Source organism: Endozoicomonas sp. ALD040, assembly GCF_049275945.1.
Taxonomy (GTDB): Bacteria; Pseudomonadota; Gammaproteobacteria; order Pseudomonadales; family Endozoicomonadaceae; genus Endozoicomonas_A.
In genome coordinates, this window is sequence record NZ_CP184829.1 from 5,044,105 (window position 1) to 5,101,775 (window position 57,671).

Genomic DNA, 57,671 nt, shown 5'->3' on the forward strand with positions numbered 1-57,671 from the left:
TTGCATACTCTTCCAATGCTTCAAAAGCAGGTACTATCAAAGCAGAAACATAGTTTTTGGCATCAGCAATGATGGCAACCTGTTCAATAAACCGATCCTTGCCCAAAGTGCCTTCTATGTATTGAGGTGCAATATATTTGCCGTTGGACGTTTTCATCAGCTCCTTGATGCGCTCGGTGATGCGAAGCTGCCCTGTCTCATCGATCAGACCTGCATCGCCGGTTTTTAGCCAGCCATCGGCATCAAAGGCTTTGGCTGTTTCATCCGGCTTTTTGTAGTAGCCGCGCATGACGGTTTGGCCTTTCACCAGTATCTCGCCTTCCTGCCCGATTTTAACCTGAGTGCCGGGGAGCGGTGAGCCGCAGCTGCCAAACTGGTAACCCGTATCGCGAAAGCAGGTAACAGTTGCCGTGGTTTCAGTCATGCCATAACCCACTTTGACATTGATGCCAAGGGCATGGAAAAAACGGTTGATTTCGTCATCCAGCCGGGCACCACCACAGGGCATGAAACGGATACGCCCTCCCAGCTTTTCTTTGATTTTGCTGAACACCATTCTGTCAGCCAGCTGGTTCAGGCTTGTCAGATAACCGGGTACTGTCTTGCCCTGGCGCTTCAATTCCATGGTGGTGAGACCGACTTTCATAGCCGTCTTGAAAATAAAGCGCTTAAGCGGAGAGCCCTTTTGTACCATGGTGTTCACGCCGGTATAAATCTTCTCGTAGAAGCGTGGTACTGCACAGACCACCGTTGGCTTCAGTGTGGGCAATATTTCTGCAATTTTGGTCGGATCTTTCAGGTAGCAGTTAACAGCGCCCCGGGTCAGAACGTAATAACTCCAGGCCCTTTCAAAAATATGGCTCAGAGGCAAAAACGCTATGGATACATCGGTATGGTCAATATGAATCAGAAGATCATGTGACTCAAACGATGCACCGATGCTGTTGTAATCGAGCATAACGCCTTTTGGTTGACCGGTGGTGCCCGAGGTATAGATCAGGGTGTAGAGGTCGTCCAGAGCCTGATTTTTCAGGCGTTCTGTCAATAATTCGGACTCAGTGGGAGCACTGGCCATAAAATCACTGAAATACAGTGCTTTATCGCAGCCTTTCAGGTTAGTCCGGGAGTCAAATACAATAACTTTCTCCAGACATTCACAATGGTCCAGAAGCTTCAGCGCGCTATCGAACTGCTCCTGTTCGCCGACAAACAAAATGGAAATTCCGGCATCTTCAATAATGTAGCGAGCCTGCTCAGCGGTATTGGTTGGGTAAATGGGCACAGTGACGCAGCGAGTCTGCAAAATGCCAAGGTCTGCAATAGTCCATTCGGGAAGGTTCTGTGACCAGATCCCGATATTAGTCTGAATCGGCAGATTGTCTGTTAGCAGAGAGCGGGAAACGCAATCGATCTTTTCTCCGAGCTGCTGCCAGTTCATGGATTGCCATTGATGATTTTCAGAGAAACGAATAGCCGTTTGACGGGAATGGTTATTTGAGCGCTGACGAATCAGGCTGACAAGGTGCGACGGAGGATTATCATTCATTGGCAAGCAATATACATATTATAGAAGTGACTGTTTTCTCGGTTCAAAAAACGACACTTTCTGCTTATGGCTGATTTTATTTAGCATCAAACAGGTTGCAGCCTGCTTTCAATGCTTTCGTTTGCGGCGAAGAATATTACAGCAGTAACGATAAATACTATTTGATTTATATCAGTTTTCTAGCAGCCTGTCGGACTTAAGCGTCCTCGCTACGGGGTCGCCTAGACGGGCGCTATTCTCGGTCTAATGGGATGGTCCGCCCCTCCTAAACGGCTTCAAATGAGCCAAAATGGAGTTAACCATTTAAACAGGATTAACCGGAGCGAACCACCCATGACTATTTCAGTACTTGGTATCGATATTGGCAAGAACAACTTTCACCTGTTTGGTGTTGATGAGCAGGGTAGCAAAGTCATCAGAAAGAAGTTGTCCAGGAAGAACCTTTTGGAGTACGTGGCAAATCTGGAGCCATGCATTATCGCTATGGAAGCTTGTGGTGGTGCTCACTATTTGGCTCGGTTATTCAAGAACTATGGGCATACTGTCAAGCTGATTTCACCTCAATTTGTCAAGCCTTATGTCAAGACCAACAAAAATGACTACAACGATGCTGAAGCGATTGCAGAAGCAGCTTCACGGCCCAGCATGCGTTTTGTACCTGTTAAAACGTCAGAGCAGCAGGCCTGGCAACTTCTGCACCGCTATCGTCAACAAGCGGTTGATCAGAGAACTGCCCTGGTTAACCAGATCCGGGGGTCACTATTGGAAGAAGGTATTGTGGTTGCCCAGGGTATTGGTAAAGTTCGTGCACAGCTTCCACGAATTCTGGAAGATGCTGAAAATGGACTCCATTCGCTGACTCGTGAGCTGCTACATGGTTTATCAGAAGAGTTGGCCAGTCTTGACAAGCGTATTCAACAGTATGACCAGAAAATTCAGGAGCTGGCTGAAAACGACGACGAATGTCGTCGAATGATGACTATGCCGGGTATCGGAGCCATCACTGCCACAGCATTGAAGGCAGCCGTTGGTGATGCGACGTATTTTAAATCTGGTCGACACCTTGCCGCATGGTTGGGATTAGTTCCAAGACAGCATTCCACAGGCGGTAAGTCAGTCCTGCTGGGCATCAGTAAACGGGGTGATAAATACCTGCGCACATTATTGATACACGGCGCACGTTCGGTACTCCACTGCCTCAAAAATAAGGATGACCGCTGTAAAAAATGGGTTAGCCAACTTAATGAGCGCAGCAATCACAACGTTGCCGCCGTTGGTCTGGCTAATAAAATGGCTCGGATTGTCTGGGTCATCATGACCCGAAATGAAGTTTACAAGGCTGCATAATGAGGTAAAGGCGGCAGCGGCAAAGTAAAGCATAAGCTTAATCAAAGGGGAACCCCCCCGCAGATTGCGATGAGCATGTACAGTTGATGGCAAACAGGTAAAAACCGGCAACCTGAAACCTGATAGGAGTCTTGGCCCTTGAGGCCGTCGGACTGATAAGGCCAGGTTGCGCGGATACCCATCAGGGCCAGAGGGTTAGACCTCATGAATAGGCCGTATATATGATTGCAGTTATCTTTGTTTGCTAATTAACAAAACAGGCTCTTGCAAAACGGGGCGGACCATATAAGGCTCCTAGTGCTTCCAGAATGCTGGAGTGAAGAGTACCAAAACGGTAATAACTTCCAGTCTGCCTAGCAGCATTCCCACGCTCAGGAACCATTTGGCGGCATCAGGCAGTGATGAAAAGTTGCCCGCAGGTCCGATAATATCTCCAAGTCCGGGTCCTACGTTGGCAACTGCTGTCAATGCACCACTGAGACTGGTGACAAGATCCAGCCCCAGAAAGCTCAAAAGCAGGGTGAGAATAGTGGTCAGGAGTGCGAAAAAGAAGCAGAAAGCGATCAGAGATCTCAATATGTCGCTACTGATTTGATGGCCGTTGTAGCTTTGTACAAAACAGGCTCTCGGATGAGCCAGTTGTTTCAGTTGAATGCCCAGCAAACGTGCTGCAATCTGAAAACGGAAAACCTTTATTCCTCCTGCTGTGGAGCCTGAGCAGCCACCAATGACCGTCAGGCAGAGGAAGAGGGCGGCTGCAAACCCTCCCCATGACTCGTAGTCAGTCAATGCGAAACCTGTCGTCGTGATCACAGAAGTAGTATTAAAGGCGACCAGGGTCAAAGACTTGAGCAGTGAATAATCACTGTTTATAAACAGTCGCAGAGTCAAAAAGCCCCAGAGTATGAGCAGGAATTTGAGAAAAGCCTGAACCTGGTTATCCCTCAACAAAGACTGAGAATCACCCCTGAGAAATTTGACAAAAAGGACAAAGGGAAGCGATCCAAAAATCATGAACACTATAGCAACCCAGTGAATGAAGGGGTTTTTGAAGTGACCCATGGAGCTGTCGGAAGTTGAGTAGCCTCCGGTGGAAAGCGTGGTCATGGCGTGGTTGATGGCTTCAAAGCCATGCATGCCTCCGAGAAAATAGAGATACGCACAAAAAATGGTCATGCCCAAGTAGATACAAACAATACGTTTGGCGATGCTGCCTGAACGGGGCATGGCTTTGTCTGACCAGTCGGAAGATTCGCTTTGGAACAGACGCATACCACCGACTTTCAGAAAAGGCAGTACCGCTACAGCCAGGACAATAAAGCCAATGCCGCCGAGCCATTGAAGCAGAGAGCGCCACAGCAGGACCCCAGTATTCATCTGGTCAAGTCCACTGAGCACGGTAGAACCGGTGGTTGTAATCCCGGACATGGTTTCAAAGAATGCGTCGGTGTAGCTGATATCCAGCTGTATGTAGAGAGGCAGAGCTGCGAAGGCACTCAGTGTCAACCAGGATGCGTTGGTCAGCAGAAATATTTGCCTTGGTTGCAGGCTGAATACAGGTACACGACAAAAGTAGTAAAGTGGTGCGCCTGCCAACAGGGTGATCAGGGCCGACAAGCCGAATGAATAAATTCCTTCCTCGCCAATGACGAAATCATGCAGGGCTGGCAGTAGCATCAATACTGACAGCATCATCAGAAACAGGCCTATGACAAGCAGAACGGGGCGCAAATTCATGGTTGTTTTTGTTTAATCAGTCAAACCTCGAACTATTGCACTTAAAGGGTTCGAAGTAATTAGGGGTTAATACCAGTACATGGCTTCAATGAGTGTATCCTCAATTTTTGCCATGAAAGCATGTTGCCGCAAGATTCATGGAGCGATCATGAACAGCACGACAACATCAAGTGGATGAGAAAATGAGTCAGCTGAAAAACAGCAGAGCGAAAAATTCGATGCCTTTTGTAAAGGCTGCTTATAAAAATGACTTATAAAAAGAACGGGTTAGATTTTCACGATCACACGACCGGTCACCTGACCCACCGTGATGGCTTCAGCGTACTCAGCAATTTCTTCCAGTGTCACTTCCTGACAGGCAGAGTTGTAAAAATCAGCAGGTAACAGGTCCACCAGTCGCTCCCAGGCCTGAGTACGTTTTTCTGTTGGACACATCACAGAGTCGACGCCCTGGAGGTTTACGCCCCTCAAGATGAATGGCATCACCGTAGTCGGAAGGTCAAAACCTCCTGCCAGTCCACAGGCTGCAACGGCACCGCCATAGTTCATTTCTGAGAGAACCCTGGCGAGCAGCTTGCTGCCAACCGTATCAATTGCACCCGCCCACATTTGTTTATCCAGCGGGCGGGCTGGCTCCTCAAAACGGCTTCTTGGCAGGATCAGTTTGGCTCCCAGGTTGACCAGCATGCCGGAGTTTTCCGGACGACCTGATACAGCGACAACATCGTAATGCAATTTTGCCAGCAGGGCGACAGAAGTACTGCCCACGCCACCACTGGCACCGGTGACCAGAATTTCACCTTTTTCAGGTGTGACACCTGAGTGTTCCAGAGCCATTACGCACAACATTGCTGTCAGACCTGCTGTGCCGATCATCATGGCTTTCTGGCTGTTGAGTCCCTTTGGCATTTTTACCAGTTGACTGGCTTTGACCCTGGCTCTTTCAGACATACCACCCCAGTGGTTTTCACCCACGCCCCAGCCGGTGAGGATAACTTTGTCACCTTCTGAAAATTCAGGATTGTCAGAATTAATGACTGTACCCGCAAAATCAATGCCCGGTACCATGGGAAAGTTGCGGATAATCTTGCCCTTGCCAGTGATGGCCAGACCGTCCTTATAGTTCAGCGAGGAATATTCGACGGCTACCGTGACCTCCCCTTCGGGTAAACGACTGTCGTCCAGTTCCCGGACAGAAGATACAGTGGCTTGGCCTTCCTGCTCCAGCAACAGCGCCTTGAACATACAACACTCCGTCAGTTCTGTGAAAGGTAGTGAAATCGATAGTGGAATTATAGGGACAAGTTGGCGAATAACAATGATCAGCCGGTTTCCTGATTCAGAAGGTCCAGAAGCGCATTGGCCGCATTCGACAGGGTTCGCTCTTTGTGGATGATATACCCCAACTTTCTTGAAGGCGTATGGCATTGTGTGTTCAATGCAATGAGATCGTCGTCCAGCATCGAGGCGGGCAAAATGGTCCATGCCAGGCCGATGGAAGCCAGCATACGGATTGTTTCGAGGTAATTGGAAGACATGGTGGTTTGCAAAGACAGACCTTCTTCTTCAAACAGTGTGCGAACCAGCCGGTGAGTGAATGTGTTTGAGCTTGGCAGAATTGCCTGATGTTCACTTAACTGCTGGGTGGTGACTTTTTTCAGGCTGGATAAGGGGTGGTCTCTGGCCGCCATAAAAATCAGCGGGTCATTCCAGACCAGACGGGATTCAAATCGATCCGGGTTGTCAGGAGAGAGTGTTACGATACCGAATTCAATTTCACCACGACTCAGCATTTCATAAGCCACCTCCGAATCCACAAAGCGAATGTCGAGCTTGACATCCGGGTAGCGGCGGGAGTATTCCCTCAAGATGTCAGGGAGCCTGCGTAAGCCTATATGGTGACTGGTGGCTATGGCCAGAGTCCCTTTTACCTGAGTCTTCAGGTTACTGATTTCCTGACGGGAGTCCTTCATCAAGTCCAGCATTTGTCTGGCTTTGGGCATAAGGATGCGTCCAGCTTCGTTCAAATTGATCTGTCGACCCATGCGATCAAATAACTGGGTCCCTAATTGGCTCTCAAGCGAAGCAATGCGCTTGCTGACGGCCGGCTGGGTTAAATGCAGCTTTTCTGCCGCCTGGGAGAAAGACTTGCACTCAGCAACGGTCAGAAATGCGGTGAGGCTGGGTATATCCATGGTTCAGTTTTTTGTAAGGGGTAAATGATTGATAACTTATAGTTATTAATAGCATGAAAAAGATGAATTTGAGTAATCTGTTCTGTCGTTCTAGGATACCCATAAAACGGAAACGCTGTAATGAGGATTCAACCAATGGCAGGTAAGACGCTCTATGACAAGTTGTGGGACAACCACCTTGTTCGTCAACGAGACGATGGTTCGTCTTTGATCTACATTGATCGACAGCTACTTCATGAAGTCACCTCTCCCCAGGCGTTTGAAGGTCTGCGTCTTGCTGGCCGCCGACCCTGGCGAATTGATGCCAACCTGGCAACGCCTGATCATAATGTGCCAACTACCGTTAATGAGCGCAAAACCGGCATTGATGGTATCGAAGATCCTATCTCGAAAATTCAGGTTAAAACGCTGGATGATAATTGCCACGATTTCGATATCGTCCAGTTCGATATGATGGATACCCGCCAGGGGATTGTCCATGTTGTGGGTCCTGAACAGGGCGCAACTCTGCCAGGTATGACCGTAGTCTGTGGTGATTCCCATACCTCTACTCACGGTGCTTTCGGCGCGCTGGCCCATGGTATTGGTACCTCCGAAGTCGAACACGTCATGGCTACCCAGTGCCTGGTTGCCAAGAAAATGAAAAACATGCTGGTGCGTGTTGATGGCGAGCTGGGTTTGGGTGTTACGCCGAAAGACGTGGTTCTGGCCATTATTGGCAAGATCGGAACCGCTGGTGGTACCGGCTTTGCTGTCGAATTTGGTGGCGACGTTCTGCGAGCCATGAGTATGGAAGGTCGAATGACTGTCTGCAATATGGCTATTGAAGCAGGTGCCCGTGCAGGTATGGTTGCGGTCGATCAGACCACGGTCGATTATGTAAAAGGTCGTCCTTTTGCACCCAAAGGTGAGCTCTGGAACAAGGCGGTAGAGGCCTGGTCCGATCTGCACTCTGATGCTGATGCTGTTTTTGATGAAGTGGTTGTTTTAAAAGGTGAAGACATCAAACCTCAGGTGACCTGGGGTACCTCACCTGAAATGGTTCTGCCTGTGGATGCTAATGTACCGTCCCCGGCAGATGCGGAAGGTTATGCAAGAGCCCTCGAGTACATGGGGCTGACAGCAGGCATGCCGATCACGGATATCCCTGTTGATCGTGTTTTCATTGGTTCCTGTACTAACTCCAGAATTGAAGACCTCAGAGAGGCGGCTGCTGTCGTAAAAGGTCGAAAGGTAGCTGACACCGTTAAGGAAGCTCTGGTTGTCCCGGGCTCGGGTCTGGTAAAAGAACAGGCAGAAAATGAAGGGTTGGACAAAATCTTTGAAGCGGCCGGTCTGCAATGGCGTGAGCCGGGCTGCTCCATGTGTCTGGCCATGAATGCCGACAAACTGGGTGCCGGTGAGCATTGCGCATCCACTTCAAACCGCAATTTTGAAGGTCGTCAGGGTTTTGGTGGTCGAACCCATCTGGTAAGCCCGGCTATGGCCGCAGCGGCTGCGGTAACCGGCCATTTTGTTGATGTGCGTCAGATGATGGGGCAGGGGGCTTAAGACACCATGAAGGCATTTACTATTCATAAAGGTTTGGTAGCACCTCTTGATCGTGCCAATGTTGATACCGACATGATCATTCCCAAGCAGTTTCTCAAGTCCATCAAGCGCAGTGGCTTTGGTCCCAATCTGTTTGATGAGTTGCGCTACCTTGATGAGGGCCAGCCCGGCCAGGATTGTTCAAAGCGTCCGGTGAATCCTGACTTTGTGCTGAATCAGGATCGTTATCAGGGGGCATCGGTACTGATCGCCCGTCAAAACTTTGGTTGTGGCTCCAGTCGGGAGCACGCTCCATGGGCTCTGGATGATTTTGGTTTTCGCTGCGTCATTGCGCCGAGCTTTGCTGATATTTTTTACAACAACTGTTTCAAAAATGGCATTCTGCCGATCACTCTCTCGGAAGAGGCTGTTGACGAGCTGTTCAGTGAAATTGATGCGCAGGAAGGCTATCAGCTGAACGTGGATCTGGAACGTGAAAAAGTGATCAAGCCTGATGGCAGTGAACTCAGCTTTTCGATTGATGAGTTCAGACGTCACTGTCTGCTCAATGGTCTGGACGACATAGGTCTGACATTGCAGGACGCTGATGCGATCAAAGCCTTTGAAGGGCGCCATCGCAACAGTCAGCCCTGGCTTTTTGATGCTATTCATTAAATTTTGCCAGTTTAACAAATAACAAAGTAAGTCGACTCTTGCTCCCATACACCAGAGGCTATTGCAAAGCTCTCACTCCCGCGCCGGGGTCCAAAGGGCCTGAGAGCGTGGGAATCAGCTTTTTGTGACAGCCGCCGGAGCCCTGGGGGAGTTTTTCAACAGCCTGCCCAGTGTCAAATCGAGCTTACAAAACACTGTTTTTAATGAGAGGTAAAGGGAAGTGAGTAAACAGATTTTATGCCTGCCCGGTGACGGCATTGGCCCTGAGATTGTGGCAGAAGCGCTGAAAGTTCTGGATGTCGTTAAAACCCGCTTTGGGTTGGCTATTGAAATCAGTGAAGGTCTGGTGGGTGGTGCTTCGCTGGATGTTCATGGTGTTCCCCTGACCGACGAGACTCTGGCCGAAGCGAAAAAATCTGACGCGATTCTCTTTGGTTCTGTGGGTGGTCCCAAGTGGGATGACCAGCCGATGATGAACCGTCCTGAGCGTGGACTGCTGAAGCTGCGTTCCGAAATGGGACTGTTCGCCAATCTGCGACCAGCAATGCTGTTTCCCCAGTTGGCAGAAGCATCCAGTCTCAAGCACGAACGGGTGGCGGGTCTGGATATTCTGATCGTCCGTGAACTGACCGGTGGTATCTACTTTGGTGAGCCAAGAGGTGTTCGTACCCTCGAGAGCGGAGAGCGGGAAGGTTACAACACCTATGTCTACCGTGAATCTGAAATCAAGCGTATTGCCAAAGTGGCTTTTGAAGCGGCTCAAAAGCGTGGTGGTCGACTGACATCGGTTGATAAATCCAATGTGCTTGAAGTGACCGCTCTCTGGCGTGAAATAGTGTCAGATATGGGCTCTGACTACACCGATGTGGAACTGAGCCATATGTATGTTGATAATGCGGCAATGCAGCTGGTGCGTGAACCCAAACAGTTTGATGTAATGGTCACCGGCAACATGTTTGGCGACATTCTCAGCGACTGTGCTGCTATGTTGACCGGCTCCATTGGTATGTTGCCATCGGCTTCCCTGAACGAAGCCAACCAGGGGATGTATGAGCCTGTGCATGGTTCTGCCCCGGACATTGCCGGTCAGGGTAAAGCGAACCCGCTGGCTCAGATTCTTTCTCTGGCGATGCTGCTCCGATACTCCCTGGGGGAAATTGCAGCGGCAGATGCGATTGAAAAAGCCGTCAGCGATGTTCTGGATCAGGGACTGCGTACCGGAGATATTGCATCAGCAGGTTGCAAACAGGTAAGCACCTCTGAAATGGGCGATGCCTTAGTGGCTTGTTTGAAGGGTTGAGCATTTAGGGAGGCTAGTTATGAAAAAGGTCGGTTTTGTTGGCTGGCGGGGAATGGTCGGCTCGGTTTTGATGGATCGTATGCGTGAAGAAAACGACTTTGCGAATATTGACCCGGTCTTCTTTACCACTTCCCAGCAGGGTCAGCCTGGTCCACTCGTAGGTCAGGATGCGGGCAGACCTGCTACAGCGCTTCAGGACGCTCACTCAATTGAAGCGCTGGCCGCTATGGATATCATTATTTCCTGTCAGGGTGGCGATTACACCAATAAGGTTATTCAGCCATTGCGTGACAGTGGTTGGCACGGCTACTGGATTGATGCCGCTTCTTCTCTGAGGATGAAGGACGACAGTGTTATTGTTTTGGATCCGGTCAATCGTCCTGTTATCGATCGGGCCATTGATGCCGGTGTCAGGAATTTTATCGGTGGTAACTGTACTGTCAGCCTGATGCTGATGGCCATTGGTGGTCTGTTTCGTGAGGGGCTGGTGGACTGGGTCAGCGCCATGACTTATCAGGCTGCCAGTGGCGCCGGTGCCCGAAACATGCGTGAATTGATCGCTCAGATGGGTGTGATTCGCGATAACGTTGCCCGGGAGCTGGCCGATCCAGCCAGTGCCATTCTTGATATTGATCGTAAGACATCTGATCTGCTGCGCAGCTCGGATTTACCACAAAGTGAGTTCGGGGTGCCTCTGGCAGGCAGTCTGATTCCTTACATTGATCGTCAACTGGAGAACGGGCAGAGCCGTGAGGAGTGGAAAGCTCAGGCAGAGACCAATAAGATTCTCGGTCTGGACGGTCAGGCTCTGGTGCCGGTTGATGGTGTCTGTGTTCGTGTCGGTGCCATGCGTTGCCACAGTCAGGCGTTGACCATCAAGCTGAACAAAAATGTGCCAATAGCTGATATCGAAAGCCTTGTTGCCAATGCCAACGATTGGGTTTCTCTGATTCCCAATGATCGTGAGGTGACCATGGAGAAGCTGACACCGGCAGCGGTGACCGGCAGTCTGGATATTCCCGTGGGTCGTATTCGCAAATTGAATATGGGTCCTGAATATCTGTCTGCCTTTACGGTAGGTGACCAGTTGTTGTGGGGGGCTGCAGAGCCTCTGCGTCGGATGTTGGGAATTTTGCTCTGATCCTTCTGGCCAGCCAGTTTTCTGGCTGGCGATCTGCTAAATGTCTGAGTTGAGCTACTTGGTGGGGTCCTTCTGTTGCCCAGGGTTTCGGCGGTACTCTTCAAGAATTTCGGGTAGCACTTCTCCAGGAGGCTTATATGGTCCGCCCGTAGCGAGAACGGGCACCATTCCAGGTCAGCCTTCCGGTTTAAAGAGTTGAAGGATAGATCAAGATAATAAGAGTGTTTTTGTGTCTTCTTCACTAAGAGCCTGACCGAGAATAGACTGCCCTACTGCGGCGGCAGCAAATTGGTCTGAAAATCCGCTTTTGTTCGTCAAATAGCTCGCTATTCTCCTCACAAAACCGAATTTTCATCCTCAATTTTCTGCCGTCCTCGCTACGGGCGCTATTCTCGGTCAGGCTCCTAAGAGGGTGTCGCAAAACTTCAACAGCTCGTTCTCACGCTCTGAAGTCGTCATTCCCGCGAAGGCGGGAATCCAGCGCCAACGGTGGATCTCTGCCTTCTCGGGGATGACAAGGCCAGGGGGACACCGGGCAGTATGGTTCTGGTGGAGAGTCAGTGTGGATTCCCGCCTTCGCGGGAATGACGAGAATGAAGCCGGCAATGACGGGAGTCAGCGCGTTCCCACGCCGGAGAGAGTTTTGCGACACCCTCTGAAGGGCGGGTGTCATTTCAAGGAGGTGATTTCAAGGAGTTAGGTCATTGTTCCGGTTTACATCAGCAAGCTTGTGTTTTCGATGTATTCTTTTATGATTCGTCAAGTCAAAAGCGTTCTTGCAGACCGTCCCGCATGGTCTCTGCAGACCACCCTCTGAGACCACTGTCATATCGCAGGTTTGTGGTTCGCTATGGTCTTTCCTTTTGTGGTTCGACAGGGCTTTGGCATTATCGAAGAGCTTTTCGCATGGCCATGGTCGGCCATCCTTACCGACTTGTGTCAGGTTGCAGGTTTTTGGTCCGGTATGGTATGTGCTTTTGTGAATAGACAGGCTTGAAGCACTTTTACACACCGACCCGCATGGCCGCCGCTGCCCATCCTTCCCAATGACAGTTTCCTTACAGGTTTGTTGCCTGGTGTGATCTCTTCTTATGTGATCACTCAGGTCCTGAGAATTCTTGTAGGTCTTGCCGCATGGCTGCTGCTGGCCATCCTCTCCGGCCACGGCCACGGCCACGCCACAGATTCGTTTCCCGCTGTGGAATCTGCTTTTGTGACTCGACAGTTTTTGAGCGTTTCTGCAGACTACCCCGCATAGTTGCTTCTGGCCATCTTTCTCAACTAGGGTTGCGTCACAGGTTTGTTGTCCAGTATGGAAGGTTCTTTTGTGATCCGCCAGGGCTTTAGAATTTCTGCAGTGCGCCCCGCACCGGCGAGGCTTGCCATCGTCCCCGATCACGTTTACGCCACAGCTTCGTTGCCCGCTATGGTGATTGTTTTTGTGAGCTGACAGGGCTTTAGCATTGCTGCAGACTGCCCCGCATGGCTGCGGCTGACCATTCTTCCCGATCACCATCACGACACAGGTTTTTTGCCCGGTATGGCATCTTTTTTTGTGATCCGACAGGGCACCAATATTTCGGTAGACCATTCCGCATGGTTGTGGCTGGCCATCCTTTCCGACTACTTTTACGTGACAGATTTTTTCCCCGCTATGGCATAAGCTTTTGTGATTCGACAGGGCTTGAAGACTGTTGTAAGACTTTCCGCATGGTCGCTGCTGGCGGTCTTTCCCAACCATGGTCAGGTTACAGGTTTGTTGCCCGGTGTGGACACTTCTTTTGTGATACGCGAGAGCTGCAGCATTCTGGCAGACCGTTCCGCATGGCCCTGGCTGGCTATCCTCCCCGACGAGTGTTACGCCACAGGTTCTTTGTCCGGTATGGTATCTGTTTTTGTGAGACAAAAGTATTTTTTGATTCTTAAAGACCTTCCGGCATTGCCGCAGTTGGCCATCTTCGCCGACTAAGATCACGTTGCAGGTTGCTCGCCGGTCAGATTCAGTTGTACCGGCTGCGGCTGAACCTATTGAGTCTGCGACCCCGTCTGAGGCGACCCTGTCTACAGAGCTGCAACGATAGCAGTGTTTATTGGCCACGTGGGAGCATGAACTTTCTCCGGATGTTTCTTCAGTGTCGTATGTCGAACTTTCTTCAGAATCTGGCTCTATGCTGTCGGATAAGTCGGAAGATTGTCGGAATCGACAAACACCATTACAGGGATAGGTATAACAATTTAAACCCAAAGTATGCAGGTGTTGTTCAGGATCTTCGTCACCGTCGGCAGAGTCAGAAAACAGAAGACTGGTGAAATAGCCTGTGTTGTAAGTGCTGGCTTGTGGAGCACGTCCTGATGATTCCGGTGCTTGATAATAGGGTTGGCCTTGTTCAGAGCCTGGCATCACAGCAGTGATAGCAAGCCGGTAATTTTCACTCGCTTCCTGTTGCTCAGTAGAGTTAAACAGCAGTGAATTGGCGTTCCAATAGCTTTTTAAAAGCCAACCAACGGTGATAACTGCTTCTATAGCTAAGGATGAATAAGGGTTTGAGCTTGGAGAGGCATCTCTGGTGGTCAGAATGAACTCACAAGCAACCAGCAGATTCGTCGCATAAAGCCATGGCCACGAAATCGACTCTACAAGAGTCGCTTTCATTTTTTGACTGTAAGGCACTTGTCGTTTTATATCAGCTGATGAGTCTGGCTCTACATTGCCGTTTGTGTCGACAATGTCTGATGGGTTGCCTGAAAATGTTGGTCGGTTAAGCTTTATAGAAAAGTTATGATCGGGAAAATCTGCATTCTGTTCAACCTCGATAACAAAACGTCTTGCCAACGCTTTAGTCTGGCAGACGACAGAAAACGACAGTAACAGCAGTGCCGCAAAAAGTGAGTGTTTAATAATTCTATCCTTGCCCTGTGGTTTACAGAGAAGAAGGATAGATTAAGAACACAAGAGTGTTTCTTTATCTTTTTCATCAAGAAGGCGTTGTAAAACGCCAACAACCAGGATTTGTGGATCTCAATCACCTGACAGTCTGCTGAACCCTGGCTGAATCGGGCCGTCACCCGTTCACCTTCAGTCAGTTGTCCGGCATCCCGAATAAATTCATCGCCTCTGGCGACAAGGGAATTTTGCGATACCCCCTCAAGGGCGGGTGCCATTTCAAGGATTGAGGTGATTGTTCCGGTTTACATCAACAAGCTGGCGTTTTCGATGTCTTCTTTTATGATTCGACAGGTCAAAAGCACTCTTGCAGACAGTCCCGCATGGTCTCTGCAGACCATCCTCGCCGATCACTGTCACATCGCAGGTCTGTGGTTCGCTGTGGTCTCTTCTTTTGTGGGTCGATAGGGCATAGGAATTATTGAAGAGCTTTCTGCATGGCCATGGTCGGCCATCCACTCCGATGAGTGTTAAGTCGCAAGTTTTTGGTCCGCTATGGTATGTGCTTTTGTGACTCGACAGGCACATAGCATTCTTATACACCGCCCCGCACGGCCGCTGCTGCCCATCCTTCCCAATGACAGTTTCCTTACAGGTTTGTTGCCCGGTGTGATCTTTTCTTATGTGATTCCTCAGGTCCTGATAACTCTTGTAGACCTTTCCGCATGCCTGCTGCTGGCCGTCCTCTCCGGCCATGGTCACTCCACAAGTTCGTTTCCCGCTGTGCATTCTGCATTTGTGATTAGACAGAGTTTGAGCATTCTTGCAGACTGTCCCGCATAGTCGCTTCTGGCCATCTTCCCCAACTAAGGTTGCGTCACAGGTTTGTTGTCCAGTATGGAAGGTTCTTTTGTGATCCGTCAGGGCTTTAGAACTTTTGCAGAGCGTCCTGCATCGGTGAGGCTGGCCATCTTCCCCGATCACGGTTACGTCACAGGTTCGTTGCCTGCTATGGAGAGCGGTTTTGTGAGCTGACAGGGCTTTAGCATTGCTGCAGAGTGTTCCGCATGGCTGCGACCGGCCATTCTTCCCGAGCACCATCATGACACAGGTTTTTTGCCCGGTATGGTATTGGTTTTTGTGAGACAAAAGTGTTTTTTCATTCTTATAGACTTTCCGGCATTGCCACAGTTGGCCATCCTCGCCGACTAAGATTACGTTGCAGGTTGCTCGCCCGGTAGTGTCAATTGTACTGGCGGCCCCTGCACCTGTTGAGTCTGCGACCCCGTCTAAGGCGACCCCGTCTACAGGGCCGCAACGATAACAGTGTCTACTGGCCAGGTGGGAGCATGCACTTTTTCCGGATGTTTCTTCAGTGTCGTATGTCGAACTTTCTTCACAACCTGGCTCTACGCTATCGGATGGGTCGGAAGATTGTCGGAATCGACAAACACCATTACAGGGATAGATATAACAATTTAAACCCAAAGTATGCAGGTGTTGTTCAGGACCCTCGTCACCGTCGGCAGAGTCAGAAAACAGGAGACTGGTGAAATAGCCTGTGGTGTAAGTGCTGGTTTGTGGGGCACTCTGGCCTGATGATTCTGATGGTTGATAGGGAGGTGGGCCTTGTTCCGAGCCTGGCATCACGGCGGTGATAGCAAGTCGGTGATTTTGACTCGCCTCTTGTTGCTCAATTGGGTTAAACAGTAGTGAATTGGCATTCCAATAGCTTTTTAAAAGCCAGCCAACAGTGAAAACTGCTTCTACAGCTATGGGTGAATGAGGGTTTGAGCCTGGAGAGGCGTCTCTGGTAGTCAGAATGAGCTCATAAGCAACCAGCAGATTCGTCGCGTAACGCCATGGCCAGGAAATTGACTCTATAAGATTCGCTTGCACTTCCTGACTATCAGGTTTGTGTCGTTTGTCATCAGGTGATGAGTCTGGTCCTACATTGCCGTTTGTGTCTACAGTGACTGATGGGCAGACCACAGAAAACGACAGTAACAGCAGTGCCGCAAAAAGTGATTGTTTAATAATTCTATCCTTGCCCTCTGGTTTACAGAGAAGAAGGATAGATTAAGAAAACAAGAGTGTTTCTTTATCTTTTTCATCAAGAAGGTGTTGCAAAACGCCTACGATTTGTGAATCTTAATCACCTGACAGTCTGCTGAACCCTGGCTGAATCGGGCTGTCACCTGTTCACCTCCAGTCAGTTGTCCGGCATCCCGAATAAATTCATCGCCTCTGGCGACAATGCTGTAGCCTCGAGACAGGGTTGCCAGAGGGCTGACAGCATCCAGCATGCCTGTCAGTTGTTTCAAGCGATTTTCTTTCTGTTTTAAAAGTACCTGCAGAAATGAATCAAGCTGGCTTTTCAGCAGATTCAACTCTCCTTGCAGCCGCTCAATGCGTCTTGAAGGTGAAGACTGTAAAAGCCTGTCGTTTAGCCTTTGATACTTTGCAGCCTGAGCCTGAAGGGCTATGGTCATCGATTGTTGCAGACGAATGTCCAGATCTTTCAGCCGCTGGTTGAGCTCTCTCAGGCGTTCCCCCGGATGACGCAGGCGCAGACTGGTGTTATCAAGCCGCTGGGACAGGGCCTGCAGACGATGCTTCATCAGAGTCTGTAGCTTTCGATTCAGCAGACCGAGCTTATTGAGAATATCCTGTTGGTCCGGACTGAGTACTTCAGCCGCCGCCGATGGCGTCGGTGCCCGGTAATCAGCGACAAAATCAGCAATGGTAAAATCAATTTCATGGCCCACAGCACTGACCACGGGAACTTCAGAAGCCGCTATGGCTCTGGCGACTCTTTCCTCATTGAAAGGCCAGAGGTCTTCCAGTGAACCACCCCCACGACCGACAATCAAAACGTCAAACAACCCACTGCGATTGGCCATTTCAATGCCTCTGACCAGCTCGTCGGCGGCTTCTTTCCCTTGAACCGAACTGGGAATGACTGTGATGGGTATGGAGGGGAAGCGTCTTTTTAATACCGCCAGGATGTCGCGGATAGCCGCGCCTGTTGGAGAGGTCACAACACCAATATGGGAGGGCAGGGCAGGCAGGGGCCTTTTCCGCTCCGCATTGAACAGACCCTCGTTGTCCAGCTTCAGCTTAAGCGCCTCAAAAGCACGTTGAAGAGCACCGGCACCGCCTTCTTCCATGTGATCGACAATCAGCTGGTAGTCGCCCCGGCCCTCATAAAGGCTCACCCGACCCCTGACAATCAGTTGCATGCCTTCAGCCGGAACAAAACGAATGCTGCGATTGCGGTTTTTGAACATCGCACAGCGAATCTGGGCATTGGCATCTTTAAGGGTGAAGTACCAGTGTCCTGATCCGGGTCGGGCAAGGCCGGAAAGTTCGCCTTCCACCCTGACGTTTGCGAAGCGCGTTTCCAGCATTCTCCGGGTTTGGCTGTTCAGCTCTGTTACCGTCAGAGGACGCTGATTGTCTGATTGAGCGGGAGACCCCGGCTCAGCATGAAATAAATTCTGGCCTTGCATGAGAATGTTGATGCTACAGTGTTTGAGAGATGAGATAAGGCTGAACAACAATATACCGGATTATTCCCGAGCAAACTATACACATCATTGATGTCAGGTTGGGTATTTCAGCCACGGGCCTCCTGATACTCTTACTGAGTAGATTATCAACAACTTTTTAAAGACCGAACATTAAGTACCTAACCAGTTGGTTTCGCATATTCTGGACGGCGGCTTTTTCCACCCTTCTGCGTTCCAACTCTGGTTGCGTAGCTATGGCTACGCGCCCGTCGTTGCGCCTTGAAGGATGAAAAAATCCACTCGCCAGAATATGCGAAACCAACTGGCCAGGTACTTATCATTCGGTTTTTAATAAACATCCACATCTCATCCATCGCCATTTCCATGTTCTGATTTATGCAAAAAAAATTCGATTTCGCGTGAGAAAATGTGAAAAAAAGTCACCCAGAAACTAATTTCCAGATTGTATTTTTTGAATGCGGTCCTCACGGCCATCCGGTTATCATCGTACTTAAGCGTTAGATCGGCAGTTGCCAGCAGTGCCAAAAAAACGCTTCTCATTTTTTCATCTTTTTCAATCTTCTGTTTCATGATCCCATTCCAGAACAGATCCCGTTCGTTGTCACAGCTATCATTGAGGGTCTCGTACGCCCAAAAATAATAGTGGATCAGGGCCGACTTTGTGCGATGTTTTTTCAAAAGAACATGACTTATAGCTTCATAATCCGGGTGCGATTTCAGTTGCGGAAGGTTATAAACGTATTCATCAAAACTGGAGTCAGGTTGTGGTGTTTCCCGCAGTGCTTTAAACAGGTTTGTATAGTCATATCGGCTTAGCTCGTAGCTGGCAATAGTCTCTGGTAATTGATCAATATCAGCAGCAGTTGCCTCAGATGATGTATCAGGCGCCTCCGATTTATCCGACAAAAAAGCGTTAACAAGGCTTAAGTAGTTTTTAATATTTTTTGGCCTGTCACCACTTTTGATTTCACTGTCCAGCCAAAAACTATATTGTTTTATTCTTTGGTTAATGGGAAAAAGCCTTGTTTTCTTCAGTGGTTCCAGAAGTATTCGCTCAATACTTTCAGGATCACTTATACTCTGGAATAACGCTTCTTCAACTTCAGGGACATCATTGCTGAACACAAATTGGATGTTATGGTGTATGGGGGTAATCAAAAAATGCTTTGCGATCAGTGTTGGCCAACCAGCCTGGGGGATATGCAAAAGATTAAAGCGTTTATCAGTAAAGACTCTGATGGCTGCCTCAACGGCAAAACCTACACCATATAGAGAGCTTGCTAATAGCCCTGGCAAGATGTCCGTGACAATCTTACCCGCTTCAATAAAGATCTTTTCCCCTGGTTTTCTGGCCGATGCGTATTGAATAACAGGCTTATTGTCCAGGTCTGTTTGCCAGGCTTCTGATGTCTCGTCCTGGTAATACTGGTAGTTATCCAGTCGCATAGCCACTAGTGATTCCAGATAACCGGCATAAGGAAAGTTGAGATGGCGTGCTTTCTGGAAATGGGCATGTGCGCTGAGCATAACTCTTTTGTGACCGGTTAATATTATCTGCTGAGAGTCCAAATTTATTTGTGCCTCCAGAAGTGTCAGGCCAGCCAGACAATGAAGCCAGCCTGACATCTCTGATGATTGAGAGTCCATTCTATCTTCATATTCTTCTAACTGCTGTTTTAATTCCTCGTAGCCAGCTTTTCTCGCTTGTTGAATAGCTATAATAAAAATATTTTCGTTTCCAGCTGTGAACATTTTCAAGTGTTCATGATTAAAGACAATATGTTCGATGATTTTTGATTCAATATGACTTGCAATAGTGTTTACTGGCTTATGCCATACAAAGTGTTGAAAACGTGCGAGAAATGTTTCCCAGTCATAGGACTTAATCTGGAGTTTTTTTGCCTTTTCTGCATTTCCACCAATGAGCCTGAGAATATACTCGTGAATCAGAAAAAAGGTGTTGTACCAGTAGGATTCTTTATCGTTGGCAGTCATTTCGGGAAGCAAATGAATTATTTTTTTCAGAAGTCGAAAGTCATGACCAAAATGAAGTGCGGTTGTGCGGGCCTGGATTTCAAAGGGAAGAGCTTTAAGATGAGGGAGATCCGGCTCTGCTTCTGGTGATTCACTAACCAGATAAAAAGCAAGTTCTATAATATCTGCCATTACCCGAATATCAGGATCAGTATCACTAGAGAGCTTGCCCTGAGCTTCTTTCAGGGATACGTACACGTTCGAGTCTGATGCCAGGCCGAAGACTGAATAGTAAATGGTCAACATAGATAAATCCAGATAATCAGAATCCAACAAATCCGGTCGACCAGAAGCGAGGTAGAGAATCAGTCTTAATATTGCTTCCTTATCAGCTTCCGCTTGCAATTTTGCTTCTGCTTCCGCTGCCGCTTTTGTTACTGCTTTCGATTTCGCTGCTACTTTTGCTTTCTCTGCCGCATTCGATTCCGCTACTACTTTTGCTTTCGCTGCCGCTGTCACTGCCGCTTTCGTTTCCGCTATTGCTGTCGCTACCGTTCCCGATTCCTCTGGCGCTCTCCTTTGAGGTTTCTTTTCCACTGTAGCTTCTGCCAGCGCTATCGCTGCTGCTGTCGCTTTTGTATCTGCTAACTCTATGGCTACTGCTGCCGCATTCTCAGCTTCCCTGACTGCCGAAGCTTCTCTCTCTGCCGCAGCCTCTCTCAACGTCGCTATCACTGCCGCAGCTGTTCCCGCTTTCACCAGCGATCGTTCATGCTGTCCGTTACGCATATGTTGGGTAATAGTATATTGTTGGTTCATTCGACTCAAAACAGTATCAACTGAACCATCAGAGCCTTTTATCGGAAGCTGCTCCATAAACTCTCTGAGTATTCGTATGGAAGTTGTTACCCTGCCGGGAATATTGCTTTGCGGGTTTTTCGTATAAGTCTCTGTACCAAAGGCCAGTTTCAGTTCGAAAGGCTTTGGAATCAGTATCAGCCACTTGAGCAATACTCCGATCATAACCATTAGGTTTGAATCCGATTCTAATAAAATCTCAATAGACTGTGACACCCCGGAGAATGCAGAGTAAATGGCTCTGGATGTTGCACTGGACTCTATTTCCATAGCATATTCAAAAAACAGCAAGAGTATCGGGGCATAAGGGAAGCCATGATCACCAGACAATAAAATAGTTTCGTTTATCCTTTTGGCGTTGAGTTTCACTTCCGGGCCAAAGGGTAACTCAATGGTTTTGTTGTCATCTGACATTTTGGCACCCATCATGGCCAGTGCCTTCATAAAATAGTAATAACCGATTCCCAGTCTGTTTGTTAAATGGTTACCATTTCTTATTATTGCCTTTCGGAATGCAGTGATTTGCTTTTCTGCCTGTTGCAAAAATTTCTCCGGGTTGCTCTGAATAAGTCTGAGTTCCTGAATAATATTGTTATCCAGTTGTAATAAATACTGGTTATAAATTTGTTCATCGTATGGTCCTGTTGACGGTCGGATGCCAGGCCTCAGGTCTTTTGGTTGCCTGGCTGCTTTTACGGTTCTTTTTGCTTTTTCAGAATGTGTACCTGTTCCAGAGGTTAGTTGCGCCGGAGTGGGGGAAACCGGAACCTTTTTGATTTGAATAAAGTCTCTTGCAAGCAGCAAAGAGCGGGCAAGCATCCAGTCTTTTATTAAATCGGGTCTGGACTTTTTAGTCGCCTTATTACTTATTTGGTCATGATGCCCGTCAAATAGTTCCTTTTCACTCTTGCTGTCTTTGCTTAACGAAGCCTTGAGATAGCTTTCCCAAAAACCCATTTTCCAAAAGGCTATGAATCTGGGTTGATGATATTTGAGCAGTTGTCCGGTTTGCTCAGTATCCATGAATGCTTTCAGGTCAGTCATGGCCAGTACCTGTGGGAAATAAGATATATCCATGTGCTGAGGTTTTTTTTTCAAGGCTCCCTTAATTTGCAGGGCATTGAGGCTATACGACCAAAGTTCATTGTGAATCTGACTGGTTGCAGGCTCTTGTTTTTTCTCCAGTATCAGTATCAGCGACCCGATGGTTTGTTGCAGCTCCCGAGCCCCGGGACGCACTGCTTTCAGGGATGTTAATATCGAGGTGGTATCCGGTTCTCTCAGGGCATTGACAATGGCCTTTACCTCTCTGCCTCTGTCTGACAGGTCTGACTCTTTGGCTAACCCCTGCTCAATCCTGGTCAGGGTTATGGCGTCTGTATCCTGATAGAGCTGCTCCAGAAATCCACCCTTCAATAGACCTTCAACTTTTACCTGGTTGAAGCTTGTCGCTCTGGAAGCCATGCTGCGTAACAGTCGGCTGACAGGTTCCATCTGAGGCCAGCCTGCCGGATGTTGGTTGCGCAATTGCATCCCGATTAATAATTGGTAGGCAAGCGGTATACCGGCGATGGCTGCCGGTAACAGCAGCTTGAAAGCCTTCTCATAGATCTGCAGTATTTCTGATTTTCCAGATGGAAATTTCTGGTTCAGAATGAACAACGCCTGAACCAGTTGCGCATAGGGGAAGTGGTTCTCATAAGCCGCCTGCTCTAAGTCTTTGCGCTGTTGACTGCCCGGGGTATTGGCCAGGTTGATGGTGATGACTGGCTGGTCTGTGGATGTATCAGCAGAGGCTCCGGAACAGGCCAGTATTTTCAGGGTTTTTGTTTTTCCGTCCTGCAGTTGCTTTTGCAGTGTATCGGATTCTGTACCGGGCGCAGGGTTTTCTTCAGAGGCTTTGCAATCTTGTGTCTTTGTTGCCCTGTTCAGCTCGTCCGGAAAACTATGATCCATCTCCTTAAGCCAGTTTGATAGTTCTACGGACTGAGACAAGGCTGTTTCGAAATCGATCGTAGTCGGGATTGACTTTTGGGCTGCAGTTTTATTCTTGCTTTTATTTGAGCGCTCAGCAGGATCAGGTGCCACTGCCTCACTGTTATCAGCAACTACAGAGCATTGATTATCAGGGCTTGCTTCTACTGTGATAGCGTTTTTTTCTGGCACCGTGGCAATGTCGCTTATTTCTTGTTGTTTCTGTTTCTTCTCATGGGAATTGAAAGAAGCATCTTTTGTTATCGCCTCTGCACTTTCGACATAAGTAGCAGTAGAAACTGTTGCATGTTCGTCAATATCACTATTGCTTTCCAGTGCCTTGTCAGGTTGGGGCTTGACATAAGGAAGCAGAAATTCCGGTAACCCGGTTGATTCTGAAGAACGGCTGAGCAGTGACTCATGAATAATCGCCTGAACCTGTTGCTCAGTGTCACTTGTCAGCAAGATTTTTAATATATTTTGAGCATTTTGCCCCCTTCTTTTTGCATCAATGCTTGGGTAGGTTTGATCAAATTGCGTGTCCTGAAGCAGTTTTTCAACCATAGCGGGCAGGCTTGGCATAAGTAGCCTGGAACTCTTGGCAAAAGGTTCTACACGGGTGAAATCGAAATACCCTTGAGGGCCGACAGAAATATTGATCGATAAGATGCGCCATTTTTTGGTCTTGCAAGCGGTGAATCTTATCGTATTTTCTTTGCCGTTATCGGGAAAGCAATGGATCTTTAAAGTGTGCAGTAACCCTGTGCGCCGCAATTCTTTCGGGCTGGCTAAAGCTATGGTGTGAAAGTTGTTGCGTCTCACGGTAGTGCCAGGCAGGGCGCGTGTCAGCTTTTCCTCAAGGGAGGCCGAAATCTTTTCCAGACTTTGAATATTCTCAACTGCCAGATCAATATTATTGGTAGCAGGTACCTTGCCCAGTTCGGTGGGTTTAAACAATGACGCGAGATGTTGCCATCTGGCTAAACCCCCGTAAACAAGAGCATCTTCAGTATCGGATATAATACTCTCGGCTTCTGCATAGGTTTTTCTAAAAACAGGTGCCAGCACCAGGAGTGCAGGAATCACATAGCGGATATCCTGTTTTTTTACTAAAAATACGCCCTCGGAATAATCTTTTACATGATTATCCAAAGACTGTATTTTGTCGTTTATTGCAGATGTGGAGAGATCAGGGGCTATAAAGGCGATGTATTTACTGGCAGACTCTTCCCAGAAAAAAACCACTGCGCCAAGCACGTTTTTGCTAACGTAAAATGTCCCGTCAGGGTTCTCTGTATCGTCGAACGGGTAACAAACAAGGCGTAATTTATTGTAAAACCTGAACAGGTTCTGTCCGAGATCTCCCAGCATGAATTTATCGGGTGCAATAAACGCCTGTTGTAGCATTTCGCTGGCAGATTGTATGGACGCCGCTTCCAGCAGTGCGCTGGCAGATTTTGTGGGTGCCTCCTCTAGCCGTTCGCTGGCAGATTTTATGGCGTTGCACTGGAGCGTTTCCCGGCATAACAAAACATCCTTCTGCCATTGTGGAAACAGTTCCCATAAAGCATTTTCAAGCGTACTGTCTTCCAGCCATTCGTTTTCCTGCTTGTTCAGGTAGGAGCTGATCAGGAAGTGAGTGAACCAGGGGGCGTTGTCACTTTGATGAGACAGTTTTACCGTGTGATTCTCGTGAAACAGGAACATATGGATATTTTCAAGCCCGTCCAGAGGCTCTTGAGGGGTGTGGTCATGGTAGCTATGGGAGAGATATCCCCGACCATCAGTAACAATGACCTGTATAGAATTTTCCAGTGCTTTGGATGCCAGCATCATGTGTTGTTGGTTTTTTGGATCAAAACCCCGGAGCATCTGGTTATATAATGTTTCACTGCCACAGTCGGGTGGTTTGCATAGACGGAGCAGGGTGTCAAATTTTTCCCTGGATGTGATACCAAGCTGTTCTGACAGAAAGTCCGATCTATGGGCCATTCTTTCAGGCCGAAGTCCGGAGCGCCTGTACAAATAGAATAGATGTCTAAGCAGGGATGCTGAGGGTTCTGCGTCTGCTGGTGTGGCCGGATGGTTGCCGCCCGGTGGTGGTGGCTCATTGTCGTCAATATTGTTCCTACCGACAGAGCTGGCAGTTCGTTTACTTTTGTTGCCACTTTGTTCGGCTGTTTGTGCAGAGGGATTACTCGGGGAGGACTGAGATTCAGGCGGTCCATTGTTCCCCTGGACACCAGAAGCAGTCATTATGCCTGATGCAAACCCTATAGAGGGGAGTGACATATCTGGCTGATGAGGGATGGCAGGAGGATGAAAACCGTCGAATGCGTTGCTTGTTTGGGGCACCAAAGCCAGTGGGTTTCCGTTTGTTTGACGGGTAAAATAAGGTGATACACGATCGGAAAAGTGTGAGTGGACAGGGTGCCCCGGAAACTCCCGGTTTAAATAGGTCAACACATTGTTCATTAACTCAGGCCGCCGTTTAACAAACTGGTAAAGTGAACCGGGGTCGCTCAGAATCTGCTCCCTTACCCGGGCACTGAGGCTTTTGGGGATGGGGGATATGAACCCTGAGAGAATTCCCCGCCATTGATAGAGATTAAAGGGCGTACTGGTCACCGTGCTCATAAGCAGGGCGGCCAAGTTAAGGTGCTCACTTTCTACCAGGGTGCCAATTTCAGGTCCGTCCCAACCGGCGTAATGATCCTCGACATTATAAGGGGCATCAGCGAACCGCATCAGCAGCACCGGGTCACCTGCTCCCCAGAAATGGTATTTCCGATGTCTGTCGTTGCGGGCGATGAATAAAGAAGATCTTGACCAGGCTGGACAGGTATCATTGCCAGGCGATACTTTTTCCAGTGCCCAGAGGTTAAAGTACTTCCCGGTCATGAGCGCCGGGCTGGGTTCTACCGCAGTCTCGGGAATACCCGGTTGGTAAAGCCAGCTTTGATCCGACCACTGATAAAGCCAGTGATTATTCTGGCAGGCGTGTACTTTTGCTTTGTCAGCTGACTTGCTTTTATTGGGTTCTCCAAACAACTTATCGTGGGAAGAGAGGCAGTGAATAGCCTGATTGACCCGCTTGATATAGTGACTGTCCAAAGCGGTTTGCCCGTCAGTGCTGATGATGTCTTTTTTAGCCAGTTCGGGCAATAGCCAGGGTTTTGCGTGATTCAGCGGGAAGTCAATAAGAACGCTCTGACACTTTTTATGCTCTGTAAGCGGATTAGTCTGGCAGATAATGGCCTGCAGGCGATTCTGCTGACTTTCCCGCCAGGGGCGCAGGAAAAGGGTACTGGTATGGGTGTCGTTTAGTAGTTTCCAAAGCGACAGCCAGGCAGACAGAGAATCACCCTCGACGGCCTGAGTCTCTGACGATGATGTCGAGGGTGAAGCCGTAATCTGCCATACAGGATGATTTTCGATGCAAGTGGTTTGCACTGATAAGCGGCTTTTCAGCAAAGAGTGATCGATCATCACCGGATGAAGATTGCAATCGGGGGCATCACCAAAAGCCCGGGACAGTGAGGGGAAGCCGCGACTGAAAGAAGGGTAGGGTATGATTGAAGGCGGAAGCAGTTTTGCAAACAGGAACCCGGGCAGATGACTCAACCATTGATTCCTGAAAAAAAGGGACAGTTTTTTGGGGGTGCCAACGTCGTGTATTACGTGATAATGGTTACCCAGCTTGAGGTGAAAGTTATTGGCTTTAAATCCGGCGTAGAGACCCAAAAAGCGGATTTCTGGTGCCTTGTATCCGGGTTCACTCTGGTGGCCGGAGGCATGACCTGTTTGTACGTTCATTGCAATCATGAACAGCAGCGAAACAAAGAGAAGTTTTGACAGTCTTCTGTGACAAACAAGCATAGAGTTGCCATAGATCCCAATTGATGATTATTAATTTATTAATCAGAGTTGACCCGTTAAACAACAGTTTTTATTTATTGAATTGTTCTGATCTCTATGGAGTCTGAGGAAAAATAGCAGTGGGTTCAGGATGTAGCAAGAGTGGCTTTGTAGCTGAGCGTAAACTGAACACATGCCTTCAATTTACTCATTTGGCCTTTCCAGTGCTCTTAACCAGCCAGGTGCTGAATGAAGTAATATTTTTTGTTGGTTTTTATATTGCTTTTGATGGAAGTCTGCTTTTTGTGTCTCTCCCAGAGCAAAAGCGGAAGTGGCCGAGATCCCGTGAAAAAAGGCCAACCAGGAAGCAAAATCGGTATTGTATTGTTTGAATGCAGTGTTCATGGCCTCCCGGTTATCATCGTACATAACCGTTAGGTCGGCGGTTGCCAGGAGTGTCAGGAAAGCTTTTTTCATTGATTCATTTTCTTCAATCTTCTTTGTCATTATTTCTTCCCAGAACAGCTGCCGTTCGTTGTCATAGCTGTTATCGAGGGTCTCGTAAGCCCATAAATAATAGTGAATCAGGGCTGATTTTGTACGATGTTTCTTCAAAAGAGCATTACTGATAGCCTCATACTTTGGGTGAGATTTTAGCCGGGGCAGATTAAAAACGAATTCATCCAAACCGGTTTCAGGTTGTGGTGTTTCATGTAGCAATCCAAACGACGTTGTATAGTCAAACCGACTTCGCTCATAGCTTGTGATATTCTCTGATAATTGATCAACATCAGAAGTTGTTGTCAGGGATGATATATCCGGCACCTCTGATTTACCCAATACAAAAGCTTTGACAAGGCTCAAATACTTTTTACTATTTTCTGGCCTGCTACTGCTTTTGATTTCGTTGTCCAGAGCAATACCATATTGTTTTGGTCTTTTTTTAATGGGGAAATGCCTTGTTTTCTCCAGTGGTTCCAGAAGTATTCTCTCAATGCTGTCAGGATTACTTATCTCGGGAAATAACGCTTCTTCAACTTCCGGGCCATGATTGCTGAATACAAATTGCAGGTTATGGATTACGGGGGTAATCAAAAAATGCTTTGCGATCAGTGCTGGCCAACCGGCCTGAGGGGTTTGCAGAAGATTAAACCGCTTGTCAGTAAAGAGTCTGATAGCTGCTTCAGCCGCAAAACGTACACCCAATCTAGAGCTTGTTAATAAGCTGGGCAAAATATCGTAAACAACTTTACCTGCTTCAACAAAGATCGTTTCCCCTGGTTTTTTGGTCGATGTGTATTGAATAACAGGGTTATTGGTGGAGTCTGTCCGCGAGGCTTCTGAAGTCTCATCCTGATAATACTGGAAGTGGTTTGACAGCCGCATAAACCCCAGTGATTCCAGATAACCACCATAAGGAAAGCCATGTTGACGTGCTCTTCCGAAATGATAAACAGCACTGGACAGGACGCTTGTGTGTCCGTTTAATACTACCCGCTGCAAGCCAGAACTTACTTGTGCCTCCAGAAGCGTCAATCCAGCCAGACAATGAAGCCAGCCTGACATCTGTACAGATTGAATATCCAATTTACCATCATATTCGTTTAACTGCTGTTTTAATTTCTGATAGCCAACTTTTCTGGCTTGCTCAATAGCAAGAATAAAAATACTTTCGTTTCCAGCTATGAATATTTCCAAGCTGTCATAGTTAAAGACAACCTGTTCCATGATTTTTGATTCAATACGACTTGCGACAGTATTTGCTGGCTTATACCATGTATAGTGCCTAAACCAATCGTGTAATGTTTGCCAACCAACTGAATCAATCTGGAGTTTTTTTGCCTTTTCTGCATTTCCACCAATGAGCGTGAGAATATACTCGTGAATCAGAAAAAAGGTGTTGTAATAATACGACATGGTATCGTGGACAGCTATTTCAGGAAGCAAATGAATTATTTTTGCCAGAAGTCGTAAGTCATGACCAAAATGAAGAATGGTCATGTTAGCCTGGGAAGAGAATGGAAGGGCCTTAAGATGATGGAGATCCGGCTCTTCTTCTGGTGATGGATTATACAGAACCAGATAAAAAGCAAGTTCTATAATATCTGCCAGTGCCCGCCTCTCCGGATCAATATCTTTAGTGAGCTCGCTCTGAACCTGTCTCAGGAATGTGGTAACCTCCAAGTCTGAAACATAGCCTAATATAGAAAAGTTAATGATCAATGTCGAAAAATCCAGGCTATGAAAATCCAACAGTTCCGTTCGGCCAGTAGCGATGTAAAGTGTCAATCTTAATTCTGCTTCCGCTGTCTCTACTGTTTCCAAATTCGCTGCCGCCAGCGCTTTTTCTGCAGCTATCACTTCCGCTTTAGCTTTTGCTAACTCCGTATTTAACGTTAATACTCTCGCTTCTGTATTCGCTATCTCTAAGGCTACTGCTGCCGCTGTCGAAGCCTCTTTCGCTTCTGTATTCGCTACCTCTAAGGCAACTGCAGCCGCTCTCGAAGCCTCTCTCGCTTCTGCATTTGCTGTCTCCAGAGCTACTGCTGCTGCTTTCGAAGCATTTTTCGCTACTTCTAAAGCTTTCAGAGCTTCTTTCGTTGCGGCTAACAGTACTCCAGCCACTCCTGCTTTGCCTGACTCGGCTGCAGCCGATTTCTTTTCCGCTTTTTCATTCTGTTTGTTTGGCAGATGCTGGGTAATGGTATGTTTCTGGCCCATTCGACTCAAAACAACATCAACTGCGCCGTCAGAGCCTTTTACCGTTAGCTGATCCATAAATTCTCTGAGTATTCGTATGGAAGGTGTTACCCTGCCGAGAATATTGCTTTGCGGGCTTTTCAGGTAGGTGTTTGCATCAAAGGCCAGTTTCAGTTTGAAAGGCTTTGGAATCAGTATCAGCCACTTGAGTAATAGTCCGGCCATAACCTGTGGGATTGAGAGCGATTCTAATAAAATCTCAATAGACTGCGACACTCCGGAGAATGCAGAGTAATGGGCCTTCGCTATTGTATTAGTATTTCCTCCCATGCCATGCTCAAAAAACAGCAAGAGCAATGGGGCATAGGGGAAGAAATGTTTATCAGACAATCTAATAGTCTCTTTTATCTTTTTAGCGTTGAGTTTGACTTCAGGGGTAAAAGACAACTCAATGGTTTTTTCATCATCTGACATTTTGGCCCCCATCATGGCCAGTGCCTTCAGAAAATAGTAATAACCGATTCCCAGATTGTCTGTTAAATCGTTGCCATTTCTTACCAGAGCTTTTCTGAATGCAGTGATGTGAGCTTCTACCTGTTGTAAAAAATTCTCCGGGTTGCTCTGAATAAGTCTGAGTTCCTGAATAATATTGTTATCCAGTTGTACTAAATACCGGATATATAATTGTTCATTGTGCGATCCTGTTGATGGTCGGATGCCAGGCCTCAGGTCTTTTGGTTGCCTGGCTGCTTTTACGGTTCTTTTTGCTTTTTCAGAATGTGTACCCGTTCCAGACGTTAGTTGCGCCGGAGTGGCGGAAGCCGGAACCTCTTTGATTTGAATAAAGTCTCTTGCAAGCAGCAAAGAGCGGGCAAGCATCCAGTCTTTTATTAAATCGGGTCTGGACTTTTTAATCGCCTTATTACTTATTTGGTCATGATGCCCGTCAAATAGTTCCTTTTCACTCTTGCTGTCTTTGCTTAACGAAGCCTTGAGATAGCTTTCCCAAAAACCCATTTTCCAAAAGGCTATGAATCTGGGTTGATGATATTTGAGCAGTTGTCCGGTTTGCTCAGTATCCATGAATGCTTTCAGGTCAGTCATGGCCAGTACCTGTGGGAAATAAGATATATCCATGTGCTGAGGTTTTTTTTTCAAGGCTCCCTTAATTTGCAGGGCATTGAGGCTATACGACCAAAGTTCACTGTGAATCTGACTGGTTGCAGGCTCTTGTTTTTTCTCCAGTATCAGTATCAGCGACCCGATGGTTTGTTGCAGCTCCCGAGCCCCGGGACGCACTGCTTTCAGGGATGTTAATATCGAGGTGGTATCCGGTTCTCTCAGGGCATTGACAATGGCCTTTACCTCTCTGCCTCTGTCTGACAGGTCTGACTCTTTGGCTAACCCCTGCTCAATCCTGGTCAGGGTTATGGCGTCTGTATCCTGATAGAGCTGCTCCAGAAATCCACCCTTCAATAGACCTTCAACTTTTACCTGGTTGAAGCTTGTCGCTCTGGAAGCCATGCTGCGTAACAGTCGGCTGACAGGTTCCATCTGAGGCCAGCCTGCCGGATGTTGGTTGCGCAATTGCATCCCGATTAATAATTGGTAGGCAAGCGGTATACCGGCAATGGCTGCCGGTAGCAGTAGCTCGAAGGTTTTTTCGTAGATCTGCAATACTTCTGATTTTCCAGCTGGGAATTTCTGGTTCAGAATGAATAACGCCTGAACCAGTTGCGCATAAGGAAAGTGGTTCTCATAAGCCGCCTGTTCTAAGCTTTTGGCCGGGGTATGGGCCAGGTTGATGGTGATGACTGGCTGGTCTGTAGATGTATCAGCCGATGCTCCGGAACAGGCCAGTGTTTTCAGGGTTTTTGTTTTTCCGTCATGCAGTTGCTTTTGCAGTGTATTGGATTCTTTATCGGGCGCAGGATTTTCTGTCGGGGCTTCGCTTTCTGCAGAGGCTTTGCAATCTTGTGTCTTTGTTGCCCTGTTCAGCTCGTCCGCAAAGCTATGATCCATCTCCTTAAGCCAGTTTGATATTTCTACGGACTGAGACAAGGCCGTTTCGAAATCGATCGTATTCGAGATTGACTTTTGGGCTGGGGTGTTATTCTTTCTTTTATTTGAGCGTTCAGCAGGATCAGGTGCCATTGCCTCACTGTTATCAGCAACTACAGAGCGTTGATCATCAGGGCTTGCTTCTACTGTGATATCGTTTTTTTCTGGTACCGTGGCAATGTCGCTTATTTCTTGTTGTTTCTGTTTGTTCTCTTGGGAATCGAAAGAAGAATCTTTTGTTATCGCTTCTGTAGCTTCGACATAAGCAGCGGTAGAAACTGTTGCCTGTTCGTCAATATCACTATTGCTTTCCAGTGCCTTGTCAGGTTCGGGCTTGATATAAGGAAGCAGAAATTCCGGTAACCCGGATGCTTCTGAAGAACGGCTGAGCAGTGACTGTTGAATAATCGCCTGAACCTGTTGCTCAGTGTCACTCGCCAGCAAGATTTTTAATATATTTTGAGCATTTTGCCCCCTTTTCTTTGCATCAATGTCCGGGCAGGTTTGATCAAGTTGTGTGTCCTGAAGCAGTTTTTCAACCATAGCGGGCAGGCTTGGCATAAGTAGCCTGGAACTCTTGGCAAAAGGTTCTACACGGGTGAAATCGAAATACCCTTGGGGACCGGCAGAAATATTAATCGATATGATTCGCCATTGTTTGGTCTTGCAAGCGGCGAACGCTATTGTATTTTCTTTGTTTTTATCGGGAAAGCAATGGATCTTTAAGGTGTGCAGTAATCCACTGCGCCGCAATTCTTTCGGGTTGGCCAAAACTATGGTGTGAACGTTGCTGCGTCTGACGGTAGTGCCAGGCAGGGCGCGTGTCAGCTTTTCCTCAAGGGAGGCCGAAATCTTTTCCAGACTTTGAATATTCTCAACTGCCAGATCAATATTATTGGTAGCAGGTACCTTGCCCAGTTCGGTGGGTTTAAACAATGACGCGAGATGTTGCCATCTGGCTAAACCCCCGTAAACAAGAGCATCTTCAGTATCGGATATAATATTCTCGGCTTCTGCATAGGTTTTTCTAAAAACAGGTGCCAGCACCAGGAGTGCAGGAATCACATAGCGGATATCCTGTTTTTTTACTAAAAATACGCCCTCGGAATAATCTTTTACATGATTATCCAAAGACTGTATTTTGTCGTTTATTGCAGATGTGGAGAGATCAGGGGCTATAAAGGCGATATATTTACTGGCAGACTCTTCCCAGAAAAAAACCACTGCTCCAAGCAGGTTCTTGCTAACGTAAAATGTTCCATCAGGGTTCTCTGTATCGTCGAACGGGTAACAAACAAGGCGTAATTTATTGTAAAACCTGAACAGGTTCTGTCCGAGATCTCCCTGCATGAATGTATCGGGTGCAGTAAACGCCTGTTGTAGTATTTCGCTGGCAGATTTTATGGACGCCTCCTCCAGCCGTTCGCTGGCAGATTTTATGGCGTTGCACTGGAGCGTTTCCCGGCATAACAAAATATCCTTCTGCCATTGTGGAAACAGTTCCCATAAAGCATTTTCAAACGCACTGTCTTCCAGCCATTCGTTTTCCTGCTTGTTTAAGTAGGAGCTGATCAGGAAGTGAGTGAACCAGGGGGTGTTGTCACTTTGATGAGAGAGTTTTACCGTGTGATTCTCGTGAAACAGAAACATATGGATATTTTCAAGCCCATCCAGAGGCTCTTGAGGTGTGTGGTCATGGTAGCTATAGGAGAGATATCCCCGACCATCAGTAACAATGACCTGTATAGAATTTTCCAGTGCTTTGGATGCCAGCATCATGTGTTGTTGGTTTTTTGGATCAAAACCCCGGAGTATCTGGTTATATAATGTTTCACTGCCACAGTCGGGTGGTTTGCATAGACGGAGCAGGGTGTCAAATTTTTCCCTGGATGTGATACCAAGCTGTTCTGAAAGAAAGTCCGATCTATGGGCCATTCTTTCAGGCCGAAGTCCGGAGCGCCTGTACAAATAGAATAGATGTTTAAGCAAGGATGCTGAGGGTACTGCGTCTGCTGGTGTGACCGGATGCTTGCCGCCCGGTGGTGGTGGCTCATTGTCGTCAATATTGTTCCTACCGACAGAGCTGGCAGTTCGTTTACTTTTGTTGCCACTTTGTTTGGCTTTTTGTGCAGAGGGATTACTCGGGGAGGACTGAGATTCAGGCGGTCCATTATTCCCCTGGACACCAGAAGCTGTCACTATGTTTGATGTAAACCCCATAGAGGGGAGTGACACATCTGGCTGATGAGGGATGGCAGGAGGATGAAAACCCTCGAATGCGTTGCTTGTTTGGGGCACCAAAGCCAGTGGGTTTCCGTCTGTTTGACGGGTAAAATAAGGTGATACACGACCGGAAAAGTGTGAGTGGACAGGGTGCCCCGGAAACTCCCGGTTTAAATAGGTCAGCACATTGTTCAGTAACTCAGGCCGCCGTTTAACAAACTGGTAAAGTGAACCGGGGTCGCTCTGAATCTGCTCCCTTACCCGGGCACTGAGGCTTTTGGGGATGGGGGATATGAACCCTGAGAGAATTCCCCGCCATTGATAGAGATTAAAGGGCGTACTGGTCACCGTGCTCATAAGCAGGGCGGCCAAGTTAAGGTGCTCACTTTCTACCAGGGTGCCAATTTCAGGTCCTTCCCAACCGGCGTAATGATCCTCGACATTATAAGGGGCATCAGCGAACCGCATCAGCAGCACCGGGTCACCTGCTCCCCAGAAATGGTATTTCCGATGTCTGTCGTTGCGGGCGATGAATAAAGAAGATCTTGACCAGGCTGGACAGGTATCATTGCCAGGCGATACTTTTTCCAGTGCCCAGAGGTTAAAGTACTTCCCGGTCATGAGCGCCGGGCTGGGTTCTACCGCAGTCTCGGGAATACCCGGTTGGTAAAGCCAGCTTTGATCCGACCACTGATAAAGCCAGTGATTATTCTGGCAGGCGTGTACTTTTGCTTTGTCAGCTGACTTGCTTTTATTGGGTTCTCCAAACAACTTATCGTGGGAAGAGAGGCAGTGAATAGCCTGATTGACCCGCTTGATATAGCCACTGTCCAAAGCGGTTTGCCCGTCAGTGCTGATGATGTCTTTTTTAGCCAGTTCGGGCAATAGCCAGGGTTTTGCGTGATTCAGCGGGAAGTCAATAAGAACGCTCTGACACTTTTTATGCTCTGTAAGCGGATTAGTCTGGCAGATAATGGCCTGCAGGCGATTCTGCTGACTTTCCCGCCAGGGGCGCAGGAAAAGGGTACTGGTATGGGTGTCGTTTAGTAGTTTCCAAAGCGACAGCCAGGCAGACAGAGAATCACCCTCGACGGCCTGAGTCTCTGACGATGATGTCGAGGGTGAAGCCGTAATCTGCCATACAGGATGATTTTCGATGCAAGTGGTTTGCACTGATAAGCGGCTTTTCAGCAAAGAGTGATCGATCATCACCGGATGAGGATTGCAATCGGGGGCATCACCAAAAGCCCGGGACAGTGAGGGGAAGCCGCGACTGAAAGAAGGGTAGGGTATGATTGAAGGCGGAAGCAGTTTTGCAAACAGGAACCCGGGCAGATGACTCAACCATTGATTCTGGAAAAAAAGGGACAGTTTTTTGGGGGTGCCAACGTCGTGTATTACGTGATAATGGTTACCCAGCTTGAGGTGAAAGTTATTGGCTTTAAATCCGGCGTAGAGACCCAAAAAGCGGATTTCTGGTGCCTTGTATCCGGGTTCACTCTGGTGGCCGGAGGCATGACCTGTTTGTACGTTCATTGCAATCATGAACAGCAGCGAAATAAAGAGAAGTTTTAACAGTCTTCTGTGACAAACGAGCATAGAGTTGCCATAGATCCCAACTGATGATTATTAATTTATTAATCAGAATTGACCTGTTAAACAACAGATTTTATTTATTGAATTGTTCTGATCTCTATGGAGCCTGAGGAAAAATAGCAGTGGGTTCAGGATGTAGCAAGAGTGGCTTTGTAGCTAAGCGTAAACTGAACACATGCCTTCAATTTACGGATTTGGTCTTCCTGCTATTCCTGCTGATTAGTTAATTAATGAAGTTACATGCCTTTTAGTTTTTCAAAAAGCTCGAAATGATAATCTGCCTTTTGCTTCTCGCCCAGAAATAAGGCGGAAGTGGCTGAGATCGAGTGTAAAAAGGCCAGCCAGCTAGAAAGATCTATATTGTATTGTTTGAATGCATTGATCATTGCCTCCCGGTTATCATCGTACATAACCGTTAGATCGGCGGTTGCCAGAAGTGCCAAGAAAGCTTTTTTCATTGGTTTATTTTCTTCGATTTTCTTTGTCATTATCTCACTCCAGAACAGATCCCTTTCGTTTTCAAGGCTATCATTGAGGGTCTCGTAAGCCCATAAATAATAATGAATCAGGGCTGACTTTTTACGATGCTTATTCAAAAGGGCATTCGTTATAGCCTCGTAATTTGGGTGAGATTCCAGCCTGGGGAGGTTATAAACGAATTCATCCAAACCGGTTTCAGGTTGTGGTGTTTCCTGTTGTTCTTTCAACAATGTTGTATAGTCGAACCGGCTTAGCTTATAGCTTGCAATACTCTCTGATAATTGATCACTGTCAGAAACTGTTGCCTCGTATGGTGTATCCAACAGATCTGATTTATTGAATAAAAAAGCTTTGACAAGGCTTAAATACTTTTTAATACTTTCTGGCCTGTCACCATTCTCGATTTCACTGTCCAGAAAAATACCATAATACTCTGGTCTTTCGCTAATGGATACCTGTCTTGTTTTATCTAGTGGTTTCAGAAGTATTCCCTCAATACTGTCTGGATCATTTGTCCTGGGAAATAGCGCATTTTCAGCTTCAGGACCGTCATTGCTGAACAGAAACTGGATGCGATAGTTTGCAGGGCAACTCAAAAGGTACTTTGTGAGCATTGTCGGCCAGCCAGCCTGTGGGATATGCAGAAGGTTAAACCGTTTATCAGTAAAGATTCTGATGGCTGTTTCGGCCGAAAAACGTACACCAAGTAAAGAACTTGCCAGCAAACCGGGCAAAATTTCCGTAACAATCTTTCCCGCTTCAATAAAAATCTTCTCTCCTGGTCTTTTGGTCGATGTGTATTGAATAACAGGCTTATAGATTGAGTCTTTTTGCCAGGTATCTGATGTCTCGTTCTGATAATACTGGTAGTGGTTTGCTAGTCGCATAAATACCAGAGATTCCAGATAACCACCATAATGAAAGCCAATTTCACGTGCTTTCATAAAATGATTATGAGCACTGATCAGGACGCTTTTGCGATCGGTTAATATTATCTTCTGGTGATCAGAACTTACTTTTGCTTCCAGAAGTGTCAATCCAGCTAGACAATGAAGCCAGCCTGACATCTGTAAAGATTGATAATCCAATTTACCCTCGTATTGGTTTAACTGCTGTTTTAATTTCCGATAGCCAACTTTTCTGGCTTGCTCGGTAGCAAGAATAAAAATACTTTCGTCTCCATCCCAGAACTTTTTCACGCTGTCATTTTTAAAGACAACATAGTCCATGACTTTTGATTGCATATTATGGGAAGCAGTCTTGACCGGCTTATACCATACAGAGTTCTTCAACCCGGTGCCTAATATTTTCCAGCCCATTGAGTTAGCCTGGAGTTTTTTTGCCTTTTCTGCATTTACACCGATAAGAGTGAGAATATGCTGGTGAACCAGCAAAAGAATGTTATAAAACGAATGGCTATCTTCGGTAACCAGTTCGCGAGACAAACCAATTAATTTTGTCAAAAATTGTAAGTCATGACCAAAATGCATAGCGGTTAAGAGAGCCTGGTTATCGAAGGATTGGGTTTTAAGATGAGGGAGGGCCAGCTCTGCTTCTGGTGATGCACCAACCAGATGAAAAGCAAGCTCTATAACATCTGCCATTGCCCGATTTTCAGGTTCACTATCTTCAGAGAGATTCCTCTGGGCTTTTTTCAGGTATATGGGGAGCTCCGTGTCTAATTCAGGGCCAATTATAGAAAAGACAATGGTCAATATGGATAGGTCCAGGCAAATAAAATCAATCAATTCCGTTCGGTCAGTGGCGAAGTAAAGTATCAATCTTAATGCTGCTTCTGTTCTTTCTTCCGCCTCTAATACCGTTACCCTTAGCGTATCGTCTATCGCCTCCTCTACCGCTTCCTCTACCGCTTTCGCTTTCTCGTCCGTTAACACTTCTATTATCGTATTCGCTGCCGCTTTACCTGCGTCTACCAGCTTACCTATCGCCGTTACCACCTCTGTCGATATCTCCAACCCTGTAGCGTTCGACTTCGTTATTAGTGTCAGTTTCCTTGTTGCTTTCGTTAACGCCATCGCTTTCTCTTTTGCGGTCGCCTTCACTTTTACTATCTCGTTCGCTAACTCGTTCTCGTTCTCGTTCGCTACCGCTACCGCTACTGCTATGGCTACTTCTACTATGGCTTCTTCTGCCGCTTTCTTGGCCTCAATTGCTGCCACTGAGGCTGACTGAGACGATTCCCCTTGTTCATGCTGTTCGTTTAGCAGATACGCGGTATTTGTAAATAGCTGGCTCAATCGATTCAATACAACATCAACTGCACCACCAGGGCCTTTTACCGGAAGCTCCTCCAGAAATTCTCTCAGTATATGTATAGAAGGTGTTACCCTGCCTGGAATCTTGCTTTGCGGGTTTTTGAGGTAAGTGTCGGCATCAAAGGCCAGTTTCAGTGCGAAAGGCTTTGGAATCAGCACCAGCCATTTGAGTAATAGTCCGGCCAGAACCGGTGTATCTGCGCGCGATTCTAATAAAAACTCAATAGACTGTGATACCCCGGAGAATGCAGAGCAATAGGCCTGGATTACTTGATTAGGCTTTCTTCCCATGCCATGTTCAAAAAACAGAAAGAGCATCGAGGCATAAGGGAAGTTAAGATCTTTGGACACTAAAATAGACTCCCTTATCTTTATCGCGTTGAGTCTGGCTTCCGGGCTAAAGGACAGTTCAATAGTTTTGTTGTCATCTGACATTTTGGCCCCTATCATGGCCAGTGCCTTCAGAAAATAGTAATAACCTGTTCCCAGCTTGTTTGTTGAGTTATTGCTATTTTTTACCAGAGCCTTTCTGAATGCGGTAATGCGGTCTTCTACCTGTTGCAAAAATCTTTTCGGGTTTTCCTGCATAAATCTGACTTCCTGAATAATGTTGTTATCCAGCTGAAATAAATACTGGTTATGTAGTTGTTCATTGAATAGTCCTTTTGATGGTTGAATGCCTGGCTTCAGTTCTGTTGACTGTCTGGCTGCATTTACGGTTCTTTTTGCTTTTTCAGAGTTTGTAGCTGTTCCAGATGATAGCTGCGTTAAAGTGGATGGAGTGGGGGAAGCCTGAACCTTTTTGATTTGGATAAAATCTCTTGAAAGCAGAAAAGATCGGGCAAGAATCCAGTCTTTTATTAAATTGGATCTGGACTTTTTAATCGCTTTATTGCTTATTTTTTCATGATGCCGGTCAAATCTTTCCTTTTCTGTCTTGCTGTCTTTGCTTAACGAAGTTTTGAGATAGCTTTCCCAAAAACCCACTTTCCAAAAGGCTATGAATCTGGGTTGATGATTTTTGAGCAATTGTCCGGTGCGCTCAGTATCCATGAATGCCTTCAGGTCAGTCATGGCCAGCACATATGGGAAACACGATATATCAATGACCTGAGATTTTTTTTTCAAGGCTCCCTTGATTTGCAGGGCGTTGAGGCTGTACGACCAAAGTTCATTATGAATCTGACCGACTGCGGGTTCTTTTTTTTTCTCAAGTATCAGTATCAGTGACCCGATGGTTTGTTGCAGCTCCCGAGTCCTGGGATGAACTGCTTTCAGGGCTGTTAATATAGAGGGGGTATCCGGTTGTCTCAGGGCATTGACAATGTGCTTCACTTCTCTGCCTTTGTCTGAGAGTTCTGACTCTTTGGCTAAGCCCTGCTCAATCCTGGTCAGGGTGGTGACGTCTGTATCCTGATAGAGCTGCTCCAGAAATCCACCACTCAACAGGCCTTCAACCTTCACCTGATTGATGCTGGTTTGTCTGGAAGTCATGCTGCGTAACAGCCGGTTTACAGGTTCTATCTGGGGCCAGCCTGCCGGATGTTGGTTGTGTAATTGCATCGCGATTAATAATTGGTAGGCAAGCGGTATACCGGCAAGGGCCGCCGGTAACAGCAGCTCGAAAGCATTTTCATAGATCTGAAGTGCTTCCGGTTTTCCGGATGGGATTTTTTGGTTCAGAATGAACAACGCCTGAATCAGTTGTGCATAGGGAAAGTGGTTTTCATAAGCAGCCTGTTCTAACCCTGAGCGCTGCTGACTGTCCGGGGTATTTGCCATATTGATGGTGATGACCGGTTGCTCACCGGATGTATCTGCAGAAGCCCCTGAACAAGACAGTATTTGTAGGGTTTTTGTTTTTCCTTCCTTAAGTTGATTTTGCAGTGTATTGAATTCTATATCGGACGCAGGGTTTTCTTTAGAGGCTTCGTTTTCTTCAAAGCCTTCGCAATCTTGTGCCTTTGTTGCCCTATTCAGCTCACTCGGGAAGTTATAATCCATCTCCTTAAGCCAGTTTGATATTTCTATGGACTGAGACAATGCCGTTTCGAAATCGATCGTATCGGAAATTGACTTTTTGGCGGAGGTTTCGTTTTTTTTCTTTTTTGAATGTTCAGCCAGGACTGGTGCCACTGGCTTACTGTCATGAGCTACTGTAGAGTGTTCATCGCTCGCATCATTTTCTGTCTTATTCTCTACATTAATAGTGCTTTCCTGTTCGTTGTCAGGTTGTGGCTTGATATAAGGCATCAGAAATTCGGGTAACCTGGATGATTTTGAGTAGCTGCTGAACACTGACTGCTGAATAATCTCCTCAACCTGTCGTTGAGTGTCACTTGCGAGCAAGATCTTTAATACATTTTGAGCATTTTGCGCCTGTCGCTTTGTTGCATTACTACCCGGGTAAGTTTGATCAAGTTGCGTGTCCTGAAGTAGTTTTTCAACTATAGCGGGCAGGCTTGGCATAAGCAGTTTGGAACCCTTGGCAAAAGGTTCTACACGGATGAAATCGAAGTACCCGTCAGGACCGGCAGAAATATCGATTGATATGATTCGCCACTCTTTTGCTTTGCAACGGCTCAACCCCATGGCCTTTTCATTGTTTTTATCAGGATAGCCGTTGATCTTTACGGTGTTCCTTAGCCGTCTGCGCTGCGATTTTTTTGGGTTTAAAACCATAGTGTGAATATTGCTGCGCCTAACGATGGTACCAGACAGAGCGCTTCTTAGTTTACTCTCTATAGACTCCGAAATGGTTTCCAGATTTTTGATATCCCTGACTGCCAATTCAATATCATTGGTAACAGGTATCTTGCCAATTTCGGTGGGTTTAACCACTGATGAAAGATGTTGCGACCTGGCTAAACCCCCATAAACAAGAGCATCTCCAGTATCGGATAAAACACTTTCGATTTCTGCATAGGTTTTTTTAAAAACAGGTGCGAGCACCAACAGTGCAGGAATTACATAGCGGATATCCTGTTTTTTTACTAAAAATGCGCCCTCGAAACAGGCTTTTAAATGATTATCCAAAGATTTCATTTTGTTGTTTATCGTTGATGCCGAGAGATCTGGAGCTATAAAGGCGATATAGTTACTGGCAGAGTTTTCCCAGAAAAAAATCACGGCTCCAAGCAGGTTTTTGCTAATGTAAAAAGTTTCATCGATAGTCTCTGTATCATCGAACAGGTAACAAACAAGGCGTAATTTATTGTAAAAACTGAGTAGGTTATGTCCGTGTTCTCCCTCTATGAATCTATCGGGTGCAGTAAACGCTTGTTTTAGCTGTTTGCTGGCCGATTTTATGGACGCCTCTTTTAGCTGATCGCTGGTAGATTTTATGGCGTTGCAATGAAGACTTTCCCGGCATAATAAAATGTCTTTTTGCCATTGTGGAAACAACTCCCACAAAGCATTTTCAAACTCACTGTCTTGCAGCCATTGGTTTTCCTCTTCGTTTAATTGGGATCGGATCAGGAAGTGAGTGAACCACAGGTTGCTGTCACTGTGATGAAACAGTCTTACAGCGTGATTCTCGTGAAACAGGAACGTATGACAATCTTCAAGCCCTTCCAGAGGTTGTTGAGGCATGTGATCATGTTTTATATCATGGCTATAACAGCGATATTTCTGACCGTCAGGAACGATGGCCAGTATAGAGTTTTGCAGGGCTTTTGATGCCAGCACCAGGTGTTGTTGGTTTTTTGGATCAAAACCCCGGAGCATCTGGTTATATAATGCTTCACTTTCACTGTCAGGTGGTTGGCATTGACGGGCCAGGGTTTCAAAATTTTCACTGGATGTGATATCGAGGTGCTCTGGAAGAAAATCCGAGCCATGGATTACTCTTCCAGGCCAAAGTCCGCAGTGTCTGTAAAAATGCAATAGATGTTTAAGCAAGGATGTTGAGTGCACTGCGTCTGCTGGTGTGACCGGATGGTTACCGCCCGGTGGTGGCTCGTTGTCGTCAATATTGTTCCTGCCGTCAGGGCTCGCAGTTCGTCTACTTTTGTTGCCACTTTGTTCGGCTTTTTGTGCAGAGGGATTACTCGGGCAGGACTGAGATTCAGGCGGTCCATTATTTCCCTGGACACCAGAAGCAGTCATTATGCCTGATACAAACCCTGTAGAAGAGAGTGACATATCTGGCTGATGAGGGATGGCAGGAGGATTAAAGCCGTCGAACACGTTGCTTTTTTCGGGCACCAAAGCCAATGGGTTTCCGTTTGTTTGATGGCTAAAAAAAGGTGATACACGACCGGAAAAGTATGAGTGGACAGGGTGGCCCGGAAACTCACGGTTTAAATAGGTCAACACATTGTTCAGTAACTCAGGCCGCCGTTTAACAAACTGGTAAAGTGAACCAGGGTCGCTCAGAATCTGCTCCCTTACCAGGGCACTGAGGCTTTTCGGGATGGGTGATGTGAACCCTGAGAGAATTCCCCGCCACTGATAGAGATTAAAGGGCGTATTGGTCACCGTGCTCATAAGCAGGGCAGCCAGGTTGAGATGCTCACTTTCTACCAGGGTGCCAATCTCTGGTCCATCCCAACCGGCGTAATGATCCTCGACATTATAAGGGGCATCAGCGAACCGCATCAGCAGCACCGGGTCACCTGCTCCCCAGAAATGGTATTTCCGATGTCTGTCGTTGCGGGCGATGAACAAAGAAGATCTCGACCAGGCCGGGTAGGTATCATTGCCGGGCGATACCTTTTCCAGTGCCCAGAGGTTAAAGTACTTCCCGGTCATGAGTGCCGGACCGGGGTTTATTGCAGTCTCGGGAATGCCAGGTTGATAAACCCAGTTTTGATCTGACCACTGATAAAGCCAGTGATTATTTTGGCAAGCGTGTATTTTTTCTTTGTCAGCTGGCTTGCTTTTATTGGGTTCTCCAAACAACTTATCGTGGGAAGAGAGGCAGTGAATAGCCTGATTGACCCGCTTGATATAACTACTGTCCAAAGCGGTTTGCCCGTCAGCGCTGATACTGTCTTTTCCAGCCAGTTCGGGCAATAGCCAGGGTTTTGCGTGATTCAGCGGGAAATCAATAAGAACGCTCTGACACTTTTTATGCTCTGTAAGCGGATTGGTCTGGCAGATAATGGCCTGCAGGCGATTCTGCTGACTTTCTCGCCAGGGACGCAGGAAAAGGGTACTGGTATGGGTGTCGTTTAGCAGTTTCCAAAGCGACAGCCAGGCAGACAGAGAATCACCCTCGACGGCCTGAGTCTCTGACGATGATGTCGAGGGTGAGGCCGTAATCTGCCAGACAGGATGATTTTCGATACAAGTGGTTTGAATTGACAGTTGGCCTTTCAGCAAAGAGTGATCGATCATCACCGGATGAGGGTTGCAATCGGGGGCATCACCAAAAGCCCGGGACAGTGAGGGAAATCCGCGACTGAAAGAAGGGTAGGGTACGATTGAAGGAGGAAGCAGCTTTGCTAACAGAAACCCGGGCAGATGACTCAACCATTGATTCTGGAAAAAAAGGGACAGCTTTTTGGGGCTGCCAACGTCGTGTATTACGTGATAATGGTTACCCAGCTTGAGGTGGAAATTATTGGCTTTAAATCCGGCGTAGAGACCCAAAAAGCGGATTTCTGGTGCCTTGTACCCGGGTTCGTTCTGGTGGCCGGAGGCATGACCTGTTTGTACGTTCATTGCAATCATGAACAGCAGCGAAACAATGAGAAGTTTTAACAGTCTTCTGTGACAAACAAGCATAGAATTGCCGTAGATCCCATTTGATAATTATTAATTTGTCAATCAGAGTTGACCTGTTAAATAACAGTTTTTATTAATACTGATTGAATGAATTGTTCTGGTCTCTATGGAGACTGAGGAAAAATAGCAGTGGGTTCATGATGTAGCAAGAATGGTCCCGCGTTCGGTTTGGCTGCTGGTTTCGAATCTTGTGATAACGTTTTTATGTTGCTGCTGAAGGTAGCGGCTCTGTTTCCGGAGGTGATGCTGGCAACTTCGGGTTAAAGCAGCAGACTCAATAATTATACGACAAAAATCTATTTGCTAAATTGATATACGTTGAGAATCGTACGTCAGTTTGTTTCATGTTCATTGATGAATTCTTTTGGGCCGTCGAAGTTGAAATGAGTGGCAACCGTAGGGTGCCTAACACTAATATTTTTCAGAAGGTTTTCATCCTTTAAGGCGTTTATAGCTTTGGTGACAACAACAGGCGAATAGCTTCAGCCAACTAAACTGAGTTGGAACGCAGAGGGATGGAAAAAGTTGGTATTCAGATAGATGAGAATAAGGGGGCTGTTACTTAATGACTTAATATTCTGTCAAGGCTCTAAAATACTCGAGATAATGGTGATCTTTCTTTAGGTCGTCTCCCAGAAAAGAGGCGATTTCAGCCGATATACAGTGAAATAAAGACAACCAGGAATTAAGATCTTTTTTGTATTTTTTAAATGCGGTGCACATAGCCTCCCGGCTATCATCGTACATAGCCGTTAGATCAGCGGTTGCAAGAAGTGCGAAAAAAGCCTTTTTTATTGGTTCATTTTCTTCAATCTTCTGTGTCATTATCCTATTCCAGAACGAATACCGTTCGTTGTTACGACTATCATTGAGGATCTCGTAAGCCCATAAATAATAGTGAATCAGGGCTGACTTTGTGCGATGTTTTTTCAAAAGAGCATTACTGATAGCCTCGTAATTTGGGTGAGACTCCAGTCTGGGCAGGTTATAAACGAATTCATCCAAACCGGTTTCAGGTTGTGGTGTTTCCTGTAGTTCTTCCAACAATGCTGTATAGTCAAGTCGGCGTAGCTTATAGCTTGCAGTACTCTCTGATAATTGATCACTATCAGAAACTGTTGCCGGTGTTTCCAGCAGATCTGATTTATCTAATAAAAAAGCTTTGACAAGGCTTAAATACTTTTTAATACTTTCTGGCCTGTCGCCATTTTCGATTTCACTGTCCAGCCAAATACCATATTGTTCTGGTCTTTTTTCAGTGGCAAATTGCCTGGTTCTCTCCATTGGTTCCAGAAGTATTCTTTCAATACTGTCAGGATCACTTATCCTTGGAAATAACGCTTCTTCAACTTCAGTGACATCATTGTTGAAGACAAACTGTAAGCTATGGTTTACGGGGAGAATTAAAAAGTGCTTTGCGATCAGTGTCGGCCAACCAGCTTGAGGCATATGCAGAAGATTAAACCGTTCATTAGTAAAGATTCTGATGGCTGCTTCAACGGCAAAACGTACACCATATAGAGAGCTTGATAATAGCCCGGGCAGGATGTCCGTGACAATTTTACCCGCGTCTATAAAGATCTTATCCCCTGGTTTTTTGATCGATGCGTATTGAATAACAGGCTTATTGGTCAGATCTCTTTGCCAGGCTTCTGATGTCTCGTTCTGGTAATACTGGTAGTTGTCTAGCCGCATGTCCACCAGTGATTTCAGATAACCTCCATAGGGGAAGCCGAGATGACGTGCTTTTGCGAAATGCTCATGAGCAATGGTCAGTACTCTTTTGCGACCGGTCAATATTACCCGCTGGTCATCAGAACTTGTTTGTGCCTTCAGAAGCGTCAATCCAGCCAGGCAATGAAGCCAGCCTGACATCGCTGTAGATTGAGAATCCACTTTTCCCTCATATTGGTTTAACTGCTGTTTTAATTTTTGATAGCCAATTTTTCTGGCTTGCTCAATAGCAACAAGAAAAGTATTTTCGTCTCCATCTGTGAAATTTTTTACGCTGTCGCTGTTAAAGACAACATGGTCTATGACTTTTGATTGCATATTATGTGCAACAGCCTTGACTGGCTTATGCCATACATAGTTCCTAAAACATGTATGTAGTGTTTGCCAACCATCTGAGTCAACCTGAAGTTTTTTTGCCTTTTCTGCATTTCCACCGATAAGCTCGAGAATATACTGGTGAACCAGCAAAAGAATGTTGTAAATATACAATTTGGTATCTTGGGTAACCAGTTCGCGAGAAAAACCGATTAATTTTGTCAGAAGTTGTAAGTTATGACCGAAATGCATTGCGGTTAAAAGGGCCTGGGCATTGAAGGGTTGGGCTTTAAGACAAGAAAGGGTCGGCTTTGTTTCTGATGATACACTAACCAGATGAAAAGCAAGTTCTATAATATCTGCCATCATCTGATCATCAAAATTAGTCTCTTTAGAGAGCTGCCTATGAGCCTTTTTCAGGTACTCGAAGAGTCCCGAGTGTGATTCAGAGCCAATTATAGAAAAAACAATGGTCAATGTGGATAAATCCAGGTAAACAAAATCAATCAATTCCGTTCGACCAGTAGCGAAGTACAGTACCAATCTTAATGTTGCTGCTCTACTCTCTGCCGTTTCCTTTACTGCTACCTTGACCGCCTCGTTTACCGTTTCGTCTATCGTTTCCTTAATTGCTTTCGCTTTCGCTTCCTTTAACCTTTCCAGAACCGTGATCGCTGCCGCTTTACCTGTCTCTGCCGCTTTATCTAACGCTGCCACTACCGCTGTCGTTTTATCTAACGCTGTCGCGTTCGAGTTCGTTTCTGCTGTCACTTTCTCTGTCGCTTCCGCCAAGGCTATCGCTTTCGCTTTGACGTTTGCTTTCGATTCCGCTATTGCTTCCGCTAACACTATAGCGTTTTCTGTTGAGTTCGAGTTCGAACACGAGCACGAGCTCGAGCACAAGTGCGAGTTTGCTTCTGCTATCGCTACCTCTATGGCTAATTCAGCTATGGCATCTGCTGCACTTGTCGTAGCCGCTTCTGCTGACACGGACTCAGTCGCTTCCGCTTGTTCATGCTGTACGTTTTGCAGATGCCGGGTATTGGTAAATTGCTGACCCATTCGATTCAAAACAACATCAACTGCGCCATCAGAGCCTTTTACCGGAAGCTGCTCCAGAAACTCTCTGAGTAAACCAATGGAAGGTGTTACCCTGCCCGGAATATTGACTTGCGGGTTTTTCAGGTAAGTCTCTGCATCAAAGGCCAGTTTCAGTTCGAAAGTCTTTGGAATCAGTATCAGCCACTTGAGTAACAGTCCGGACAGAACCGGTGCATATGTTTGCAATTCTAATAAAATCTCAATGGACTGTGACACCCCGGAGAATGCAGAGTAGAGGGCCTGCTTTGGTGTTTTAAGCTTTTCTTCCATACCATGTTCAAAAAACAGAGAGAGCATTGGAGCATAGGGGAAGTAATACTCTTTAGAGATTAAAATAGACTCTTTTATCTTTTTCGCGTTAAGTTTGACTCCCGGTCCAAAGGACAACTCAATAGTTTTGTTGTCATCTGACATTTTGGCCCCTATCAAGGCCAGTGCCTTCAAAAAGTGGTAATAACCTATTCCCAGCGTGTTTGTTGAATCATTGCCATTTTGTACCTGAGCTACTCTGAATGCTGTGATGTGCTCTTCTACCTGTTGCAAAAATAATTTCGGGCTTTTCTGCATAAATCTGACTTCCTGAATAATATTGTTATCCAGTTGAAGTAAATACCCGGTATGTACTTGTTCATTGTGTTGTCCTGTTGATGGTCGGATAACAGGCTTCATTTTTTTTGACTGCCTGGCCGCATTTACGGTTCTTTTTGCTTTTTCAGAATGTGTACCTGTTTTAGACGTTAGTTGCGCCGGAGTGGGGCAGGCAGGAGCCTCTTTGATTTGAATAAAGTCTCTTGAAAGCAGCAAAGAGCGGGCAAGAATCCAGTCTTCTATTAAATCGAGTCTGGACTTTTTAATCGCCTTGTTATTTATTTGGTTATGATGCTCGTCAAATATTTCCCTTTCAGTCTTGCTGTCTTTGCTTAACGAAGCCTTGAGATAGCTTTCCCAAAAACCCATTTTCCAAAAGGCTATGAATCTGGGTTGATGATATTTGAGCAGTTGTCCGGTTTGCTCAGTATCCATGAAGGCTTTCAGGTCAGTCATGGCCAGTACCTGTGGGAAATAAGATATATCCATGTGCTGAGGTTTTTTTTTCGAGGCGCCCTTAATTTGCAGGGCGTTGAGACTGTACGACCAAAGTTCACTGTGAATCTGACCGACTGCGGGTTCTTTTTTTCTCTCCAGTATCAGTATCAGTGAGCCGATGGTTTGTTGCAGCTCCCGAGCCCTGGGTCGAACTGTTTTCAGGGCTGTTAATATGGACGCAGTATTCGGTTCTCTCAGGGCACTGACAATGTGCTTCACCTCTCTGCCTCTGTCTGAGAGGTCTGACTCTTTGGCTAACCCCTGCTCAATCCTGGTCAGGGTGATGGCGTCTGTATCCTGATAGAGCTGCTCTAGAAATCCACCGCTCAACAGGCCTTCAACCTTTATCCGGGTTAAGCTTGTCGCTCTGGAAGCCATGCTGCGTAACAGCCGGTTGACAGGTTCCAGCTGGGGCCAGCCTGCCGGATGTTGGTTGCGCAATTGCATTCCGATTAATAATTGGTAGGCAAGCGGTATACCGGCAATGGCTGACGGTAACAGTAGCTCGAAAGCCTTCTCATAGATCTGCAGTATTTCTGATTTTTCAGCAGGGCATTTCTGGTTCAGAATGAACAACGCCTGAACCAGTTGCGCATAGGGGAAGTGGTTCTCATAAGCGGCCTGCTCTAGGCCTTTGCGCTGCTGACTGCCCGGGGTATGGGCCAGATCGATGGTGATGACCGGTTGGTCTGTGGATGTATCAGCAGATGCTCCGGAACAGGCCAGTATTTTCAGGGTTTTTGTTTTTCCGTCCTGCAGTTGTTTTTGCAGTGTATCGAATTCTGTATCGGGCGCAGGGTTTTCTGCAGGGGCTTTGCAATCTTGTGTCTTTGTTGTCCTGTTCAGCTCGTCCGCAAAGCGATGATCCATCTCCTTAAGCCAGTTTGATATTTCTACGGACTGAGATAAGGCTGTTTCGAAATTGATCGTATTCGAGATTGACTTTTGGGCTGCGGTTTTATTCTTTCCTTTATTTGAGTGCTCAGCAGTATCAGGTGCCACTGCCTCGCTAATATGAGCAACTGTAGAGCGTTGATCATCAGGGCTTGCTTCTACTGTGATATCGTTTTTTTCCGGCACAGTGGCAATGTCGCTTATTTCTTGTTGTTTCTGTTCCTTCTTATGGGAATTGAAAGAAGAATCTTTTGTTATCGCCTCTGCACCTTCGGCATAATTAGCAGTAGAAACTGTTGCATGTTCGTCAATATCACTATTGCTTTCCAGTGCCTTGTCAGGTTCGGGCTTGATATAAGGAAGCAGAAATTCCGGTAACCCGGATGATTCTGAAGATCGGCTGAGCAGTGACTGTTGAATAATCGCCTGAACCTGTTGCTCAGTGTCACTCGCGAGCAAGATTTTTAATGCATTTTGAGCATTATGCATCCGTCGATTTGCATTAATACACGGGTAGGTTTGATCAGGTTGCGTGTCCTGAAGCAGTTTTTTAACCATAGCGGGCAGGCTTGGCATAAGCAGTTTGGAACCTCTGGTAAAAGGTTCTACACGGGTGAAATCGAAATAGCCTTCAGGACCAGCAGAAATATCGATCGAGAAGATTCGCCATTTTTTTGCCTTGCAAGTGACGAACCCCATTGCCTTTTCATTGTTTTTACAGGGAGTGCAGCTGATCTTTACGTTATGCAGTAGCCGACTGTGCTGCAATTCTTTGGGGTTAGCTAAAATCATAGTATGAATGTAGCTGCGTGTTACGACGGTGCCAGCCAGTGCGCTGCTTAGCTGTTTCTCTAAAGAGGCCGAAATGGTTTCCAGACTTTTGATATTATCGACTGCCAAATTAATATTATTGGTAACAGGTAACTTGCCAAGTTCGGTAGGGCCAACCAATGACGAAAGATGTTGCCATCGTGCCAAACCACCATAAACAAGAACATCTCCAATATCGGATATAACTCTATCGACTTCTGTATAGGTTTTTCTAAAAACAGGTGCGAGCACCAATAGTGCAGGAATTACGTAGCGGATATCCTGTTTTTTTACTAAAAATGCGCTCTCGTAATAAGCTTTTACATGAATATCCAAAGATTGCATTTCGTTGTTTATTGCTGATGTGGAGAGATCAGGTGCTAAAAAAGCGATATATTTACTGGCAGATTCTTCCCAGAAGAAAATCACCGCGCCAAGCACGTTTCTACTAATGTAAAACGTTCCATCGGGTTTCTCTGTAGCGTCGAACGGGTAACAAACCAAACCTAATTTATTATAAAACCTGAACAGGTTCTGTCCCTGTTTTCCCCGCAGGAATTTATCGGGTGCAGTAAATGCCTGTTTTAGCACTTGGCTGGCAGATTTTATGGACGTCTCTTTTGGCTGTTCGCTGGTAGATTTTATGGCGTTGCACTGAAGACTTTCCCGGCATAACAAAATGTCTTTTTGCCATTGTGGAAACAGTTCCCATAATGCATTCTCAAAATCACTGTCTTGCAGCCATTCGTTTTCCTGCTTATTCAAGCAGGAGCTGATCAGGAAGTGGGTGAACCACAGGTTGTTGTCACTGAGATGAGACAGTTTTACAGCGTGATTTTCGTGAAACAGAAACGTAACGACATCTTCAAACTTGTCCAGTTGTTGAGGCGTACGATCATGGTAGTTGTGGGAGTGATATCCCTGACCATCAGAAACAAAAATCCGTATAGAGTTTTCCAGTGCTTTTGATGCCAGAATCATGTGTCGTTGATTATTCGGGTCAAAACGCCAGAACATCTGATTATATAATGTTTCACTATCGCAATCGGGTATTTGGCATTGATGGAACAGGGTTTCAAATTTTTTATTGGATGTGATACCAAGCTGTTCTGGAAGAAAATCCGATATATCGCCTATTTTTTCAGGCCGGAGTCCAGCGCACCCGTAGAAATACAATAGATGGTTAAGCAAGGATTCTGATGTTACTGCGTCTGCCAGTGTGACCGGGTGGCTGCCGTCCGGTGGTGGCGGCTCATTATCGTCAATATTATTCCTGCCGTCAGGGCTCGCAGTTCGTCTACTTTTGTTGCCACTTTGTTCGGCTTTTTGTGCAGAGGGATTACTCGGGCAGGACTGAGATTCAGGCGGTCCATTATTTCCCTGGACACCAGAAGCAGTCATTATGCCTGATACAAACCCTGTAGAAGAGAGTGACATATCTGGCTGATGAGGGATGGCAGGAGGATTAAAGCCGTCGAACACGTTGCTTGTTTCGGGCACCAAAGCCAATGGGTTTCCGTTTGTTTGATGGCTAAAAAAAGGTGATACACGACCGGAAAAGTATGAGTGGACAGGGTGGCCCGGAAACTCACGGTTTAAATAGGTCAACACATTGTTCAGTAACTCAGGCCGCCGTTTAACAAACTGGTAAAGTGAACCAGGGTCGCTCAGAATCTGCTCCCTTACCAGGGCACTGAGGCTTTTCGGGATGGGTGATGTGAACCCTGAGAGAATTCCCCGCCACTGATAGAGATTAAAGGGCGTATTGGTCACCGTGCTCATAAGCAGGGCAGCCAGGTTGAGATGCTCACTTTCTACCAGGGTGCCAACCTCTGGTCCATCCCAACCGGCGTAATGATCCTCGACATTATAAGGGGCATCAGCGAACCGCATCAGCAGCACCGGGTCACCTGCTCCCCAGAAATGGTATTTCCGATGTCTGTCGTTGCGGGCGATGAACAAAGAAGATCTCGACCAGGCCGGGTAGGTATCATTGCCGGGCGATACCTTTTCCAGTGCCCAGAGGTTAAAGTACTTCCCGGTCATGAGTGCCGGGCCGGGGTTTATTGCAGTCTCGGGAATGCCAGGTTGATAAACCCAGTTTTGATCTGACCACTGATAAAGCCAGTGATTATTTTGGCAAGCATGCATTTTTTCTTTGTCAGCTGGCTTGCTTTTATTGGGTTCTCCAAACAACTTATCGTGGGAAGCGAGGCAATCAATAGCCTGATTGACCGGCTTAATATAACTACTGTCCAAAGCGGTTTGCCCGTCAGCGCTGATATTGTCTTTTCCAGCCAGTTCGGGCAATAGCCAGGGTTTTGCGTGATTCAGCGGGAAATCAATAAGAACGCTCTGACACTTTTTATGCTCTGTAAGCGGATTGGTCTGGCAGATAATGGCCTGCAGGCGATTCTGCTGACTTTCTCGCCAGGGACGCAGGAAAAGGGTACTGGTATGTGTGTCGTTTAGCAGTTTCCAAAGCGACAGCCAGGCAGACAGAGAATCACCCTCGACGGCCTGAGTCTCTGACGATGATGTTGAGGGTGAGGCCGTAATCTGCCAGACAGGATGATTTTCGATACAAGCAGTTTGTACTGACAGTCGGCCTTTCAGCAAAGAGTGATCGATCATCACGGGATGAGGGTTGCAATCGGGGGCATCACCAAAAGCCCGGGACAGTGAGGGGAAGCCGCGACTGAAAGAAGGGTAGGGTACGGTTGAAGGCGGAAGCAGTTTTGCTAACAGAAACCCGGGCAGCTGACTCAACCATTGATGCCTGAAAAAAAGGGACAGCTTTTTGGGGGTGCCAACGTCGTGTAATACGTGATAATGATTACCCAGCTTGAGGTGAAAGTTATTGGCCTTAAATCCGGCGTAGAGATCCCAAAATCTGATTTCTGGTGCGCTGTACCCGGGTCCATTCTGGTGGCCGGAGGCATGACCTGATTGTACGTTCATTTCAATTATGAACAGCAGAGCAATTAAGAGAAGTTTTAACAGTCTTCTGTGACAAACAAGCATAGAATTACCGTAGATCCCATTCGATAACTTCATTTGTTAATCAGAGTTGACCTGTTAAACAACAGTTTTTTTATACTGATTAAATGAATTGTTCTAACCTCTATGGAGTCTGAGAAAAAATAGCAGTGGGTTCAGGATGTAGCAAGAATGGTTCCGTGTTCGGATTGGCTGCTGGCTGCGAATCTTGTGATAACTTTTTTATGTTGCTGCAGTGAGCGGCTTTGTCTACAGAGGCCAGACTGACAGCATCGGGTCAACGCAGTAAACTCAATCACTATGCGACAGAATCAACGGATCCGGTGCTTAATGATTTTATATTTTTTTGAGACTTCAAAATAAGTGGAATTGAAATCTGTATTTTGCGCCTCTTCCAGAATAGTGGCGATTTGGGCTGACATACAGTGATAAAAAGACAACCAGGAATTAAGGTCTTTTTTGTATGGTTTAAATGTGATGCTCATGGCCTCCCGGTTATCATCGTACATAACCGTCAGATCGGCGGTTGCCAGAAGTGCGAAAAAAGCCTCTCTCATTGGTTCATTTTCTTCAATCGCCTGTTTCATTATCGCGTTCCAGAACAGAACCTGTGCGTTGTAACGGCTATCAGTGATGGTATCGTAAGCCGACAAATAATAGTGAACCAGGGCAGAATTTGTGCGATGTTTTTCCAAAAGAGCATAACTTAAATCCATACAATTCGGGTGGGGTTGGTGCCAGGACAAGTTATAAAAGAATTCATCTAAATTGTTTTCAGAATGTGATGTTTCCTTCAACACTTCAAACAATTTTGTCCGGCTTAGCTTATAGCTGGCAATATCCTCCAACAATTTATCAATATCAGAAGCTGTTTTCCCAGATGATGTAGTCTGCACCTTTGATGTGTCCAATATAAAAGCTTTGACAAGACTTAAATACTTTTTAATATTTTCTGGCCTGTCACTATTTTCGATTTCACTGTCCAGCCAAATACAATATTGTTTTGGTCTTTCTTTAATTGTAAATTCCCTTTTTTTCTCCAGTGGCCTCAAAAGCATTCCTTCAATACTGCCTGGGTCAACTATCCTGGAAAATAACGCTTCTTCAACTTCAGGGCCATCATTGCTGAACACAAATTGGATGTTATGTTCAAAGGGGTTAATCAAAAAAAACTTTGCCATCAGTGCTGGCCAACCAGCCTGAGGAATATGCAGAAGATTAAACCGTTCATTAGTAAAGACTCTGATGGCTGCTTCAGTGGCAAAACGTACACCATGTAGAGAGCTTGCTAATAGCCCGGGCAAAATGTCCGTAACTATCTTACCTGCTTCAATAAAGATCTTTTCCCCGGGTTTTATGGTCGATGAGTATTGAATAACAGGCTTATTGGCCAAGTCTGTTTGCCAGGCTTCTGATGTCTCGTCCTGATAATACTGATAGTCGTCTAGCCGCATAGCCACTAATGATTCCAGATAACCACCATAAGGGAAGCCGAGTTGACGTGCTTTCATGAAATGATCATAAGCGCTGGCCAGTGCACTTTTGTGACCGGTCAACACAATAGTCTCTTTTAACTTTTTGGCGTTGAGTTTAATTTCCGGGCTAAAGGGCAACTCAATCGTTTCGTAATCCTCTGGTATTTTTGCCCCCATCAGTGTCAGTGCCTTTAGAAAATAGTAATAACCCATTCCCAGCTCGTTTGTCTGATTTTTATTTTTTAGTAAAGCCCTTCTGAATACAGAAATCTGCTTTTCCACCTGCGGCAAAAAAAATGCCGGGTTTTCCTGAATAAATTTGACTTCCTGAATAATCTTGTCATCCAGTTGAAACAAATTCTGGAGATGTTCTTCCCGATTGAATGGTCCTGCCGAGGGTCGGATACCTGGCTTCAGTGCTGTTGCTTGACCGGCTGCGTTTGCGGTTTTTTTTGCTTTTTCAGGGTTTTTATCTGTTTCAGACGTTAGTTGCGCCGAAGTCGATGGAGTAGGGTGAGGCGGAACTTCTTTGATTTGAATAAAGTCTCTTGAAAGCAGCAAAGATCGGGCAAGAATCCAGTCTTCTATTAAATCGGGTCTGGACTTTTTAATCGCCTTATTATTTATTTGGTCATGATGCTCGTCAAATATTTCCTTTTCAGCCTTGCTGTCTTTGCTTAACGACGCTTTGAGATAGCTTTCCCAAAAACCCATTTTCCAAAAGGCTATGAATCTGGGTTGATGATATTTGAGCAGTTGTCCAGTTTGCTCAGTATCCATGAATGCTTTCAGATCAGTCATGGCCAGTACGTTTGGGAAATAAGATATATCCATGAACTGAGGTTTTTTTTTCGAGGCGCCCTTAATTTGCAGGGCGTTGAGGCTGTACGACCAAAGTTCACTGTGAATCTGACCGACTGCGGGTTCTTTTTTTCTCTCCAGTATCAGTATCAGCGACCCGATGGTTTGTTCCAGTTCCCGAGCCCCGAAGTGGATTGTCTTTAGTGCTGTTAGTGTGGAGGGGTTATCCGGTTCTCTCAGGGCATTGACAATGGCCTTTACTTGACTGCCTCTGTCTGAGAGGTCTGACTCTCTGGCTAACCCCTGCTCAATCCTGGTCAGGGTAGTGACGTCAGTATCCTGATAGAGCTGCTCCAGAAATCCACCTTTCAACAGGCCTTCAACCTTTATCTGGTTGAAGCTTGTCGCTCTGGTAGCCATGCTGCGTAACAGCCGGTTGACAGGTTCCATCTGGGGCCAGCCTGCCGGATGTTGGTTGTGTAATTGCATCCCGATTAATAATTGGTACGAAAGCGGTATACCGGCAATGGCTGCCGGTAACAGCAGCTCGAAGGTTTTTTCATAGATCTGAAGTACTTCTGGTTTTCCAGATGGGAGTTTCTGGTTCAAAATGAACAACGCCTGAACCAGTTGTGCATAGGGGAAGTGGCTCTCATAAGCGGCCTGTTCCAAGTCTCTGCGCTGCTGACTGCCCGGGGTATTAGCGAGATTGATGGTGATGACCGGTTGGTCACCGGATTTATCTGCAGAAGCTCCGGAGCAGGCCAGTATTTGCAGGGTTTTTGTTTTTCCGTCTTCCAGCTGATTTTGCAGTGTATTGAGTTCTGTATCTCGCGCAGGGCTTTCTTCAGGGGTTTCGCCTTCTCCTGTGGCATCGCAATGTTGCATCTTTATTGCCTTATTAAGCTCGTCCGGAAAGTTATAATCCATCTCCTTAAGCCAGTCTGATATTTCTACGGACTGTGACAATGCAGATTCGAAATTGATCTTATTCGGGATTGGCTTTTGTGCGGCGGTTTTATTCTTTCCCTTTTTTGACCCTTCAGCAGGATCAGGTGCCACCACCTCACTGTCATGAGCAACTGTAGAGTGTTGATCTCTGGCATCGTTTTCTGCCTTATTCTCTACCTTGATAGTGCTTTCCTGTTCATTGTAAGACTGCGGCTTAATATAAGGATGCAGAAATTCCGGTAACTTGGATAATTCTGAAGAACCGCTGAACACTGACTGTTGAATAATTGTCTGTACCTGTTGCTCAGCGTCACTTGATAGCAATATTTTCAATGCATTTCGGGCATTTTGCACCCGTCGATTTGCAACAATACCCGGGTAGGTTTGATCAGGTTGTGTGTCCTGAAGCAGTTGTTCAACCATAGCGGGCAGGCTTGGCATAAGCAGTTTGGAATTCCTGGCAAAAGGTTCTACACGCGTGAAATCGAAATACCCTTCAGGGCCAGCAGAAATATCGATCGATAAGATTCGCCATTTTTTTGTCTTGTAACGGACGTCCCCCAGTGTCTTTTCATTGTTTTTATCGTGAAGGCAGGTGATCTTTACGTTATTCAGTAGCCGTTTGCGCTGCAATTCTTTTGGGTTGGCTAGAGCCATAGCATGAATGTTGCCGCTTCTAACAATGGGGCCAGACAGGGTACTTTTTAGCTTTTTCTCTAAAGCGGCTGAAATGGTTTTCAGACTTTTGATATCCTCAACTGCCAAATCAATATCATTAATAACAGGGACCTTGCCAAGTTCGGTGGGCTTAACCAACAATGAAAGATGTTGCCACCTGGCTATACCCCCATAAACAAGAGCACCATCAATATCTGATATAACACTCCAGATTTCTGTATAGATTTTTCTAAAAACAGGTGCGAGCACCAATAGTGCAGGAATTACATAGCGGACATCCTGTTTTTTTACTAAAAAGGCGCCCTCGTAATAAGCTTTTACATGAATATCCAAAAATTGCATTTTGTAGTTTATTGTTGATGTCGAGAGATCCGGAGCTATAAGGGCGATATATTTACTGGCAGAATCTTCCCAGAAAAAAATCACTGCTCCAAGCAGGTTTTTGCTGATGTAAAATGTTCCGTCGGGGTTCCCTGTATCGTCGAACGTGTAACAAACAAGGCGTAATTTGTTGTAAAAACTGAATAGGTTGTGTCCGTATTCTCCCTGCATGAATTTATCGGGTGCAGTAAACGCCTGTTTTAGCTGCTTGCTGGCAGATTTTATAGTGTTGCACTGAAGACTTTCCCGGCATAATAAAATATCTTTTTGCCATTGTGGAAACAGCTCCCATAACGCATTTTCAAACTCACTGCCTCGCAGCCATTTGTTCTCCTGTTTGCTTAAGTGGGGGCGGTTCAGGAAGTGATTGAACCACAGGTCGTTGTCATCGTGACGGGACAGTCTTACCGCGTGATTCTCGCTAAAGAGGAACGTATGAATACCTTCAAACTCCTCCAGAGGCTGTTGAGGCGTATGAGCATGGTTTATATCATGGCTGTAGTAGCGATATTTCTGACCACCAGGCACGATGACCTTTATAGAATTTTGCAAGGCTTTTGATGCCAATTCCATGTGTTGTTGGTTTTTCGGATCAAAACCCTGGAGTATCTGGTCATATAATGTTTCACTGTCGCAGTCAGGTGGTTGGCATTCACTGACCAATGTTTCAAATCTTCCACTGGATTTAATATCAAGTTCTTCCTGAAGAAAATCGGACACACCAATCACTCTTCCGGGCCTGAGCTCGAAGCGCCGGTAAAAATACAATAGATGGTTAAGCAAGGATGCCGAAGATACTGCGTTTGCCAGTGTGACCCGATGGC

At 46.5% G+C, this 57,671-nt stretch carries 18 protein-coding genes (2 of these 18 only partly in view); 5 read left to right on the forward strand and 13 right to left on the reverse strand.

The window, feature by feature from the left end:
• A protein-coding gene (locus tag ACOJUN_RS18595; protein ID WP_422133394.1) for an AMP-dependent synthetase/ligase crosses the window boundary here: on the reverse strand, nucleotides 1–1,546 show its 5' portion. 260 nt of this gene lie to the left of the window's left edge; 1,546 of the gene's 1,806 nt are visible here — the first part of the coding sequence; it begins with the start codon at nucleotides 1,544–1,546; its stop codon lies off the left edge, out of view.
• 333 nt (nucleotides 1,547–1,879) lie between these two features.
• Here ACOJUN_RS18595 and ACOJUN_RS18600 point away from each other — a divergent pair, with 333 nt between their 5' ends.
• Entirely contained in the window at nucleotides 1,880–2,893 is a 1,014-nt protein-coding gene (locus ACOJUN_RS18600) for an IS110 family transposase (RefSeq protein WP_422133395.1), read from the forward strand.
• Between the two features lie 294 nt (nucleotides 2,894–3,187).
• Here the strand turns inward: ACOJUN_RS18600 and ACOJUN_RS18605 are convergent, their stop codons facing one another.
• The 3 genes from ACOJUN_RS18605 to ACOJUN_RS18615 all read right to left on the reverse strand — a co-directional run bounded on the left by ACOJUN_RS18605 (nucleotide 3,188) and on the right by ACOJUN_RS18615 (nucleotide 6,825).
• On the reverse strand, nucleotides 3,188–4,630 hold the full coding sequence (locus ACOJUN_RS18605) for a TrkH family potassium uptake protein (RefSeq protein ID WP_422133396.1): 1,443 nt from the start codon (nucleotides 4,628–4,630) through the stop codon (nucleotides 3,188–3,190).
• A 267-nt stretch (nucleotides 4,631–4,897) separates the two neighbouring features.
• Nucleotides 4,898–5,875: an MDR family oxidoreductase gene (locus ACOJUN_RS18610; protein WP_422133397.1), complete on the reverse strand. Its 978-nt coding sequence runs from the start codon at nucleotides 5,873–5,875 to the stop codon at nucleotides 4,898–4,900.
• Nucleotides 5,876–5,952: 77 nt separating this feature from the next.
• Complete coding sequence (locus ACOJUN_RS18615; RefSeq protein ID WP_422133398.1) at nucleotides 5,953–6,825, reverse strand: LysR family transcriptional regulator; 873 nt, start codon at nucleotides 6,823–6,825, stop codon at nucleotides 5,953–5,955.
• Nucleotides 6,826–6,960: 135 nt separating this feature from the next.
• Between ACOJUN_RS18615 and leuC the strand changes: the two genes are divergently transcribed.
• The 4 genes from leuC to asd all read left to right on the forward strand — a co-directional run bounded on the left by leuC (nucleotide 6,961) and on the right by asd (nucleotide 11,471).
• Entirely contained in the window at nucleotides 6,961–8,376 is a 1,416-nt protein-coding gene (gene leuC, locus ACOJUN_RS18620; protein WP_422137099.1) for a 3-isopropylmalate dehydratase large subunit, read from the forward strand.
• A 6-nt stretch (nucleotides 8,377–8,382) separates the two neighbouring features.
• Nucleotides 8,383–9,030, forward strand: coding sequence for a 3-isopropylmalate dehydratase small subunit (leuD, locus tag ACOJUN_RS18625; RefSeq protein ID WP_422133399.1), 648 nt, complete (start codon nucleotides 8,383–8,385; stop codon nucleotides 9,028–9,030).
• Nucleotides 9,031–9,250: 220 nt separating this feature from the next.
• The gene (gene leuB, locus ACOJUN_RS18630; protein ID WP_422133400.1) at nucleotides 9,251–10,330 is read left to right on the forward strand and encodes a 3-isopropylmalate dehydrogenase; all 1,080 of its coding nucleotides are present in this window, start codon (nucleotides 9,251–9,253) and stop codon (nucleotides 10,328–10,330) included.
• A gap of 19 nt (nucleotides 10,331–10,349) precedes the next feature.
• On the forward strand, nucleotides 10,350–11,471 hold the full coding sequence (gene asd, locus ACOJUN_RS18635) for an aspartate-semialdehyde dehydrogenase (protein ID WP_422133401.1): 1,122 nt from the start codon (nucleotides 10,350–10,352) through the stop codon (nucleotides 11,469–11,471).
• A gap of 439 nt (nucleotides 11,472–11,910) precedes the next feature.
• On the opposite strand, the gene ACOJUN_RS18640 is transcribed toward asd, so the two are convergent.
• The 9 genes from ACOJUN_RS18640 to ACOJUN_RS18680 form a co-directional block, all read right to left on the reverse strand.
• Nucleotides 11,911–12,144 (reverse strand): hypothetical protein, encoded by a 234-nt coding sequence (locus ACOJUN_RS18640; RefSeq protein ID WP_422133402.1) that lies wholly within the window; start codon nucleotides 12,142–12,144, stop codon nucleotides 11,911–11,913.
• A 15-nt stretch (nucleotides 12,145–12,159) separates the two neighbouring features.
• Nucleotides 12,160–14,304 (reverse strand): hypothetical protein, encoded by a 2,145-nt coding sequence (locus tag ACOJUN_RS18645; RefSeq protein ID WP_422133403.1) that lies wholly within the window; start codon nucleotides 14,302–14,304, stop codon nucleotides 12,160–12,162.
• 330 nt (nucleotides 14,305–14,634) lie between these two features.
• Nucleotides 14,635–16,347, reverse strand: coding sequence for a hypothetical protein (locus ACOJUN_RS18650; protein ID WP_422133404.1), 1,713 nt, complete (start codon nucleotides 16,345–16,347; stop codon nucleotides 14,635–14,637).
• Between the two features lie 143 nt (nucleotides 16,348–16,490).
• Nucleotides 16,491–17,867 carry an exodeoxyribonuclease VII large subunit gene (xseA, locus tag ACOJUN_RS18655; RefSeq protein WP_422133405.1) on the reverse strand — a complete coding sequence of 459 codons (1,377 nt, stop codon included), beginning with the start codon at nucleotides 17,865–17,867 and terminating at the stop codon, nucleotides 16,491–16,493.
• A 366-nt stretch (nucleotides 17,868–18,233) separates the two neighbouring features.
• Nucleotides 18,234–26,510, reverse strand: coding sequence for a hypothetical protein (locus ACOJUN_RS18660; protein WP_422133406.1), 8,277 nt, complete (start codon nucleotides 26,508–26,510; stop codon nucleotides 18,234–18,236).
• 246 nt (nucleotides 26,511–26,756) lie between these two features.
• Complete coding sequence (locus ACOJUN_RS18665; protein ID WP_422133407.1) at nucleotides 26,757–35,072, reverse strand: hypothetical protein; 8,316 nt, start codon at nucleotides 35,070–35,072, stop codon at nucleotides 26,757–26,759.
• A gap of 296 nt (nucleotides 35,073–35,368) precedes the next feature.
• Nucleotides 35,369–43,558: a hypothetical protein gene (locus tag ACOJUN_RS18670; protein ID WP_422133408.1), complete on the reverse strand. Its 8,190-nt coding sequence runs from the start codon at nucleotides 43,556–43,558 to the stop codon at nucleotides 35,369–35,371.
• Nucleotides 43,559–44,191: 633 nt separating this feature from the next.
• Nucleotides 44,192–52,522, reverse strand: coding sequence for a hypothetical protein (locus ACOJUN_RS18675; protein WP_422133409.1), 8,331 nt, complete (start codon nucleotides 52,520–52,522; stop codon nucleotides 44,192–44,194).
• 350 nt (nucleotides 52,523–52,872) lie between these two features.
• Nucleotides 52,873–57,671, reverse strand: the 3' portion of a protein-coding gene (locus ACOJUN_RS18680; protein WP_422133410.1) for a hypothetical protein. It continues 1,726 nt past the right edge of the window; 4,799 of the gene's 6,525 nt are visible here — the last part of the coding sequence; its start codon lies off the right edge, out of view — the gene reads right to left on this strand; its stop codon occupies nucleotides 52,873–52,875.

What these genes read in the sequence shown, in the direction of transcription:
- ACOJUN_RS18600 (WP_422133395.1), top strand. Translation starts at nt 1,880, where the DNA reads ATGACTATTTCAGTACTTGGTATCGATATTGGCAAGAACAACTTTCAC.
- ACOJUN_RS18605 (WP_422133396.1), bottom strand. Translation starts at nt 4,630, where the DNA reads ATGAATTTGCGCCCCGTTCTGCTTGTCATAGGCCTGTTTCTGATGATG.
- ACOJUN_RS18610 (WP_422133397.1), bottom strand. Translation starts at nt 5,875, where the DNA reads ATGTTCAAGGCGCTGTTGCTGGAGCAGGAAGGCCAAGCCACTGTATCT.
- ACOJUN_RS18615 (WP_422133398.1), bottom strand. Translation starts at nt 6,825, where the DNA reads ATGGATATACCCAGCCTCACCGCATTTCTGACCGTTGCTGAGTGCAAG.
- leuC (WP_422137099.1), top strand. Translation starts at nt 6,961, where the DNA reads ATGGCAGGTAAGACGCTCTATGACAAGTTGTGGGACAACCACCTTGTT.
- leuD (WP_422133399.1), top strand. Translation starts at nt 8,383, where the DNA reads ATGAAGGCATTTACTATTCATAAAGGTTTGGTAGCACCTCTTGATCGT.
- asd (WP_422133401.1), top strand. Translation starts at nt 10,350, where the DNA reads ATGAAAAAGGTCGGTTTTGTTGGCTGGCGGGGAATGGTCGGCTCGGTT.
- ACOJUN_RS18640 (WP_422133402.1), bottom strand. Translation starts at nt 12,144, where the DNA reads ATGACACCCGCCCTTCAGAGGGTGTCGCAAAACTCTCTCCGGCGTGGG.
- xseA (WP_422133405.1), bottom strand. Translation starts at nt 17,867, where the DNA reads ATGCAAGGCCAGAATTTATTTCATGCTGAGCCGGGGTCTCCCGCTCAA.
- ACOJUN_RS18660 (WP_422133406.1), bottom strand. Translation starts at nt 26,510, where the DNA reads ATGAACGTACAAACAGGTCATGCCTCCGGCCACCAGAGTGAACCCGGA.
- ACOJUN_RS18665 (WP_422133407.1), bottom strand. Translation starts at nt 35,072, where the DNA reads ATGAACGTACAAACAGGTCATGCCTCCGGCCACCAGAGTGAACCCGGA.
- ACOJUN_RS18670 (WP_422133408.1), bottom strand. Translation starts at nt 43,558, where the DNA reads ATGAACGTACAAACAGGTCATGCCTCCGGCCACCAGAACGAACCCGGG.
- ACOJUN_RS18675 (WP_422133409.1), bottom strand. Translation starts at nt 52,522, where the DNA reads ATGAACGTACAATCAGGTCATGCCTCCGGCCACCAGAATGGACCCGGG.